The following is a 57,207-nucleotide window of genomic DNA, read 5'->3' as shown; positions in this document are numbered from 1 at the left end:
GGTCGTTTGTGACGGCATCCGCCATGTCCCTGTACAGCAGGGTGTGAAGGTTTGGCGGTATCTCGGGCACTTCAAAGGGCGCCTCTCCCTCGATGTTCCAGACCTCCACTTTGTTGAGAGCCTTTCCGCCAATCAAAACCGTCCCCTTTTCTCCAAATATGCCGAGGGTTTCTTCCAGGTTTTCGGGGTATACGCAGACGCTGGCTTCGATGGTACCGACAGCGCCGTTTTTAAATCTCAATACCGCAGCTCCCGCATCTTCCGCTTCTATTTTTTTCAGGAAGGTTCCGGTTTCGGCGTAAACTCTTGCGGCCGGTCCCATGAGCCACAGCATGAGGTCTATCACGTGGATGGCCTGGTTCATGAAGGCCCCGCCGTCGTACTCCCACGTCCCCCTCCAGGGGGATGAGGAGTAGTATGCATCATTGCGATTCCACCGCATGGCGGCCGAGGCGTGGACCAGCTTCCTGAAGGCGCCGGAGGCCACGGCTTCTCTGAGCTTCATTATATGGGGCATGAATCTCAGCTGGTGGCATACCGCCACTTTCAGATTTTTTTCTTCGGATTTTTTTATTATCTCATCGGCCTCTTTTACGGAAAGGGCCATGGGCTTTTCCAGGATCACGTGCTTTCCGGCATCCAGGGCGTCAAGGGCTATCTTCGGCCTTATGCCGCTTACGGTGGCAACGGTCACCACCTGGATATCCGGATCTTCCAGCAGTTTTGTATAGTCCGTGTATTTCCGGATATGATACCCACTGGCGCCGCTTAATTTTATGTATTCATCCACCGCCGCGTCCATCTTCCCGGGGACGGTGTCGCACACCGCCAGAAGTTCCATTTTATCGGAGTTTTCGACGACGGCCCTGAGGTGTTTGGGTATGATGCTGCCGCATCCTATGATGCCTATTTTGAGTTTTTCCATGTTGTTCACCTACAGCCTGAATATTTTTGGGTCCCGTATATTTTTCAGGGCGTTGCGTGTGTCGAGGATTAAAGGGGAGTATTTATATATAAGGTTGTAATCGAATTTTCCGTGGTCGGTGGTTATTATAACTAAATCAAAGCTCTGGAGGGTTTCGGGGGTTATTCTTTTGGATTTATAATTTTTCCCATTGTGTGCAAATTCGGGCACATAGGGGTCGCTGTAGGAAACCCGTGCGCCATTTTTTTCCAGGAGTCCGATTATCTTGAGGACAGGGGTCTCCCTCATGTCGTCTATGTCTTTTTTGTAGGTCACGCCCAGGATGAGGATTTTCGCGCCTTTCAGGGGCCTGCCGGAGGAGTTCAGTATTTCCACGGCCCTTTCCACGGTGTATGATGGCATGTAGTCGTTTATCTCCCCGGCAAGTTCAATGAATCTCGTGTGGTAATCGTATTCCCGGGCCTTCCACACCAGGTAGTAGGGGTCTACGGGGATGCAGTGGCCGCCGATGCCGGGGCCGGGATAGAAGGGCATGAAGCCGTAGGGTTTGGTGCTGGCGGCTTCGATGACTTCCCATACGTCAATGCCCATCCTGCGGCACAGGATGGCCGTCTCGTTGGCCAGGGCTATGTTCACATGGCGGAAGACGTTTTCATATATTTTTTCCATTTCCGCCACTTTGGGGCTGGATACCTCGAACACTTCGCCCTGAAGCACGTTTCGGTAAAGCTCTGCAGCCACTTTGGTGCAGGCGGCGGTAACTCCGCCCACCACCTTGGGGGTGTTTTTAGTCTTATACACTTTGTTGCCGGGGTCCACCCTTTCGGGGGAATAGGCCAGGAAAAAGTCTTCGCCGCACACAAGGCCAGTGGACTCCAGGATGGGTTTGAGCACTTCCTCCGTGGTGCCGGGATAGGTGGTGCTTTCCAGTACCACCAGCATCCCTCTGTGGAGCCTTTTTGCTATTTCCCGGGTGGAGTTTTCCACATAGCGCAGGTCGGGCTGTTTGTATTTATCTATGGGGGTAGGGACGCATACGGCCACTGCATCGAGCCCGCCTATTTCGCCGTAGTCTGAAGAGGCTCTCAGGTGGCCGGATTCCACCACATCCTTTAAATCTCCGTCCAGCACGTCGCCTATGTAGTTTATGCCCCGGTTCACCATGGAAACCTTTTTTTCCTGTACGTCGAAGCCGGTCACTCTGTACCCGGCCTTGGCCTTTTCCACGGCCAGGGGCAGGCCGACGTATCCCAGCCCGATGACGCCTATTTTTGCCGTTTTGGCCTTTATTTTATTCAAAAGCTCGCGAGCCGTGGGATTCAGTTCTGCGGTTTTTTCAACCATGTCAGTACCTGCTTTCATAAAATTTGCGGATTTGTAAAGCTATATGTTCCATGTGCTCTTCGGGAAGCTCCGGGTAAAGGGGGAGGGAAATGTTTTCTTTGCATAAGGTTTCGGCTGCGGGCAAATCCCCTTCTCTATACCCCAGGCCTCTGTAGACTTCCTGCAGGTGCAGCGGCAGGGGGTAATAGATGCCCGTAGGGATGCCTTTTTCTTTTAAATAGGCGGAAAGCTCGTCCCTTTTCGGGGCCCGGATGGTGAAAAGGTGATATACGTGGCGGCCGTCTTTTTCCTCGCCGGGAGTTTTAACGGGGGTGTCTCTTAAAAGTTCGGCGTAAAGTTTTGCCTTTTTTCTCCGGGCATCGTTCCACCGGTCTATGTATTTTAATTTAACTCTCAGCACCGCCGCCTGGAGTTCATCCAGCCGGCTGTTGTACCCTACCAGAGAATGTATGTATTTTTTTGTACTTCCGTGCACCCTAAGGAGACTTATCTTTTGCGCCAGTTCATCATTGTTTGTGACAATCATGCCGCCGTCGCCGTAACCTCCCAGGTTTTTGGTAGGGAAAAAGGAAAAACACCCTGCATGACCTATGGAACCGGATTTTCTGCCTTTATATTCCGCGCCGATAGCCTGGCAGGCGTCTTCTATGACGTAAAGATTATATTTTCGAGCAATAGCCATGATTTCGTCCATGGGCGCCGGGCGGCCAAAGATGTGCACGGGGATGAGGGCTCTGGTGTTTTTTGTGATTTTCCTTTCTATATCTTCCGGGTCGATGTTGAAGGTGTCAGGATCTATGTCGGCAAAGACAGGTTTCGCCCCCACCCTTGAGATGCATTCTGCCGAGGCAAAAAAGGTGTATGGCGTTGTTATAACTTCATCGCCGGGACCGATACCCAGGGCTTTGAGCGTGAGCACCAGGGCGTCGGTGCCGTTGGCCACAGATATGGCGTGCTTTACGTCGAGATAGGAGGCCATCTCCTCTTCAAATTGTTTTACGTTGGGGCCCATGATGAAGCAGCCGCTCTGTATCACTTCCGATACGGCGGAGTCTATTTCATTTTTTATGGTTTCATACTGGGCTTTTAAGTCTAAAAAAGATATTTTCACTTTAGTCGCTCCCGATAATTCTTTTAGTATAATGCATATCTAGTCAACTTTATTCTCTATTTTCCTTAAGACTAGCTTATTTCTGCTAAACAATATTTCTATATCGAAATTTCTTAAGATATTTAAACCCAGAACGCCCAAAGTATAGCTTGATTCAGGGAAAGTATGTGCATATACTTGCACATTTTCTAATATATGATTGCCAATCATAACCCTATCAAGATTTACTATGTTGACATATTCTACATTACTTGCTGTTATAACTCTTGCTTTTTTCTTATCATCAAAATCATATCCTAGATTATATAGTATATCTTTGGATATTACACTCATGGTTGCTCCCGTATCAAGGGTTATGAGCATATTTTCGAATTTTTTTAATCTTTTATTCCATAAAAATATATTGACCATTATTAAGTTAGCGTTGCTATCAAAATTGATCTCACTCATAATAAAATACTAACCTCTTCCGGAATTTTTCCAGCATATCTTATTGAAGTCATGGAGGGTTCATCTTTGTATTTCAACATGCCTCTTATTACTTCATCCCGGCTCTTACTATGGATGACGACTTCACCCCCAATTAAATTGGCATTGTCATCGGTTTTGCAATTTATCATAAAGACCCATTCTCCATTATATTTGATATTAATCTCCTGTATTGTCTCAAACATGCTATCAGCCTCCTTTGCTTTATTATTTATGTTCCAACACTTACATTATATCATTTTCATCTTTTGTTTTAAATGGAGGCATAGCTGTCATTTATTCCATCCATATTTCAATGGCTTTAATATTTATATAATTCCCGGGAGAACCTTGTATGTCCAGTCTCATCCATTGTTTGCCCGCGGTTATGTCCTTTGTGGTAAGGAATGTTCCCGTTATTTTTGAAGGTTCCTGCGATAAATTAATTTCTTTTAATTGATATTGAAGGCTTTTACCTTCCCGCGAAAAGACGTTGAGTATTATTTTTTCCTTAGGGATACTGCCGCCTGCAATAAGGTTAATGGTATACAGGTTTTGGGGCTCGAGTGAAATATCTTCCTTAGTAAATAAATACGAAGGCCCTTCACCGTCGTTTGTCATCTTTGAGAAGCCCCCGGTGATATCTATATTTAACAGCCCTTTTTCGGAATTTGAAATCCTCCAAAGGTCGGGAATCCCATTGTGGTCCGCATCTATGCTGAAGTCGGAGGCGAAAACCAGATTTCTCAGTTTTCTGTAATAGTTTTTATCATCTATGTTTTCCGCCAGCAGTTTTGCCTTATACACATAAAGCATGAGCTTATTTGTAACTTCCAGTTTTTCCGGGGCGTTTTGAGGGGACTTCAAGTTCAGTGCGGATATCTTATCGAATATGCCCTGAGACTTTTTTATGATGCCTAACGCCTCGTCTTTTTTGCCCTGCCTTATATATACTTCCGCAACTTTTTCGTAAGCGTCGGCCAGGTCTTCCCATGCGTTTATGTTATAGGGGTTGAGTTCCGTCACTTTTTCAAGGGCGGCAAGGCCTTCGGGGAGTTTACCCTTTTGCAGGTAAGAGGCCGCAAGCTGTGCCCGAAGTTTTGGGTTGTACGGGTCCAGATTTACGGCCGTCTGCCTGTCCTGTTCGGCTTTTTCTATAAATGACGCGTTGTTCATCTGCCTTCCCATTATCTCTTCCAGCTGGGCAAGGTCCGCCCTGAAAGAAGCGGTCAGAGGGTCGTACTTTGCCGCTTTTGCAAAGGCGTCCCGGGCTTTCATGATGTCCCGCTGCTGTATATAGGCTACCGCCTGCTGGCCGTAAGTGTAGCCCTGATACAGGAAGAAAGAGCCGATGATAAATATGCAGGAAACAACGGCGGCCGGCCACAGGTTGAACACCGGGGCTGAATCTTTCAAACGCCTTTTCTTTCCGGATGAGCTTTCTTCGCTCTGCGCAGGTGAATTCGCAAATGAATTTAAGGAAATTGAATTTATAATCCCAAAAAGGCTCCAGATATATAGTGCGACGGCTCCCAGGGAAAGGTTGAAGTCCACAGTGCTGTGGCCGCCCAGGGCAACGGCTCCCGACAGTGCGCCCCATGTGAGTGCCCTGATTCCGGAGTCCAGGTCGGATTTCATCACTCTATATGCAGCCGCAAATACGGCCAGCCACAGGGCTATGAGGGCAAGAAGGCCCACCGTGCCGGTCTCCACCCACAGCTGCAGGAAGAAGCTGTGGACTTCCGTGGTAAAGTATCGGTAAGATTGATAGGCGAAGTACACAGACTTCCACCCGCCGCCGCCGGTCCCAAAGACAGGGTGGTCTTTGATTATCTTTAAAGCATCTTTGTAAAAAGCCATTCTTTCAACGACGCTTCTATCACCGGCGCTTATGCTGGATATCCTGCGGCTGACCGCCTGGGGGATGTATTTATAGGCAAGGATCAGGCGCCGTGATGAAGACGGATTCCCCGCCTCATACAATTCCGCATTGCTGAATGCAGCGGCGGTGCCGGGATAAAAGTTGCTGAACCCGATGTACAGGCTCTTTGTATCGGGCCTGGTGGTAAAAGTGATTTCTTTTTCTTCTCCGTTCAATCCTTCTTTTATGTATTCATTTAATATCCGGGTTTGATTTTTGTTCTCATCCTCGCTGTTTATAAATACCGCCGCGCCCCACTGTTCTTGTTTTTCCCCGGGTGTGGAAGATATGGTTACTTTCAGTGTGTACTCCGTATCGGGCTTCACATCCTCCACCGGATACCATGCGGTCTTCCAGCTTTCGGGCTCATCCTTCGCATGGGAAAGGGTCAGCGGCGCTTCCGTGGTAAAGGCTATATAGCCGCCTGCTCCCGCAAGGGCGGCGAATACGATAAGAGCTGCAATGACCGCCTTCGGTCTAATGTGGACGACAAACCGCTCGCTCATCTTTTCTGCCGCATAAAACAGTATGAGGGCCAGTGCCGCCCCCGCCGCATACCACATCCATGCCCGGCCTTCCTGCGCGGCGGATACGGCCGAACCGAAGCCTGGGGAGGCGACTATTGCGGCTGTAAAAGTTTCCAACGAATATCCCAGGGCTTTCATGCGGTGTTCGCCCGGCATTCCGATAATGAGGATCAGAAAGAACACCGGGAACATGAGCCAGGCGGCCCTGGAAAGGGTGAACAGGAAGCAGAGAAAAAGGGTGTAGTTTATTAAGGAAGCTATTCCCCTCTGCCAGCGCCGTCCGGCAGTGGCCCACAGGGATGTGGATATCATGAAAGCGGCGGTGAGGTATGCCGCCAATGTATTCGGGTACTGGATGGTGGAGTTTATCCTGCCGCCCACGAAGGCCCCGTTGTATGTAAAGGTGCCAGCTGCAGCCCCTATGCCGATGAAAGCCACTCCGAAGGCGGAAAGGACCATGGCCCAGAGGATTATCCCGGCATCTTCTCTGGTGCGGGCGATGTCGGATACAAGATAAAAGGCCATGAAGTAATTTATATATTTCAACAGTTCTCCCACCGCAAAGCGGATGTTGACTGCCGCAAAGATGGATATGAAATAGGCCCCCGCAAGGGCCAATGCCGCATAGTCGATGGGAGATCTGAATAATTTATTTTCCTTAAGTATAAAGCTTTTATACAATATCCATGCCAGAAATAACACGCCGGTGTATATATGGGTGGGCAGGAATTCCCTGTCGAAAAACATGCCCCTGAAGTAAGGGGGGTAAAGCAGGAGTATGATAAGTCCCGCGTATATTATGTAATACATGGTTCCCTGCCGCCGTAAGTCCCGCCTGTCGCCTGCCTGCCTGTTATCTCTTAGCAGTCTCGCTTCCCCGGCGGTGACGGCAGTCTCCGTTTTTTTCTGTTCTTTCAGCTTCTGCTTTCGTCCCATTATACCGCTCCTCCGGAATCTTTACAGACCGGCTGGTTTCGCCGCGCCCGCGCTTTCAATCTGCCCGGACTTCTGCCAGTAGTCCATGAAGAACACCACAAACACGCCTACCATGAGGCCCAGGACCATGGCTACGGCCACATTAAGGGCCTTCTTCGGGGCGACGGGTTTTTCGGGCACTATGGCCGGAGACACCACCATGATGTTGGCGTCACCTATCTTGCTGGATGTGGTGATGCGGGCCTCCTGGTATTTCTCCAGGAAGGTGTTGTACGTATCCTGGGCTATGGTGTACTGCTGCTGCAGGCGGTTATACTCCGTCTGCCTTTCGGCAAGGAGGGCCTGGAGGTTTTCCAGTTCAGCCTGGGTCTTTCTTATATTTTCACTGATGGCGGCCTTGCGGGACATGATGTCCGCCAGGATTACTTCCAGTTCCGCCACTTTATTGTTTATTTCCGTGTAGCTCTCATTTATCTCCTGGCTCTTCATGGTGAGGCCTGCCGCGCCGGACACTTTTCCTCCGGCCTTCTCGGAGACAAGACCCGCCATGACGGGGTCGTCCATGACGGACTTCTGCAGGTCGAGGACCCGTGGTTCTTTCGCCAGGCGTGCTCTCGCGCTCTCCAGTGAAGCCCTGGTGGCTTTTTCTTCCACATCAAGCTCCACAAGCTGGGTCTTAAAGTCGGTGATGAGCTTGAGCTTTGCCTCGATGTCCTGCTGCAGTTCGTTTATGCTCTGGGGCCTCGCCATGAACTTTTTAAGCTCTTCTGTGGCGGCCTCCAGGTTTTTCTGCTCCTCCTGCATCTGGGCTTTCAGGAAGGAGGCGGACTTGCCCATCTGCTCTTTTATGACGTTGGAGAGAAAGTCCACAAACTTCGGAGCCAGGGTATTGGCTATCTTTGCGGCCATGCCGGGGTCTTTGTCTTTGACGGTGATGCGTATAAGGTTGGTGTCCTTGACGGCCTCAACGTCTATGGCCTCTTTGAGGGAACTCAGGTTGTATTTTTCGGGGTCAAGGTTGAGGTCTTTTATTACCTGATTCAATATGTGCGGGTTGGTCACCTGCACCCGGTAGGTCTCCAGCGTCATCTGGGGATATTGAGACAAATAGCTTAAAAGGGTGTCATACGCGCTTTCCTGGCCCGGCGGCGGGGTCTTCGGCACCAGAGGCGAGACCATGAGCGTCGTCCTGGCTTCATATGTTGGAGGTATTATGAAAAAGCTGAATATGCCGCTCACCAGCATAGCGGTTATTGTAACGGCGGCTATAATCCATTTCCCTCGAAGCAGCACTTCGATGAGCTCTCGCAAGCTTATTTCTTCTTCCATGACGTTCCTCCCCGGCGAATTTTGGGCGCATATAAGCGGCAAGGGCCAGGCGCCCTTTTTTTATCAAAATGTCTCGAATTACATTGACTTTATTCATATTTCTACACCGGGGGTGAAATTTCCTCCCTGCTGGAAAAAATTTTATTGTTATGAATTTGCACACAGTATGGGGCAGTTTTCAGTAGAATTCCGCTTTAAAAAAAGGCATAGATTACCCCCACGGGCCTGTCCAAAACAGCTCCCGGGAGGTAAGGCATATTTTCCAACTCAAGGGCGCCGAAACAGCCTCATGAGTTAACTATAGAGTCATACCGTTCAAGCACAATCAATCCCAGTTCCACTTTTTTGCCCTGGCCCAGCAGTTCCAGGGCCACCTTCGCTCTGCCTTTCCTCCGGTCCACATCGATGATGTAGCCCCGGAGGTCTTTTAAAGGGCCGTCGATGATCTTTACTTTGGTCCCCACCTTTATGCCTCTAGAAAATTCTATAATCTCACAATCCCTGGTGAGGCGGAGGATGGGGCGCATTTCTTCATCGGGAACTTCGGCTGGTTCACAGTCGGCTTTCAGCAGGTCCACTATGCTGGGTATCTGCTTTATCCTGCGGTAGGTCTCGGATTTCATGTGGGCTTTGATAAATACATAGCCCGGAAAGAGTGTCCTTATGACCGTTCTTTCTATACCGCCTTTTCTCTCTTTAAGCTTCCTGGCGGGTACAAGAGGCTTTACTTCATGCGATGGAAAACAGTGTTCGAGGACTTCTTTTACCCTTTTTTCTTTACCGCTTTGTGTGAAAATAACAAACCATTTTCTATTCAAGCCTCATACCCTCTGCCATTTAATCTTAGTTAACAACAGGTAATAACAGGAACAGTGTTTAGTTATTCGACATTATAAATCATTTTCCTCCTTTTGAAATAAATTTTTTAGGAAAATATAACCTGTGTTTTATTTTATCAGCAGGCCTGCTCCGGCAGAGGGATTTTTTTGCTGCGCTTTTTGTTTTCTTGCATGAGGGCGTCGATGTGCCACAGAAGAGATTTTTCGGGTGATGCGCAATCGCTGTTTCTATTGTTTAAATTTTGATTTATTGATATAATATAGTTGACATATAACATATATTATATTTCTATTGCGGGGGTGAGCAAATGCGCAAGACCATGGTTTATTTAAATGAAGAACAATTTTTCGCATTGAAACAAATAGCCAAACAATCAAACAGAAAAATGGCTGAATTGATCAGGGAAGCCGTAGACAACCTGATCCGGGAAAAAAATAAAAACAAAAATTATTTCCGTTTTGTGGGAATAGGAAGCGGAGAAGTAAATGGAAGAACCTCCGAAAATGTGGATGAGGTATTGAAGGAGGTTTTCAAGTGATTTTTATCGATACCGGTGCATTTTATGCGTTGGTGGATAAAAACGACGCGAATCATTCCCGGGCGTTAAAAATTTACAAAAAGATTGTTGGAAAAGAGTTATTGTGTACCTCTATACCTGTAATGGTGGAGACATGGTTTTTGTTGAACAGCCGGCTGAATTCTTTTTGCGCCGATGAATTTTTAAGGTCGACCAGCGACGGCCTTTTTGAACTGTTGCCCATGGATTTAAATGATGTGAATGAGGGGTTGAAGATAAAAGAAAAATATGGCGATTCGGGCTTTAGCTTCGTAGATGTCATCTCTTTTGCCCTTTGTGAAAAACACGGAATTAGGAAAGTGTTTACGTTCGATAAACATTTTAACATTTATAGGCCATTTTCGGGGCCTTTTATTGTTCTCTGAAGCCTGGCGCCGGCGCAATTTTCAGCTATATCGAAGCGAAAACCCGCATATTTTGTCAAGAACATATAAAAACAACGAACGAAATACATGGAAAATACTTGCACAAATATAATTATCATTAAATTTTAAAGATTTTTTAAGGCATTGACTTTTTATGATAATGTGGTATCATATATAGTATCATATTAAGTTGATTAATGAGGTATTTTATGGGCCACTATGAAAAACTTTATATAAAAATTAAACACAACCCACACAATGTAATGTTTGATGATTTAAACAAATTAATGACCAAAGTAGGGGGATTTAATTTAAGAGCAGGTAAAGGTGACCACATTGTTTACTCACATCCTGATCTTGAGGATACTATAATTATAGTAGATACTCGCGGCCGTCATAAACCTTTGAAGCCAATTTATGTTAAAAAGTGTATAAAATATTTTGAACAAGTCAATCCCAATTTTATGGATAAGGATGATAAAGATGAATGAAGAAAAAAAATATGGTTTAAAGATTAGTCTTTTGTCAGAAGAAGATGGAGGTGGATATTTTATTGAAGTTCCAGATCTTCCTGGTTGCATGACTGATGGTGATACTCTTGAGGAAGCTATTCAGAATGCAAAACAAGCTATAGATTCCTGGATCGAAGCTGCAAAAGCAGAAGGTAAACCTATACCTGAACCTTCTTACTATAAGGATGAAGATGAATATAGTGGTAAATTAACTATTAGAATTCCCAAAAGGCTTCATAAAGAATTAGCTGAAATAGCTCAAGAAGAAGGAATTAGTCTAAATCAGCTAATTTTATATGCTTTATCTAAAGAAGCTGGGAGAAAAGAAGTTTCTGCAAGCTCAGAGTTTACTTTAGATAAATCTGACAATTTAATTTTTACTCATATACAACATTATGTATGGTCAATGGATAAAAAGAAAAATCTTCTTTTTGAACCTCAATTTAATCCTGCAAGGTGGTGATATAAATGGAGAAGCAAATTCCTTCAATATTTTCTAAAATTAAAGGACGCATTATTAATTTGCAATCATTAAATGTACAAAAAATAAATGATAAAAAACCTAGATTAAAAGAAGAAATTAAACTTGAAATTAAACCAACTACTAATTATGTTATAGAAAATATAAATGATACTGAAGTAATAATCAATGTATCCCATGAATTAAAATTTGAACCGCAATTGCTTTTTATAATTAATTTTAATATGGATATTAGATATAAATTTAAAGAACCTATAGATGAAACGGAAATAAAAAATAATATAAATGAACTAGTTGCTCCATGCGGCCCCTATATTTCTCTAATTACTAGCTTTTTATCTGAGAAAATAATAGGTGAACCATTTATAATTCCACCTACTATCAGTGTAACATAACATTACCTCCTGATTGCTTTTTCGTATTTATTAAACTTTAATATTTTCTGATACCAAACTGTGGAGAAAAAGACTATTCTATATAGAAGCGAAAACCGGAGCCAGGTCAATTACAAGGTCAGGGAAATTATTATTGGTTTTTCGCGATTAATTCTGTTAGTTTCCAAACTTCTAACTCCGGTATTGCTAAAAAATGTTTGCTGTTGGTTGTCAAAACCGGCGATTCTAACTGCCGGGCCGTGGATGCTATGACGGCATCAGCAAAATCTATGGTGAATCCCTTATATTTTAATTCTGCGAGGAGTTTGCCGCTTTTTTCTGCAAGCTCTCCATTTAATGAGATGAGTTTAAATCCCTGCAAAAATTTTTTTGTGCTTTCAACTTCATCCGGCTTTGCTCCCTGCCATATTTCAACTACCGTCACCGCCGATATGGAGAGGATAAAACGCTGGGCCAATCTTAATAAAAGCTGTTTTACTCCGGGTATATTTCTCAGATGGGAAATAAGCACCCCGGTATCCAATATAAGATGTCTTTCACTCATGGTGTTTTCTCCATTCAGATCGGATTTTCCGTACAAAATCATCTATCTCCTGCAAGTTGGAAAGCTCGGGATGGTTTTCTTCCCTCCATGCACCGGCTCCTGCCTCCAGCGCGCGGCGCAGATTCTCTCTGGCTACATATTGGCGCATGCCTTCGGTGATAAATGCGCTGACATTATCCGTAAGATTTTTTATCTGGACTACCAGGTCTTCCGGCATTGTAATGGACATCTTTACGGTTTTCATGATATCACCTCTGGTTAAAGAGTAATACTTTTTTATCTTACTGTCAAGTAATCTTTAATATATGCTCGGGTGGGAAAATGCGCAAGAAGTTTTGTCTACATAGAGATATCCTTCCTCCCGCAGGCTTTTGAAGTTGGAGATGCCGTAAGGGATTTTCATAGGATCACTCCCACCTTCGGTGTTTTCTGTCTTTAATGGTATCATACCGGGTCAAAAAGGGCAATTCCGACGGACTTTATCAGCATGGTGGCGAAGGAGCCGGGAGGAAGGGTGAATTTTAGTTTGAATTTGAGATGGCCCGGGTATATGTCATCGTCTTCAAAGGGGCCTGCGTAGAGGTTCTCGGGGAAGACTACCGCAGGGCGCAGGAAGGATTTGAAGAAGGATTTGCGGATTTTCTTGAGGTTGAAGTCCGAGGGCTTCACGCCGCGGTCCGCCAGGACTTGCTCTACGGCCGCGTCCACCTCCGGGGCGGTGCGGGGAATTTTGTATGATACGGTTGGGATCTGCATATCCCTGAATGTCCGGAGTTCCTGTTCGCCGAGAGTCCGGTAAAAGTAGTAGTTCATTATCTTCCCCTTCACTTCTACAAGGCCGTCGATGTTGTTCTTCAGAAGTTTTTCCAGGGCTTTGTTCCACAGGTAGCTCTGGTAGGCGGAGAAGTACATGGAAAGCTCTTCTTTTGGGATGGCGTTTACGGCCAGTACCAGTTTCTGTTTGCTTTCGCCCCCGGAGAGGATTTTGGCTATCTCTCTTTCCGACGCTTTGCGGCAAAGCGGAAGGATTTCCTCCCAGTTTCCCCAGAGTTCTTCTATCTTCTTTTTCCTCTCCTTTTCTTCCCTTTTGTCCTCGGGGTGTGCCGTGGTGAAATACAGTTTCAGGGCTCCCCTGTAGTGCTTTTTTATTATCCTCTCGGCCAGAAATTCTTCGGGATTTTGCACGCTGCCGAAGCGCTGGTCGTCGAAGTAGTTGGGAAAGCCGGAGCGGTTTACTTCATCCAGGCGCCGTAAGATACCGTCTTTTTCATGCGGGCTTATTTTCCTCAGGGTGATCTCGAAGTAGTTTCCCCTCAGGATGGCGGGCGATATGTAATCATCCGCAAAGCCCGTGAAAGAAAGCTCCACATTGGGCATGTCGAAGGAAAGCTCGTATTCCCGGGGCACCGAGATATACTGATAGGTCAGGGCGTGCCTGTCCTTCCGGCCGCCGCAGCCTATCTTCGCCACGGGCACATGATTTTGCCTTGCGATGGCGAGCAGGGCGTCCATGGTGTTCCAGTGCCTTTTTTTCAAAAGGTAGATGCGGTATCTGCCGCCCGCCTTGTATTCCAGGTCTACCTGCTCTTTTACTATAAAGTCTTCGGGCTTAACTTTTATCTTCAATGTCATCATCCTTATTTATGCATGTATTATACATGCGGTTTATGCGTGAATTGTATTCTCCGGCAGGTTTGTGCTCCTACAATTCCTTTTCTTCGGCCTGCCATTTTTATTTTATGGTTACAGCTATAAATTATCAAGGAAAATATAAATATTTAAATTTAAATATTCATCATGATGCTGGTGCGACGTCTTTATGGACCCGGGCCGGGTGGGCCGGATTTTTTTATGCGGTGCGGGCCGGGCGGGTTTTATTTTTGCAGGGTGAAGCTCCGGCCGGTGCGTTTTTCGGCCGGGCCGGAGCGGTCGGGCCTCGTCCGGGGTGCCGGGAGGAGGCGGCCCGGCTTTTTTGTTTTTGGGGAGGGGCGGATATAATGAAGGTGTAATTCGGGACGGCCCCGGAAAATATGGCAGGCGGGCTCGCGGGAGGTGGGAGACGGCGGCAGGCCAAATTCCGGTATACGGCCCTGAGCTGCGGGCCCGAAGGGGCCGGCGAAAAAAGAAGGAGGTGAAAAGTCATGGCGGTTATCGTCACACCTGTGGATTCGTCGCTCCAGATCATAGTGCAGACGGGGGTGGATGAAAACAACAAGCCCGTCTACAGGACCAGGTCTTACGCCAGGGTGAAACCTTCCGCCGCGGACCAAGACCTGATGGATGTGGCAAAAGCCCTGGCGGGCCTCCAGATTCACCCGGTAAGCGCCATCCGCCGGGTAATGGAGACCGAACTTACCGAGCAGATTTAACCCGCGGACGCAAGACCGTGTAACGGCCGCCTTCCAGGCTTAGGATGCGCCGTAAATTTGTGAGGCGGCCAGCGGTAAGGGATGCCGGGCTTTCCCGGGCCTGGCGTCCCGAGGTCCGGCGGGCAATACCAAAAGAAGGAGGTGAATGCAGATGGACAGAAGCCTTGAGATGATATTTCAGAACGCCGCCGGGAAAAACGCCCGGATCTCTGTGGCAGACCCGAGGGAGGATCTGACCCCTCAGGAGGTTCAAGCCGTCATGGATACGGTGCTGGCCAAAAACATATTCAATACCACCGGCGGGGATATGGTGAAGGCCCTCAGCGCCAGGATTGTAATAAGGGACGTGGTGGAATTGATTTCCCAGGTGCAGTAAATGCTCTCTCAGCCGGGTGCCCGGGCAGCGCCCGGCTGTAAAACATTGATGCGTTTGCGTCCGGAAGCGGCTTTTCCGTGAGCGGGCGGCACCGGAAGCTGCTTTTGGAGCACGTATTTTAAAAGGAGGGGTGAACATGGAAGACCTTCTGGCTCAGGTGGCCAACGTGGGATTCCCCATAGTGGTCTCCATATACCTGCTGGTGCGGGTGGAGGCCAAAATAGAAAGCCTTACCAGCAGCATCCACGAGCTGGCAAAGGTCATAGAGGGAATAAAAACAGTGAAGATATGAAAAGAAAGGGTGAGATTATGGAGAGATTGTATCCAAGGTACATCGTGCTGCACCACACCGCAGGCCCCGATGCGCCTCTGCTCGCCGTAGACGGCCATCACGCCCGAAGGGGGTTCGGAGTGGAGATAACGTCGCCTGCATCCCTGGTGGACGAATATATCGAGCGGGGATTCAGGCGCACCGATAGAGGGGTGGTGGTGAGCATCGGCTACCATTACCTCATCCGGGCCGACGGCACGGTGGAAAAGGGGAGGCCGGATTTTGCCCCGGGGGCCCACTGCCGCGCCGGGGGCATGAATTTCAGGGCTCTGGGCGTGGCCCTTACAGGGAATTTTGACTCCGCCGACAACCCGGACGGCAAAAAGGGCCACCCTGAACCCACGGCCGCCCAGATTTTATCATTGAAAAAGCTCCTTTACCATCTTATGGATGTATACCAGATTCCCAAAAGCGGCGTAGTGCTTCATAGAGAAGTCAAGGGCGCAGCCACCCGCTGCCCGGGGGACAGATTCCTGTTTGCGCTTTAAATCCAGGACCTTATAAAGAGAAATCTAAAAGCCATATAACCACTTTACGGCAAACGCTGGATGCTGTATCGGGCAGGCTGACCGGCATGCGGGTTTAAACCCCGTTTTATTTTCAGCTTGACATCGAACAGATGTTCGTATTATAATAGGTTTGCAAACGCCTTCGCCCCTTTATTTTTCCGAAAATTATTTTTTCTACGGAGGTGTCGTGTTGGTGTTGTCTGTGCTTGAGGATGTCCTGGATACCGGCCTTGCCGCTATACTGCCTGTATACGAAGGCGGCAATGTGACAAAGCTCATAGCCTCCGACGGCACTGAATTTATAGAAAAAAGGACCTGCAGGACGGTTCTTAAGAATATCGCCAGACTTTACGGTGCGGACCTTGCGGCTATAAGAAAGCGCTATGGACGGCAAATAAATAAAAAGCACGTGGTCCCCATCCCTTTTGGTTCCAACCTGGTGCTTATCCCCATAAAGGTCCGGGAAAGACCCCTCGGTGAAAACGACGGCACTCTCGGGTATATAAATTTTCGCGATATAAGCCGGGTGGAAGAGGCTGGAGGCGGAGCTTCATACATCACATTAAAAGGCGGCACCGACGTCCACGCGCTGGTGAGCTGTCAGACGGTGCGGGAGTATATGAAAAACGCCCTGCTTGTTGAAAGCCTCTATATTGCCACGCACTTTCAGGGGTGCGCGCCGGCGGTCGAAAACGCCCACACGGTAAAAGAAGGCGGCAGCACGGCAAAATACGGCGGCAGAATCCTCCGGCTGAAAAACCGGCGGCTCTCACCGGTACACCGTGAGCAGGCCGAAGGAAGGTATCCAAGAAAATCCGCCGTTTACACAAGGTCGCCGGAGTTTTTGCCGCCACCTGACGGCTCGCAGCAAACCGGCGGGTGTGCCGGGGAATCCGCAGCCCCCGATGATGAGGCCTTGCTCAGGGCGTATCTTGCGGAACTGCTTTTTCAGATTCTGCTCATGCAAAAAAACCGGGCCGAAAGTTAGGCCCGGTTTTTTATTTTTCCGGGATATACCGCCTGTGGAAGACGACCCTGAACTGATTCAGGTTGACATCTTCGATTAATTCCGGTTCCTGAAGGCCTGCAGCTTTGCACTCGGCAATCATCCGCCTGATCCCCGATCCTATCCCTCGATAGGGAATTTTCAATTTAGGGATGAACGATAACAGAATGGGATTCCTTGCAATCTGGATGCCCTGCTTTATACTGTCTACAGTTGCCGTATTCGGAAGTTTACCGGGACTTATGATTTCCACCCTGTCCTCAAAAACAAATATTCTTATGCTGCTGTCTATAAAATAATCCCTATGGACCAGGGCGTTTACCACGGCTTCTTGCAGGGCTATTTCAGGTATCTCCAAAATCCCGGGAAGATTTACATTTTGTCCCAGCTGCACTTTCCTTAAGTTTCTTTTTAAAAAGGCCATAGCGTCCTCATATTGTTTCAACAGTATTCCTTCGATATTCTCACTGTCGAGATAACGCGTTAAGCTTACATCGTTTCCGGGAAATGCGACGGCTTTTATTATGAACTGCGGCCTTATCAGCGCCGGCCTCCGGCCGAAGAGCATTAATCCAGCCAGAGTTAACATCCCGTCTTTCATTAGTTTAAGGTTGTTTAATAATTTTTCTATAGAAATATAGCTTGATTCAACGGAAACTCCATATTCACGCTCATAAAAATCTCTAAATATAAACATATCCAGATCTTCAATGGAGGTGCCCGGTACAATCAATTCATCGGCATATATACCGCCGGACGCCTGCATAAGACGTCTTAATTCTTCTCTGGAGGCTCTTCGCTTATCCGCTCCTACTTTTATCCAGTAGTCGGTCTTGTTGGCGGCATATGGCTTATTTTCACCACGAGGGACATTTATCGCCACAATAATTTTGCCTTCGCATACAAGGTTTTGGGTAAATACACTGAGAGGGGGCTCCAGTTTGGCGGATGCGGCATTCGATATCATCTGGTTCAATTTATTTACATCATCAACTCCTATTAATTCTCCCCGATCAGAGACACCCACCAGTATGAAACCGCCTTCGGTGTTGGCAAAAGCGCATAATTCAGCCGCCAGCGCATCGATGCTGTCTATTCTGGCCTTAAACTGGGTTTTCGAATCTTCTCCTTTTTTTATAATCCGCAGAAGCTCCGCGCAGTCCAAAACCTTCAACTCCCTCCAATGCATAAATTCGGGTGGGCCTTATCCCTCAGTACAGCTCCGGCCGGCGGTCGCCGAAGACCGGTATCTGCCCCCTTACGTGGTCCACAAGGCTCAGATCTATCGTAGTTGTCAGAATGTCCTCCCTGTCGTCACCTTCTATCAGCACTTCGCCCCAGGGGTCTACCACCATCGACATGCCGGGGTATTCGCCGCTTTTATCCCTTCCCACCCTGTTTACCGCCACGACAAAGAACTGGTTTTCTATGGCCCTCACGATGTTCAGAAGCTTCCAGTGAATCTCGCGGGGTTTGGGCCACTGGGCCGGCACGAAGAGGACCCTGGCGCCGTCCAGGGCCAGCTTGCGCACATATTCCGGGAACCTGATGTCGTAGCATATGACGACGCCGCACGGAACGCCGTCCAGTTCAAAGGTTGCGGTTTCTTTTCCGGGCTGGAGGTATTTGTCTTCATCCATCGGGCGGAACCGGTGGACCTTGTCATAGCGGGCTATAACCCTGCCCTCCCTGTCGATTATGTATGAGGAGTTGAAAACACCTTCATCTTTCCCGGCTTCCGAAGGCGCTTTTCCCGCAGCGAAAGGCCTTTTGTCGGCGATGGACCCGGCCACGATGTTTACGCCCTCCCTTTTTGCCGCTTCCCGGAGCAGGTCGATGGTGGGGCTTCCGTCCCTGTCGGCGGTCCTGTCAGCGTTTAAAAGGTCGTAGCCGGTGTTCCACATCTCAGGCAGCACCAGCACATCGGGTTTCTTTTTATCTTTTAAGGCCTCCTGAATGAGGCCCATGGCTCGCTTACGGTTTTCCTCCGGGTCGCCGAAGGCCACATCCATTTGAATGAGGGAGATCTTGAGCTTTTGACCCTCGCCCATTTTTTAACACCCCTTTTTTTAAATTATATATCACATTTGTGCAATTTTAAATGACTTTATTCAGTTAAGGCCAAACCCATGCCGGGTAATAGGGCTTGTCAGAAAAGTTATATAATTATTGATTCGGCATTACTTTGATGGTAAGATATATTTTACAGAAGGTGTATTGTAATGGGACTGGAACCGGGCAATGTTGCGGCCTCCGTGATAAAATTATATTAGACAGATTGGGACGGAGGCTTTTTCATACGTTCTTTCATACTTGTTTCAAAAACTTTCTTTCAAAACTTATTTTGCTTCTTATTTTACCAAATTCTTTTGCCTTTTTCACATGCAGATGCCGCTGCTTCTACCCCACAAAAGCCTTTTATCGTGGTTTTAAACTATCACCACATCATCCCGGAACCTTATCCGGATGGCCGACACTACAATTCGGTGATTAACCCTCGAGATTCGAAACGCAGATGAAATACCTCTATGAAAACGGCTACCACACGGCTTCCATTAAAGAGGTGGAAGAGTTTTTATATAAAATGGTGCCGTTAAGGTTCCTTTCCGAGGTCATGGGCTTTGAGGTGAAGTGGTATGCCGGGCAAAAGGTGATTGAAATATTAAAATAACAAAAATATCAAAATAATAACCATAAGGAGGTTTTTTTGATGAAAAAAGGTTTAGCGTCTCTGGTGGCACTGGTGCTGGCGGTATGTCTCGCCTTTCCCCCGTGGGCTGCCGGTGCGCCGTCCGGCGAATCCGTAAAGGTTATGGCGGGTGACGCACCCGCCGGCAGCGACTCCGGGCAGGGCGTCAGGGTTTCCCGGGAAAAAGCCGTCGAAATAGTGAAAGGCCTTTTTAAAGTGCCGGAAGACCTTCGCTTCGACGTATACTTAAACACCGACTGGCAGCCGGGAAATAGAAAAGTGTGGAGCGTCAACTTCTACAGGCCCTATTCTTCCATCTACGCCGCCGTGGACGCCTCAAGCGGCGAAGTCATATCGTTCAGCAAAAATGCGGAATGGCCCACGCCTTACGGCAGGCGAAAGGCGTTCCCGGCGAAATACACCCGTGAGGAGGCCATGGTTTTCGCCGAAAACTTTATCCGCAAAGCCGCGCCGGACAAAGTCTCAAAGGTGGAACCGGCGACCGAAGGGTATTATTACGGCCCAAAATACGCCGGCATCTTCGAGCCCGCTTCTTATTTTTTCCGTTTTAAGAAGGCGGGCGGCATTCAGATGCTCGATTACTTCGGCGAGGAAGGGATAAATGTCACGGTCGACGCCGTAAGCGGCGATATAACCGGTTACAACTTAATATGGCAGGATGAAGAACCCTTAAAGGAAAAAATCATAACCCTGAAAGAAGCTCAGGATATATATAAAAAATACCTGGGGCCGGAGCTGGCATACGTCCGCGGTTTTGATGAAACAAGCGGCAGGCCTTGCGATACGGCCCGCCTCGTGTACGTGCCCGGGAGGCAGTTCTTTACATGGCCACCCGCCGTCATAAGGGCAAAAGACGGTGTGCTGATTGACTACGGCGGCACGGAAGTCAAAGAAATCGAACCCATAAGTGAGCCCGACCCGTCCGGTGCAAAAACGGTGGCGCCGGAGTTTTTGAAGTCCCCCATTTCAATGAATGAAGCCCAAAAAATCGCCGAAAAAGAGCTCCAAAAATTCGGTCTCGAAAACCTCACGCTTCAGCCTTTCAGCGAAGCCGGCGCTCCAAATCCCGAAAATTTATATGTCTTTTACTTTTACTCAAAAGAAGGCGGCGCGACAAACGCCAATGTCACCGTCAACGCAGCCACCGGCAAAATTCAGGGTTTCGGCTACTGGAAAAACGCCGGACGGCTTCCGGCTGACAATGAAAAATCCATCACCTGGGAAGACGCAAAAAATAAGGCTGTCGACTTTTTGAAAAAATACCTTCCCGACAAAGCCGGGCAGGTAAGACTCATAAGCTATAAACCGGGCGAAAATGCTATGAATTTCAGGGCGCCGGATACCGTTTATTCCTTTAACTTTATCAGGCTTGTCAACGGCATACCCTATACTTCAAACATAATAGGTATAAGCATCGACTTTAAAGGAGAGGTTGCAGGCTTTAATTACGGCTGGGACGAAATCGTGTTCCCCGCTCCGGAAAAAAACATCATTTCCCGGGAAAAGGCGGCCGATGTGCTGTTTAAAGAAGCGGGGCTTGCCCTGTCGTATATAATGCCGAAAATGTACGGATATGCCGGCCGCGAACTCTCTCAAAATTCATCAGAAAAGATTCTCGTATATGCACTGAAGCAGACCTCCGGCATTTCTTACATAGATCCGTATACCGGAAAACCGTTGAATTACGTGTTTAAAGAACCCTCACCCTCAACGCCGCCTTCAGAGTCGGTGCGGATAAAGGGCGAGACCGGAAGTCGAGAAGCAAAACTTCTGCTCGATCAGGGGATATTCGACCCGGCCATTAAGACGATTGAACTGGAAAAAGAGGCGACCCTGAAAGATGCGGTTAAATTCTTTGCGCTGTGCATGGGGATCGGGCCGGAAGAGCCGCCGTATATGCCGGAAGGCGCCGGAAAGGGCTCTCAGCCCGCTGAACCCGATAAGCGTTATATAAATGCTGCGGTAAGGCACGGCCTCATCACCGGCGATGAGGCAAAAAGCCTCGACAGACCCCTTACGCGGGAGGAACTTGCAAAACTTGCGGTGAGGTTCCTCGGTTACGGGCCCCTTGCGGAAAAGGGCCGGGTGTTCAAACTGGACGCCGCCGACGCCGCGGATGTGGAAGAGGGCTATGAAGGCTTTGCGGCATCCTCCCTGGCCCTGGGGATCATGGAAAAGCTGCAGGACAAATTCATGCCGAAAGAAAAAGTGACCTTCGGCTCCATGATAAAGACCATTTACAGGGCGGCGGAGCTCCTGCAGTAGACCGAAAACAGTATCGCGGCAACATCGCCGGAAAAAGTCAAAAGTTTGTATGCCTGCGGCGGCACAAAAAACCGGAACCGCTTTATAACCCCCGGGGCGCAAGCATAAACGCCCCGGGATTTTTTTTGCCGTACAGAAGTATGCGGGCGGTATGGCCTCTAAAAAGGAACACAAAAAAATCAGATGCATATTATATGAGTAGAAAGCGGTATGAGGAGGGTTGTCACATGGCCGAAGTTGTAAAAAACGATGATACTGCAAAGCACGTCGTTTTTCCGTTCTGGTGGATTATTATACTGGCTGTAATAATAATCCTGCCGATTTTCCTGATATTCTTAATCTTTTAGGGGCCTTACAAATCAACCAATCTAAAAAGGGAGGTGAAGTTGAATGGCTGATGTGATGAAGCCCGATCCCGGGTTCTTCTGGTGGATTTTCATATTGATCCCCATCATAATCATAATCCCACTCTTGTTCTTCATAATAATCCCGATCTGGTCTGCAGCAAAATAAAAAATTTTAGAAAGCCCTGGATATCCAGGGCTTTCTAATTTGACTAGGGCCTGAAAGCAGTATCTATGGCCAAATCTAAAAAAGCGGTAATCAACAGAAATGTTACCCCTATTATACTGATTATGTCACCTATGATTATCAGCGTCCTGGCCTGAGGCGGCTGCTGCGGCGTTTCATCGGGTTTTCTTCTGCGACCGTCTTTTGATACGTCAACCAATTTAAGGTTTTCCACTGGTCTCCCCTCTCTCCTTCCAGCTCTGGAGAAGGTTCTTCAGGTCCTGGGGCATGGGGGTGGCGGTGACTGTGTCGGAAATTTGAAAGATGAAGTCGGCCAGCATTTTTTTCATTTCCGGCGGGAAGTTGTCAGTCATGCTTTTTACCATCTGGGCGGCGGCTTCGGGGGTCAGGTCTTCTTTTATCCCCGCTTCCTTGATTATTTCCTTTACAGTTTCCGGATTGTCCGGCGTCACCCCGAATTTTTTCAATACCTCGCCCACGCTTTCGGGTTTCATCTGTGTGTTCTTAATCTCCTTCTTCAGCTCCTCGAGCTTGCTCATGATGGAATCCTCCCTTATATTTTTTTATACTACCCACCGCCCTTGAGGCGTTTAAAAGGCCCGCCCCCTGTTTTTCTCTGGGAAGGCCTATGTCCCGGGCGGTGGATGATATCCTGGCCTTTACGCCGTCTACATTCATCCCGGACCTGGAAAGCATGAGAGCCACCGTGCCCGTTACGTGCGGAGTGGCCATGGAAGTCCCGCTCATGGCCTTGTAGCTTCCGCCTTTGTAGGTGGATGGAATGTCGACCCCCGGTGCGATGACATCAATCTCCGGTCCTCTGCTGGAAAAACTCGCGGCTTTATCGTTTATATCCGACGCGGCCACGGCGATGACTTCCTGATATTTGGCCGGGTACATTACGGAATTATCCTTGCCGGTATTGCCTGCGGCCGCCACCATTACTATATTATGCCGGTAGACTTCCTGAATTGCCCTCTCCAGCGCTTTACTTTGCAGACTGAATCCAAAACTCATGTTTATCACGTGGACTTTCTTTTCCACGCACCAGTTGAGGGCTTCGACGATGTCGGACACCTGTCCGCGGCCGTTTTTATCAAATGCTTTTACGGAATAGATTTCTGCCTTTGGAGCGACGCCAACCACCCCTATGTTGTTGTCTACCGCCGCTATGATGCCCGCCACATGGGTGCCGTGCCCGTTGTCGTCTTCGATGTTTTTGCAGTCCAGCACCCCAAAGGTCTCTTTTATGTTATCCTTTAAATCGGGATGAGACAGGTCGATGCCGGTGTCGATTATGCCCACTCTGACCCCCTCCCCCGCGGTCCTGCTCCATGCATCCGGGGCCTCAATTTTTTCGACGCCCCATGGCAGGGTTTGACCTTTTTTTCGTATAAAAACAGGTCTGGATGGAAGGACCTGGATTTTGGCCACGTAATCGTCTTCTATAAATTCGATGATGGAATCATCGGACAATAGGATGCCGGCTTCGGTGACGGAGGGGTCAATTTCACACAGGCAGGCGTTGGCCAGAGGTAAGTGTTTTTTAATTTTTATGCCGTATTCCTCCAGCAGCCGCTGGTTTTCCTCCGCCGTGGTCAATCCGGGTTTGAAGCCCACTATTTTCCGTCGTGCGGCACTTGCCCTTTTTTGACTTAAAATCTGGGCTCCCGCCAAACCCATCAAAAAGTAGTAATATATCAAAATGGGAAGCAAATGATAGACCCCCTTCCTCGTATTCTTGATAATAAAATATTCACAGGGGCAACTTTTGGTGATTATGCATATTATACAGTAGGCTAAAAGTGGGGAGGAAAGGAGGTTTTCCATGACAAAGGAAGAACTGGAAAAGGCTCTAAGCGAAGTCGAAGCCCAGAGAAATTTGATAAAAAAGGAATTAAAAAAGTTTGAGGAGACCGGCGGCACTTTGGACTATGACAAAGAAGGTGATAAAAAAGGTGAAAAAAATGAAGGCCCCGCCACCATGGCGGCCATGACAAAAAACATCCTGCGCCAGGCCATTGCCACCGGAAATTTAAAAAACACCATGGAAAGGATTTCCGGATCTCTGGATTTCGCAAAGACGACGGTCACAACCTTTTCTCAGATAGTGGAAAAAGCCCAGGAAAAGCTGGAAGGAAAGACCGAGGAAATCATGGGTGCGGGAGGCATTACCTTCAGAAGCGACATGTGGGTCCCCATGTTCCTGAGCCTCATGCAAACCCAGGAATTCCAGCACCTGATAGCGAACATGCTGGTGCAAATAATTAAAGAAGGGTAAGTGCAGTATAAGTGTCAATATGCAATATAAGTGCATATGATGTATCAGGGCTGAAATAAGGCCAAAATTTGAAAGGAGGAATTATCAATGACACAAGAACTTCTTTGGTGGATATTTCCGATAATAATCATCATCGTGATCCCGATATTCTTTATATTCTTCCTGGTACCCATCTGGGGCAAATAAACCGGGAAAAAAGGAGCCGCCCTGGAACGGTCCATAAGGGACAATCCATACGGGACAAAATGCATACAGTTGAACACACAGAATGAAGGGAACCCCCGTGCGGGGTTCCTTATTTTGTCCGCAAATGCCGTAAAAGCCGAATCCAAAGCCGTTCTGCAGCCGGTTCCTTCACCGGCTTTGCCCAAACGAGCGGCAATTCAGCCGAAATTTGGCCGAAATAATGTCTCTGTGCCGGAAGCAAAATGATGCCGGTGAATTTGAAAGCCGGTGTTTGAAACGGTATAATTGGGGTAGAAAGTCATTTTACCGGCTTTCTACTTCAAAACCGTGCAAAATATTATTTTGCAATGAGGCGGTAAAGTTAAAAGGAGTTCATAAGAAATGGGAAAAAAAGAGCGGCTGGACAGGATATTGAGCATGTCGGGCTTCGGCAGCCGAAAGGATGTAAAAAAGCTCATAAAACAGGGGGCCGTAACGGTAAACGGTGAAACGGCGAAGGACGCGGGTGCCCGGGTAGACCCTTTTCAAGATGACATACGGGTTTCGGGAGAATCCCTTCTCTTCAAAAAGCACATATACATAATGCTGAACAAACCCCGGGGGGTAATTTCTTCCACCAGAGACGAATCTCAAACCACAATCCTTGATTTGCTGGAGGGGGAGTATTTTCACAGGGAGCTCTTCCCCGTGGGGCGGCTTGACAAAGACGCCGAAGGCCTGATTCTGCTCACCGACGACGGGCAGCTGGCCCACAGGCTGCTTTCTCCGAAAAACAAGGTCGGCAAGGTCTACTATGTGGAGGTCCGCGGGAAACTGGACGAATCCGATGTGGAGGCTTTCAGGTCGGGAATCGCGCTGGAGGACTTCACCGCTCTGCCGGCGGAACTCACCGTACTGGAGGCGGGCGCTACCTCCAGAGCGGTCCTGAAGATATATGAGGGCAAGTTCCACCAGGTAAAAAGGATGATGCAGGCCCGGGGAAAAGAAGTAATTTATCTGAAACGCATCGCCATGGGGCCGCTGGAGCTGGATGAGAACCTTGCGCCGGGCCAGTGGCGGGAGCTTTCTGAGGAGGAAGTCGAAAAGCTGGAGCGATGCTGAGGCAGAGGTATTGCACGCCGGAGCTGGAGAGCTTTTTTGCTGCGGCAAACCCATGGTAAGGCTTACGGAGAACACCGTGGATGCCACCCGGGAAAAACACGTCCCGGTAATAGAAAAGGTTGACGGCGGGTATAAAGTGTTCTTTATACAAAGCAAAGTGTTTTTAAACTCTTTTCGACATCTTTTATCATTTCATAATGCTTATCCTGATGGACTAAAATGCAGTCGTATATTAAAGCCCATGTTGCAATCAGGACATCGGTCAGCGGTATATTTATCCCCTTCCGGTGTAGAGTAAAATTTAGAAATGCGGTTTTATCCCATACAGCGGATTCCTTTTGACATATATTTTAACCATAAAAAAGGCGCTATATTCAAGCGCCGTTTGGCCCGAAACAGAACAGGCTCACCGTCTGGCGCTTTCCATGGCCCTTTTCACCGCCTCCCGGTATTTCAGTGAGCTGCGGGTGGCGCCGGCCACGATATCCACCTCCCAGGAGCTGGCCTTTACAAACTTTTCCGGGAGCTCTTCGTGGGCCCTGCGGGAAGGCTCGTAAGGGTAACTTTCAAAGTCTTTGAGCCGGCCCTTCTCGTCGATATCCTTCAGCACCACATCCCGAATTTCGCCGTCTTCCATTGTAACCACCGCCACGCAGTAGCCGTGCTCATCGGCGCTGGACCTGGCCTGGAATACGCCGTCGAAATATTCTTCGCCCTCCCGTGCCCACGAGGCCTTGATCAGGGCCCTTTCCACCGCCTGGCTGTAATGCCGGCTGCTGCGGGTGGCGCCGGTTACTGCATCGACCGCGGCGGACTGGGCTGCAATGAAAGCCCAGGGAAGCTCTCTGTTGGCATTGACGGAGGGCTCGTATTCGTATGAGGAAAAATCCTTTTCCACCGAGAGTTCATTGAACTCCCGGAGTCTGACGTCGACCATGACACCGTTTTCCACGGTGACCCTGGCTTCCGCATATCCCTGGTGGTCGGCGTCGGATACGGCGGTGTAGGTCCCGTCGATTAAATCCGGCAGAGAGCTTCGTATTTCGGCTTTGGCCAGGGCGTTTCTCACCGCCTCTTTATATTTTTCGGTGCTGTGCGTTGCGCCGGTGAAGTTGTCGATGTCGGGGGAATTTTTCTCGATAAAGCGGGCGGGCAATTCCACATAGGCTTTTCTCGAGGGTTCATAGGGATATGTGGTAAAATCTTTAAATTCTCCCTTTTCGTCCACTTCTTTTATTTCCACACCGACAATCCTGTCGTTTTCAATCCTGACCAGGGCTATGCCGTAGCCGTGGTTGTCGGCCCTGGACCGGCCCTGAAAGGTGCCGTTAAAGTAAATGCGGGAAGGCTTTTCTTTTCTCGCCCTGGCAAGGGCCCTTTCCACAGCCTGCCTGTAACGGGCGGAACTGGCGGTGGCTCCGGCAACGCCTTCCACGTAAGGGCTGCCGGCGTCTTTAATCTTCTGCGGCAGGACGACATGGGCCCTCACCGACGGCTCGTATTCATAGGCGGAAAAGTCTTTTTCAACGGAAAGCTCGGTGAATTCCTTCAGTACCACATCCGTAATCCTGTCGTTTTCCACGGTTACCACGGCCATGCCGTAGCCGTGATCGGAAGCGTCGGAGTAGCCTATGAAGGTGCCGTTGTTGTAAACTTTTCCGGTATTCTGGATTACCGGCTCTTGGAGAGGGGGGGTTCGCCCTGAGACCCCCGGATTTTTCCCGCAGCCGGCAACCGCCGGAATTATTGCGGAGATTAAAATGACAGCATAGATTAAATTTAATCTTGCAACATTTTTTATTATTCTGATCAATTTTGAATTTTTCATTGCAACTAACTCCCGGCCCTTTAATGTTTTTTTACAGCTGCCTTACTAGAATCTTAATACTTGTATAATCCCGTGTCAATGTATAAAGGCCAACCGTTTTTCCCCACATTCGCGGATGTCTTTTTGCCGGAAAGGAGCTTATTGTTTACTTTAAATCCCGGCGCTGGTATAATTAATTGGACAGGATAATCCGGTAGAATTTTTGTTTGAGGGGAAGAGCAATATGCAGATAGGTATAGTGGGGCTGCCCAATGTGGGAAAAAGCACCCTTTTTAATGCCATTACAAAGGCGGGGGCCGAATGCGCCAATTATCCCTTCTGCACCATTGAGCCCAATGTGGGCGTGGTGGCGGTCCCCGATGAAAGGCTCGAGAAGCTGGCGGAGATGGAGCACCCCCAGAAGGTGACTCCGGCCACCATTGAGTTTGTGGACATCGCCGGGCTGGTCAAAGGCGCCAGCCGCGGCGAGGGTCTGGGCAATAAATTCCTCTCCCACATCCGGGAAGTGGACGCCATAGCCCATGTGGTGAGATGTTTCGAAGACCCCAACGTGGTTCATGTGGAGGGCGGGGTTGACCCCATCAGGGATATTGAAACAATAAACCTGGAGCTAATTTTTGCGGACCTGGAAGTCCTGGAAAGGCGCATAGACCGTGTGAAGAAACAGGCCAAATCCGGCGAAAAGCGGTACCTTCAGGAGCTTTCGGTGCTGGAGAGGTTGAAAGAGGGCCTGGAGCAAAACCGCCCCGCCAGAGTCCTGGAATTTTCCGAAGAAGAAAAGGAGATGGTAAAGCAGGTATTTTTGCTTACATCCAAGCCGGTAATCTACGTCGCCAACATATCCGAAGACGACCTGATAGCAGGCGGGGAAAACCAATATGTGAAAAAGGTCAGGGAGTATGCCGCATCGGAAGGGTCCGAAGTAATCCCCATATGCGCGAAAGTCGAAGCTGAACTGGCAGAGCTTGCCGAGGATGAGAAAAATGAGCTTTTGAAAGAATACGGCCTGTCCGAACCCGGTCTGAACAGGCTCATCAAGGCGGGCTACCGGCTTCTGGGCCTCATCACCTTTCTCACGGCCGGCCCCAAGGAAGTCAGGGCCTGGACCATTAAAGAAGGCACCAGGGCGCCCCAGGCCGCCGGAAAAATCCACAGCGATTTTGAGCGGGGGTTTATTCGCGCCGAGGTGGTATCCTACGACGACCTGATCGCCTGCGGCAGCCAGCAGGCCGCCCGGGAAAAGGGCCTGCTCCGGTCCGAGGGAAAGGACTACATTATGCGGGACGGGGATGTGGTGGTATTCAGGTTTAATGTATAATTATTTATTTATATATCACCCGCCCGGATATGTCCGCAAGGTTTTTGCAGCCGGTCAGAATCATGGCCTTTTTCAGTTCCGACGCCATGGTCTCCAGCACCAGTTTTACCCCTTCGGCGCCGCCGCCGTAAGCGCCTATAACCACGGGCCTTCCCACCAGCACCGCGTCGGCCCCCAGAGCGAGATATTTCAGCACATCCACACCCGAGCGGACGCCGCCGTCGGCAAAGATCGTTATCCTGCCCTTTACCCTTTCGGCTATGGCGGGCAGGACTTCGGCCGCTCCCGGCGTATGGTCCAGAATGCGTCCGCCGTGGTTTGACACCACAATGGCGGCTGCGCCCACCTCGCAGGCCAGTTCCGCTTCATCCACCGTCATGATGCCTTTGAGGATAAAGGGCAGGCCTGCTTTTGAAACGATTTCCTCCAGCTCCTTCCGGCTCTTGGGACCCACCGGCTGTCCCATTAAAGCCATGGTCACAAGGCCGGCGCCGTCCACATCCATGCCCGATGCGGCGGCACCTGCTTGGCGGGCATTTTTTGCCATTTCAAGGACCTTTTGATTTTCGCGGGGCTTTATGATGGCGATACCGTGCCCTCCTTCCTCTTTTATGGCCTTAAGCCCGGAATCGTAGAAAAGCGGGTCTCCTCCGTCACCGCACATGCCCATGGTGCCGGCCGCCCTGCTGCCGGAAATGACGGCTTTTATAAATTCTTCTTCAGTCAAGGCCCCTCCCATATTGTAGCTGCTGCCGGTGATAGGCGCCGCCAGGATGGGCATTGAAAGCTTTTGGCCGAACACCTCGAAGGTGATGTCCGGCTCTTTGGCATCGTGGATGGTCCTGAGGTTTAACTTCACCTTTGCCAGGGCGTCCACATTGGCCCGAAAGGCGGAACCGGTGCCCGTCCCGCCCATGCCGGGCACTTCACCGGCACAGGCGACCCCGTCGCACACCCGGCACACCCGGCAAAAGCCCTTCATCTTCTCTCTGGCCGTTTTTCTGATTTCTTCCATATTCAAGTCAATCATCTCCCTTAATTTAATTTTTGCTAATTTTTGCCCGCCCTGACCCGGTATTTTGAAGAAAAGTTTAACAAAGCCCGCCCGCCGGATGCGACGTAGACTCCAAACAGCACCGCCGCCCCGCCGAGCAGTGTGCGCAGGTTGGCGGGTTCATTCAAAAACAATATTCCTATGGTCACCGCAAAAAGGGGGTTTATATAGTTGAATACGGCCGTGCGGGACGCCCCGAGGGTTTTAACCCCCCGGTACCACATGAAATACCCGAAAGCCGAGCAGGTGACGGCCAGGTAAAGGGCCGAAGCCCACGTGGAGATGTGCATGGATTTGAAAGAGTTTATAAATGACGGTGCGAAGGCGAGCGGAAGCATGGTCAGGGTGCCGTAGATGTTTATGTGCGCCGTGACCACAAAGGGGTCGTATTTATCCACCAGGCTTTTGCCCAGCACCGTAAAAAGCGCCCATGCAACGGCGTTTGAAAGAATCAGGAGGTCTCCCGCCAGCGTATCCCTTCCGAGCGACATGTCCCCCCTGCCGGTAAAAATGGTAAATATGCCGGCAAAAGCTATTAAAGCTCCCAGAATTTTATCCGGGGTCAGGCGCTCCTGGTGAAACACCAGGGAGGAAATCAATGCCGTAAAGATGGGGCTTATGGCTATAATTATGGCGGTGTTTACCGTGGTGGTGAGCTTGAGGCCGGTATACTGGACGTAAAAATACGACGAAACCCCCAGTATGCCCAAAAACCAGAGCATGGGGCGGTCCCTTTTTTCTATGACGTTTCCCCTGTAATGCGTTTTCAGCAATGCGAAAAATATTATCGACGCCAGTGAAAACCTGAGCACCGCCAGACCCATGGGGGAAAGTTCCCTCAAGGCCTCCTTTGACACGGCAAAGGAGGTGCCCCAGAAGAAGGCCACGGCGAGGAGGCCCAGGTAGGTCTTTACCGTTGAATCCAAGCCAACACCTCCACCCTTCCATTATACACCCGGTGGGTTTTATTATAAAGGATATTTCGGGTTTTTGCAGAATATCTTATATTAAAAAAAAAGGGAGGAAAGCGTTTCGGCATCTCAGGCCTCGAAGGCAATTTAAAATGCGGGACAAACCGCCCGGATACCCGAAACGTTGGCAAGATGTTTCGAAATCTTTTTAGAAAGATTTTCCTACCATTAATCATTGTAATCTTTCTGTTTTCAAATTACAACCTTTTGTCAGGGGTTGCGGGGGCGCCCGGGGGACTTTCGTCAAAAGGCGCACAGCGTCAGCCTCTCGAAACCGCGGAACAAAAGCTCATTGAGGATATACTGGCACTGGACTCCAGGGTCCTGGCCCTGAAAAAACAGGTTAAAGAGCTTTCCGACCGTAACCGGGAACTCAAGAAAAACCTTGCACGAATGCGCTCCGAGCTTTCAAGGCTCAACGCCGAATTTAAAGATCGCCAGAATCGCCTGGCCCGCTGGATTGTCTTCAGCTACAAGGGCGGTATGGGCAATTTCCTCGCCGTGCTGGTGGGAGCGGAAGATATGGGGGATTTTTTTCGCCGGCTCGACAACATCCTTTTCTTCATGGAATACTATAATAATGTGATAACGGAGACCAGATCCCTCATTTCGCTCAGAAAACAGGAGGAATTAAATATCATGGAAAACCAAAAGCAAGTGGAAGCGCTGGAGGAACAGGCGAGGAGAGCATTGAAAGACATCCAGGAAACCCTCGCGCAAAAGCAGAGAGAACTGCAGCATGCCAGGATGGTGCTGAAGGATACGGCTTTCCTTGAGGAGATAAGCCGCAACTGGCAGGAGGCTCTGCCGTCCCTGGATTACCTGCTGAAAAATCTTTCGAAACTTCCCTGGAACAGCATTTCTCCGGATAATTTAAAAGTAAACTATTTTACCCTCACCGCCCGGGCCGAATTCACCGATGCCAGCCTTACCCGCAAACTTTTATCCGGAGATGAAAAATTGAAGAATGTGTATTTTAAATTCCACCCCGGCGGTGTCACGGTGGCGGAAAAAAAGCCGGAAAGCAGTGTTCCGACCTATTCCATAACCTGCACGATGGAACTTACCGAAGACCAGAAAATAAAATTCACCCCTACAAGTCTTGAATTTTCAGGGGTTACACTGCCTCCCAGGGTCATCCAGGAATTGATGGCCGATTACGATATGGTCTTCACCCCTCCTCCCATTCCATATGATCTGAAAATAACTTCCATAGAAATCGAGGAAGGGAAGCTGATAATGCTGTTGAAAAAATGAGCGGTTTTTTGGCTTTCCGGTGTAATAATGACTGGAAAGTTTTTTTATGAATTTTTACCGGTATAATTTCAGAAACTTTTCAGGTGAAATGGTTTTAACAGGGGAAATTTTAAAGTCTTTTTCGTTTCTTGTAACAATATAATTTGCCCTTATTTTTTTAGCACACTGCGCCTGAAGGGCATCTTCGTAATCGGAAAATGCCAGATCTAAAGCTTTTTTTATGTCGTACTTTCTCACACTGACCACATCGACAATTTCGAGCAACTTTTTAATGGCATCTTTACCGGATTCGCCGCCTATTCGCTTCCGTGCAATATAAAAAATATCTGTAATACTGGAAGCCGTTACGAAAGCGGAAATCTCTCCCCTTTCAGCCATCCTGAATATTTCCGCACCGTCTTTGTAAAAAGGATCTCTTTTTAAAAGAACATCGAGAATGATATTTGTATCAAGCAGGATCTTCATATTTTTTTAATCTTTCCTCTCTCTCTCTCTTCAAGTCTACGTTTTTGTCACCTTCCAGTATTCCGATAAGACTGTCTGTTATGGGGGTCTCATCTCCGTTCAAAGGGACAATCTTTGCAATTGATTTTCCGCTTCTGGTTATAATAATTTCTTGTTTTTTGGCTAATTTTAGATATTTGCCCATATTATTTTTAAATTGAGTGGCAGTGACTATCATAAATAACACCTCCTTCGGCTAATTATATTTTATTTAAACTAAACATTTTTTTCAACTGTATCATTGTTCAACTTTAAAATTTTCGGCCGCAGGCTTGATTGTGCTACGGGTTCAACTGAAAAAAGTATTACTGGTTAAATTTACTTGATGAAATGGGCTGGAGGTGTATAGTATAATTGTCCCAGAGAAAGGAGATGATGGATGGTGCAAAACATCAAAAAATCAATTGCGGCAGCTTTTTTGCTCGTCATTTTTCTTTTTCTGGGCGGCGGGGCTTACGCACAGGTTTACACCGTAAAGCCCGGTGACACGCTTTTTCTACTGAGCAGGAGAACCGGAATCCCGATGGACAAAATTAAGCTGGCCAATACCCTCGTTTCCGACAGGATTACCGCAGGGCAGGTTCTGCTTCTGCCGGAAAGGTACATAGTAAAACCCGGTGATACCCTGTATCTCATAAGCCGCCGGTTCGGTGTAAACCTGCAGGAGCTGAAAGATTTAAACGGCCTTGCTTCCGATGAAATTCTGGTGGGACAGGCCCTGTTCATACCGCAAAAGAGCCCTTACCAGAGAATTGCGGTTAAAAAAGGTGACACACTCTTTCTTATAGCGAGAGCCTACGGCGTGACTGTCCAGGACTTAAAAGATATCAACGGGCTGGTGAAGGATGAAATTTACCCGGGGATGAAACTTTTGATTCCACCAAAACCCCAGACGCCTGAACGCCCTCGGGATTTGAGCTCGAGAGGCGGTTTTGACAGGGACAGGTTGATGAAGGCGGGAGCGGGTATATACTATACCGCCGAAGAAAGGCTGCTGCTGGCCAAACTGATTCACGCCGAAGCCGAAGGAGAGCCGTACCTCGGGAAACTTGCGGTGGGGGCGGTGGTTATCAACAGAGTGAAAAGCCCGGATTTCCCGAATACCATCAAGGAAGTCATTTATCAGATCGATGAACTGGGATTGTACCAGTTCTCACCGGTGGAAGAGGGCAGGATAGCCTCCATAATCCCGGGCCAGGACTCCCTGAAAGCCGCCGATGAGGCGCTGGCGGGAAAAGACCCCACCGGTGGGGCGCTCTACTTCTTCAATCCATCCAAGACCAGAAATAAATGGCTTCTTGCAAAACCGGTGCTCTACAGAGTGGGAGAGCACGTTTTTACAAAGTAAAATAAGCCATGAATCAGATCGAATAGGAGGAGGCGGCTAGCCCCCTCCTATCATACTGCAGGACATTCGGCTCCGTATCCGCCGGTTTACCAAGCCGGACGAGTTTCGTGTTAACTTTACAACAAAGTAGAAAACAAAAGGCAGAACATTATTGTCTGCCAATTAAATTAATTATTTTTTACTCTCCGCTATCCGCTTCAGTGCTACTCGTGATAAAAAGGCGTGGGCTAAAATACTGCTGCACATTAGCCACCTTTAGAATCGGATTATTTTCCACTAAACTGCTGCAAAGGACAATATACGCGTTTGCCTCAAGTCTCTCGATTACATTATAGGCCTCTGAAAGAGTTCTGCCAACGGACATTACTCCGTGTCGTGCCAGCATAACCGCCATGCCCGAGCGATCCAGAGCTTCCTTCTTCCCTGCGAAATAATCCACAACAGCATCAGCTAATTCTGTAGAACAGGCTTTTTTATAGGGCAGCACTTCCACTATACCGTATTTGCGGGTGGCCTCAGTAACCGAAGGTAGAGGAACTTCTAGGCAAGCAAAGACCAAAAGATTTTTCGGATGGGCGTGGACACATGCATTTACCCGGGGTATTCTTTTTAATATGCCACAGTGCATGTTTATCTCCCTGCTTACCCTGCCTATTCCGTCAATAACATTCATGTCCAGATCAACCAGTATGAGATCATCAGGATTTAGTTTGCACCTTTTCTCTTCAGCCATTAAAGATGGCGTTATAAGTACTTCGTTTTCTCCTACTCTCAGAGAAACGTTTCCACCCACAGCATTGGTCATAAACCTGTCGAACATGTCATTTACGAGTTCGCATATTTCCTTTCTTTCTTTTAAATACTTCACTTTGATACCCCCAGTCTAATGATAGTAACTGATATTCACACTTTTTTCCAGGCGTTTCACCGTAGCCGGATCAAATTCCGAAGTTCTGTACAAAAGAGCCTTTGAAGCGCTCAAGGCCGCAGCAAAAGTAAAACATTCCTCCGTGCTTTTCCCCATTTTCATTTTATATAAGGCCCCCGCAAGGTATATATCGCCGCATCCGACAGTATTTACTACTTCTATATGGGGTAAAAAAATCTTTATAACTTCATTTTCTGTGAGGACGATAGAACCGTCTTTTCCCAGGGTAATGGCTACAACCTCTACTCCACCCTCGATTAGATTTTTTGCATTTTTTACTATATCTGTTTCATCAGTCATCTCATGGCCTACTAATTCCGAGAATTCCTTGCAGTTGATTTTTAGAAAATTTGGTGTTGATTTGGCACCTTCTCTTAAGTATTCACCGCTGGCGTCCAGCACAGTCTTTGCACCATTACTTTTAGATATGGCTATCAGTTCTCTGTAAACATTTTTGTCAAACCCGGGGCCGACCCCCCCGGAAAAAACCATGTAATCAGTTGACTTTGAGAGCTTATCTATTTTCTCGTAAAGTAGGGCAATATCTTTTCTATTAACTTCACTTCCTCTTTCGGTAATCATAAAATGCTTTTTATCTTTTAGCAAAACAATAATATAACTGGTTCTCACCTCCAGACTTTCAACCCATATAAAATCACACTTTACTCTCCTTTTTTCCAGAAGTTCGCACAGTTTCTCCCCACCTATACTTCCCATAATACCGGTTGCCACAGTTTCTATACCGAGGTCCGACAAAACGGCCGCAACATGAGTTCCCTTGCCACCGACATCAATTTCCTGTTGTTTTATCCTGGTATTTTCCCCATAATTGATCTCATCAAGTATCATAATCCTGTCTAGTGCAGGATTGAGAGTCACAGTACATATCAAAAAAGTCACCCCCTATTCTAGAAATTCAGTATTTTCTTCTTTGAAACTTCTTCGCCGGCAATAATGAATATTAAGGTGTGCCTCCAACTTTTTTCTTCGGCGGCCTGGGAGAATTCGCCTCCCCGACCGCCAAGGGCCATCGGCCTTGAAAATCACAGGCCGAGTCTTTCCTTAACCTCTCTCTCCCTTCTGGTCATGTGGTTCCAATAATACCATATGAGGAGGGCATAAAGCGGCAGAATTATAATACCCGGGAAAAGCTGGCCCTTAAAAATCAGACCTATCTGACTCATAAAGTATCTGAACTCGGGAGTTTCCATGCCGTTCCAAGTAATCAGCTGGTTGGACGGTATGTTGATCGTACCTACATGTCTGGCCAGCGATGTTATTACAGGTGCAAAGTAACTGGCCACCCACAGGTAAAGAGGCGTTGTAACAATACCCAGTACAATCATCCTGAACAGATCGCCCCGTGTTATTATTAAAGCAGGCACCGCAAAGCAGAGGTTAAGTATGCCGCCAAAAGGAAGGGTAGTATTTCCAGGCAGCAACACAGCCATTAGCAGTATAATAGGAACTAATACAATGGTAGTAACCCACAATGCCGGCTGACCGGCCAGGAAGGGCCAATCCAGCCCGATATAGAACTCCCTGCCGGGAAATCTGGACTTCATGAACTCCGCTGCGGCTTCCGAGATGGGGGCAAGAGCTTTCATGAAAAGGGCAGCCACCATTGGGAACAGTACAAGCGCAGTCGCTGCCTGCATACCTAAGGTAAGGGTGCCTTTGAAGTTATACCTGGCAAATAGAGCTATTATCAAACCGACTATGAATCCCAGAATGTGGTTTTCGGCAAATATACCCAATTTCTCCTTAAGCCCATCGGCATCCAGCTTGATTTTGTTTATCCCGGGTATAAAATCCAATAGTCTGTTCAGCGGCGCGATTATAACACCAGTGAGAGCCATGCTATGAGGAAGAGCTATACCGGGAATGTTCGTTATTTCGTAGACCTGCTTCTGAGTCAGATCTGCATTTTTCAATTCGAAGACCACCTGGATCGCACAAACAATAAATGCTATAGGAAGACTTCCGGTAATTCCTGCCACCAGAACTCCTGTAAAAACTTTGTTCCAAACATTCCACATATCAACGTTAAGACAGTTGGTCCATCCCAAAGCCAGCATTATGAGGTTAATCGCGATCTGGATCGGGAATATTAAAAATGCGTAGGGCCACGCCCATGCAATGGCGGCGTTGGGAGTCCATCCCAGGTCCAGGGCATTTAACTGAATTCCCGTGTTCTTGACGAATGCATTGGCAGCGGGTGATATGGCCCCGAACATAAAGTCAAGTATTACCGACATCCCCAAAAATGCAACACCGAGGGTGAGAGCTGCAGAAAGCGCTTTTGTAAACTTCATCCTTATAATCAGACCCAGGATCAGCATCACAAAAGGTAAAAAAACAGCCGGTCCTAGGTTAAGGATATACTGAATAACGTCTTTAAAAGAATTCATACTTCTACCTCCCGTTTCTTAAAATCCTCTCCAGTTCATCCATAGCTTTATCCATGCCAACCCCGGTAAGAAACGGTATGCCGCTAATAGTAGGCACTCCATAATCCGTCCTATCATACGGCGCTATGGAGATAAAGACATTGGCTCCCTTTAAGTAATCTTTAAGAGATTTAAAATCTACAGCCATTACCTCCACATCAATCTTCCGCTGTTTGCACAGATCCTTCACCTTTTCAGCTACCGTATTGGAAGTAGCCACCCCTGATCCGCATGCCACTACTATTCTTTTTTTCATAAGCCTACTCTCCTCCTCAGAAAATATGTGATTTATTTTTTATTTTTTTATTTAGGACCCTTCATATCACCTCCCATCACCATTTAAGTTGTCTAGTATAAAGTGCAGTATCACTTTTCGATCCCGGGCTTTGACAATTCTTTCAAGGTTGCCACTGTTGACAAAGAAATCCATAAGCCGTTTTAAAACTTCAAGATGTCTCTTCGAATCCTTGATGGCGAGAAGAAAAACGATCCTGCATTCTACAAAACGATCCCTGGTACCCATCTCTACAAAAGTCACAGGTTTTTTCAAAATACCAACCGCTATCGCCGACTTATTAACATACTCCGGACTGGCATGAGGAATTGCTGCTTTGACGTCTCCTTCCACTGGCAAGCCTGTAGGGAAATTCCTTTCCCTCTCTATCAATTTTTCATAAAAACCATCTTTAACGTAGCCTTTTCTATGCAAGCTTTCACTTAAGATCTTTAACACTTCCTCAAAGCTAGTTGCTTCTATGTCCGGTATTATGAGTTCTTCTTCAAACCAAGATTGAATAATTTCTTTGTATGACCCCATTTTCTGCGCCTCCATGAGCATGTATATTCTTTATTGAAAAACATAGCAATTGCTATGCCAGCACTGTGTATATCGATCGCGGCAGTTGTTTAAAAAAGTGTATGCATGTTTCATACACTATCCCATACACATTATAAAAGCCCTGCTAACTAGCAGGGCCTAATTTGTTGAGTACCTCTATACAGTAACAAATTTCGTCATCGTTGAAGCTCACGTTGAAGCTTTTCTCTATCACCTGAAGACAGTGACGGAAGACCTGATACTTCCGTGCATTTTGCTTTATAAATGTCTCTTTTTCCGGGAATATAATGTAATTATTCGTTATAATTCTTTCAACGGCGCAACCCAGATGTACACCCAGTTTTACAGAAACATCTTCTTTTAATTGACTTTTCATTTCATCCTCTAGTTCTCTCACAAAAAATGAGTATGCTCTGGCCATTTTAATCGGGTTAATGTAAGTTAAAAACTCTTCAAGGATTTTTATTATCTCTTCATTTAACGCGTTCGCTCCGTTTTTTTCCGCAACAGATGTGCTGCGCCGAGCTTTAATTGAAATTTCATTATTCTCTATGATGTTTATAATTGTATCTGGATTTTTTAAGATCACTTCAAGAGGTATAAATGGAATTGATTTAACTCCAGGATCTATAGCGCCTATTATACAAACAACTCTTTTTGTTGATAAAATATCTTTAAAGTTTTTATTTTCTTCTTTCAAATCGAACAGATTAAAGGGTAGAATCTCGTAATTTTTTAATTGTTGAAATTTGTTCTCTAGAAATTTTTTTAACTTTTCTGCAGTGCCTTCACCGGTACTGCACACGGTTATGATTATCGGCTTTTCGGCCCTTACCGTCTTTTTTGTTTCTACGTCCGTCACTGCTTCAACTATTGAGTCGAGGTCGTAGTGAAGGAAGTACGATTTCCTCGCACATTCGAGGATTAAAGGTGTATTGACTCTATCTACTGTTGCCGTTTTTATACCCGTGAGCCGGGTAATGATTTCACCAAAATTCCGAAGAGATCCCATGTCTATCAAAAGCAGTACCCCTTTTCCTTCATCTGTCTCTCTAACTATTTCCGTTACTCCGCCAAGGGCTTCATCAATAGTCATATTTAACGGCATATCAAAAGCCTTTATCCTATCTATTCCAAGAAGCTTGTTTGCGACTCGAGCCATGCTGGAAGCGGCGCTGTCTCCATGGGCTATTACAATTATTCCTACACATGGATTGGCTTTTTTCTGCAGGTCTGAAGTCAGGAATACGGTAATAAACCCCGCTTCATCCTCCGGAACATCCATTCCAAACTGCACCTTAAAATGACTCAGAATTTTTTTTGCCACATTGTACTCCTTTTTATACTTTTCTTTTATCTCGTTCAGTCTGAGATTTACAACGGTATTTCCCCGCTTCATCCTTTCCAGCAATGACTGAAAGTGTAGTGCTACAGTATATACAAAATTTTCCGAATATGTCATTCCGAGTTCAGATTCAGCTATTTTAATCATTTCCATGGTAAATTTTATAATATCTCTGCTAACTATCTTCTCAAATTCCTGAAGACTAAGCTTTTTAAACCTACCGGTCACTGTTCTGAAGTACTCGTCGATGAACTGCGCAATATTGACCTCAATATCATCTCTGCTGAGTCCCTGTTTTTCCAGAGCTTTTATTTTTTCCAGAACCAAATCGTAAAGGTCGTATCTTGCAGCCTGTTGCGTGTCGTCACCTTCCGATGAAATTATTAGAGGCTCTTCGATTCTCTCAGTTAATTCGATACCGTGATTTGCTCTGAGTTTTACTATCTCACTTCTGATGTAATCAGGTAACACACCTACGTCTATTAGGATCTCCTTTCTTCCAGAGTAAAAATTTCTTGCAAAAGCTTTAGCACACATCATCTGTAATGTTGATTTCAGTTCACCAACATTCCCATCATATCTATGACATAAAAGGCCTTTAAGTGTCTCGGGAAATATTACGATTTCTGACTTCACTCGCCGTGCTTCTTCAAAAACCAGTTCTTTAATTATATCCAGTTTTTCCTTTAAAGGCCTTTCCTCTAAAGGCGGGATTCTTACAATCATTGGAATGCGTCTAATAAAGGTTTTTAAGAGTACAGAATTTGGATCTTCCGTAGTAGCAGCAACTATCATCAGGTTCGCCTTTCTTACGATCGGGTCCCCCAGACGATAATATTCACCTTTGTCTATCAGCAAAAATAGCATTTCCTGGCCTTCAGGCGGCAACCTGTGCACCTCGTCGAGAAATAGTATTCCACGATCGGAAAGCTCTACAAGGCCCGGGCGGTCGCTTTCGGCTCCAGTATAAGCCCCCTTAGCATGTCCGAACAAATACGACATTAAAAGCTGTGGGTTATTGTAATAGTCGGCGCAGTTGAATACATTCATTTTTTCATGGCGTCCGATTTTACGTGAAAAGTTGTACATAAGTTCAACCATAAATGATTTACCTGAACCCGACGGCCCTATTATGAGGGAATGAAGCCCATAAGGAGGATAAAGAACTGCAGCTTTTAATTGCTCTACCTGAGTCTTAAGGCTACCATCATACCCTATCAGGTTTTTAAATATCGAATCCTCATCATTTTTATTTGCAGGTTTCCTTTTACTTATGGCATCCAAAAAAGCGTCACGATTCAAAGAGCGCAATTTATGCGGCATATCTATGCCGAGCCCCTGTTCAATCATGCTTCTCAAAAAATAATACACAGGCCTGGTTGAAACTTTTATAAGGATTCCTTCTCTCACCAGATCATTTAAAAGTGAACTTACGTTGGGCCTTGCAATTTGAAAGGTCTCGGCTATCTCCTCAGCGGTTACACCGAAATCTTCGAGGATCTTCTCGTTCTCCAGGTAAATTTTCTCCTGGCGCCGAGTTATGTAATTCAATACCCTTTCTTTATTTCTTACAGGCCCCCCCATTTTTATTTCCCCCTCAATGTCACTCAATAAAGTATTTTAATTTAATATAATTCTATGGTTCCGCATTTTTCCCTTCAAAAACGCTTGTTTTTAGCAAAAAGAAAAATAAACTCGCTTTTCTCTGCCCCTTGCGGTTTTACCGCTAATTTTCCAAGGTAGGCCCACTTGGGGGTTTTTCTGCTGTCGTTGATAGTTTTACAAACTTACCACCGGCCGTCTTCGGTGGGCACCCGACTTCATGGTAGATACCCTTACTGTTAAGCTAACGGCCGCTTCTGGGGCCACGTAACAGACTTTAACTGCAAAAGCTCGCCCATGCCGGGCGCACGCAAAAACCGGCGGGCAAAATTGCCCGCCGGTCGTATTTTTCGCCGGTCGTATTTTTTGTATAGGGCGTCTCCCGCCGCCATTTTTAAGGGGTGTTCGCCGCCTTTTTTAACGGACGCCTCACCCCCGTCCTCACAATATAACGCTCATCAGCTCTTCCAGGCTTATAGCGCCGAAATATTCTTTTAAATTCATCGCGCCGAGGGCCTCCCGCATGTCCTCTTCCCTGTAGCGGAGGCCCTTCAGCTTTTCTTCCACTTCGGATACATCCCTCATGCTCAGGAAGTCCCCGTAAAACTTGATGGCGGTGACGCGCCCGTCCCTCACATTGATCCTTACTTCCACTTCACCGCCGTCAAAGCGCCGGGATTTTGTCAGGTCGAATTCGGGAGATGTGCCGAAGTTCCATTCCCATGTGGCGTATTTTTCATTCCTCAGGCGGGTGATCTGGTTCAAATCTTCAGGGGTCAGGCGGTATTCGGTTACGGGCTGGCCCTCCACTTCGAATATATACTTTACAACCAGTTCTTTAAAATCCTCGATGCTGATATCCTCTTTCAGGTACTCCCTGATGTTGGCCACCCGGCTTTTGACGGATTTTACACCTTTTGATGAAATCTTCTGGGGTTTTACATTCAGCGCCTGAGAAAGCCTTGTCACGTCGGAGTCAAAAAGCAGCGTGCCGTGATGGAGCAGCCGCTTTTTGTACAGGTACTGGGCGTTGCCGGATATCTTCCTGCCGTCAATGGTAATGTCGTTCCTGCCGGTAAATTCGGAATTTACGCCGAGTTTTTCCAGGGCTTTGACCACCGCCCGGGCGAATCTCTCGATGCTGTTGAAGTCCTCCGGCCGGTAGTCCACCACATAGGTGAAGTTAACATTGCCCAGGTCGTGGTAAACGGCCCCGCCGCCGGACAGCCTCCTCACCACGGCAATGTCGTTTTTCCGGACATATTCCAGGTTGACCTCCTCGATGGCGTTCTGATTCTTGCCTATGACCACCACCGGGCGGTTCTGCCATAAAATGAAGTACTCCTTTGAGGGGTCCATGGATTTTATAACATATTCTTCCAGTGCCATATTGAAATAGGGATCATTAGAGTCGTTTCTTATATATAGCATGGGCACTTTCCTTTCCTGCAATGATATGAAAATTGATATTGTCGATTAATATTTCAACTTCATTTCCCTGGCGGCCTTTACTTCGTCCACCCGCCGGCATGGCATGGTGTGGGGGGCGTCTCTCAATAGGTCCGGGTTTTCGGAGGCTTCCCTGTGAATCCGGCGCAGGGCGCGTACGAACTCGTCCAGCGTATCCTTGCTCTCGGTCTCGGTGGGCTCTATCATCAGGGCTTCCTCGACAATGAGCGGAAAGTAGATTGTGGGCGGATGGAAGCCGTAGTCCAGCAGGCGCTTGGCGATATCGAGGGCTTTCACGCCGAAGCGCTCCTTCCAGCTTTTAGCGCTCACGACAAACTCGTGCTTGCACACGGATTTTACGGGAGACTCAAACATGTCTTCAATCATTTTCTTCAAATAGTTGGCGTTGAGGGTGGCGATTTGACTCGCCTCTTTGAGCCCCCCAGCGCCCAGGCCCCTTATATAGGCGTAGGCCTTGAGAACCACCCCTGTATTCCCGTAAAAAGCCCTTATCCTGCCGATGCTGTGGGGCAGATTGTATTCAAGGTAATACCCGCCCTCTCTTTTCTCCACAACGGGTCTTGGCAGAAAGTCCCTCAAAAAGGCCTTGACGCCCACCGGGCCGGAACCCGGGCCTCCGCCGCCGTGAGGGGTGGAGAAGGTCTTGTGAAGATTTACATGAACCACATCAAATCCCATATCGCCCGGACGCGCTATCCCCATTATGGCATTGAGGTTCGCCCCGTCGTAATAAAGCAGCGCACCCTTTTCATGCAGGATTTCCGATATCCTGAGGATTTCCCTTTCAAAAAGGCCCAGGGTATTGGGATTTGTAAGCATCAGTGCCGCCACATCTTCACCGGCCAGCTTCTCCAGTTCCTCCACATCCACCAGGCCATCCTCCCGTGATTTTACTTTCACTATCTCAAATCCGCTTTCTTTGGCGGTGGCGGGGTTGGTGCCGTGGGAGGAGTCGGGAACGATAATCTTTGTCCGGCGCTCTCCTCTCGTCTCCAGGTATTTCTTTATGATGAGTATTCCCGTAAGCTCGCCGTGAGCACCGGCAGCGGGCATCAGGGTGAAATAATCCATGCCCGTTATTTCCGAAAGGAACCTCTGCATGTCGTACATTATCTTTAAAGTGCCCTGGCAGAGCTCTTCCGGCGCGTAGGGATGAAGCCCGGTAAAGCCCGGGAGCGCCGCCACCTCTTCATTGATTTTGGGGTTATATTTCATGGTACAGGAGCCGAGGGGGTAAAAACCGTCGTCCACCCCGAAGTTCATTTTTGAAAGGCCGGTGTAATGCCTCACCACATCCAGTTCCGAAACCTCCGGCAGGTCGAGTGTTTCCCGCAGGAGGCCGTCGCCTATAGTCTGCGATAAATCCACCGGCGGCACATCGGGCGTGTCCAGGCGAAACCCTTCCCTGCCGGGCAGGGATTTTTCAAATATGAGGGGAATGTCTTGTGTTTGCCGTATGTCACCCATTTATCTCACCCCCAGTGTTTCAAGCAGCATGTCTATCTCCTGTTTTGTGCGCTTTTCCGTAAATGCCACCAGGAGGCGGTTTTTCTCTTCGGGATAAAACCGGTCAAGGCGCACGCCGGGAAGGATTTTTCGAGCCAGGGCTTCACCGTATCTTTTTTCCAGGTCGTCAACTTCTACCGCCACTTCGTTGAACACCCTATCGTTTACGACCCGGGCCCTGCCGCTCTTTTTAATCTCGCCGATAAAATACCTTGCCTTCGCGTGGGAATGGTAGGCCACATCCCTTAAGCCCTTTTTGCCGAGATAAGAAAGGTATACGGTGGCCGCCAGGGCGTTCAGCGCCTCATTGGAACAGATGTTGGAGGTGGCCTTTTCCCTGCGGATGTGCTGCTCCCGGGCCTGGAGGGTGAGGACGAAAACCCTTTTGCCTTCGGCGTCCACCGTCTGGCCCACTATACGGCCGGGCATGCGCCGGACATATTCGGCTCTGGCTCCCATGAACCCCAGGTAAGGGCCGCCGAAATTCAGGGGATTGCCCAGGGGCTGGCCCTCGCCCACCACGATATCTGCACCGTAATCTCCGGGCGGCTTTAAAATACCCAGGGAAATGGGATTGACGACGACGATAAACATCGCGCCCTTTTGCTCCGCTATTTGCCTTGCCCTTTCTACATCTTCGAGAACTCCGAAAAAGTTGGGCATACTCACGACCAGGGCTGCGGTTTCCCTATCCGCCAGCCTTTCCGCCCGATCCCAGTCCGTTTCATAGGCGGCGGTGTAAGGCGCAACGGTTATTTCCTTGTTGTATCCGAACCCGTAAGTCTTTGCGGTTTCAATGTATTCGGGGTGTACGGCACCTGAGATTACCACCCTGCCCTTTCTTTTAATGTCGCACGCCATTAGCACGGCTTCGGCGAGGCCGGAAGCCCCGTCGTAAACCGAGGCGTTGACCACGTCCATGCCGGTCAAATTGGCCATCATGGTCTGGTATTCAAATATGGCCGCCAGGGTCCCCTGGCTCCTTTCAGGCTGATATGGGGTGTATGAGGTGTAAAATTCAGAACGCCCCACAACGGCCCTGACCACCGCCGGCACGTGGTGGTCGTAGGCTCCGGCGCCCATGAAATTTACAAACTCGAAAGCCCTGTTTTCTTTCTCAAGAGCCTGAAACTCCCTCTCTATTTCCACCTCGCTTAAAGCCCCGGGGAGGTCCAGCTCCCTCTTTAGCTTTACCTCCGGCGGGATATCGGCGAAAAGTTCGTCGATATCCCTTATCCCCAGCGCTTTCAGCATCTCTTCCACCTGAAAAGGCGCGTGGCTGGTGTACCTCATGGCACTACTCCCTTTCCAGCAGTTTCTCGTAATCCGCGGGGCTTAAAAGATCGTCCAGCTCGCTTTCATCGTCTATTTCTACGACTATCATCCAACCTTCGTCATAGGGGCTTTTGTTTACCAGTTCGGGATTGTCCTTTAAAGCCTCGTTTACCTCCACCACGGTTCCCGACACTGGGGCGTATATGTCCGAAGCCGCCTTAACCGATTCCACCGCGCCGAAGGCCTCGCCCTTCTCAACCCTGGCCCCGACTTCGGGGAGGTCAACATAGACCACGTCTCCCAAGGCGTCCTGGGCGTGATCGGTAATGCCTATCCTCCCCCTGCGTCCTTCCACCAGTATCCATTCGTGTTCTTCGGTGTACTTTAAATTTTCGGGCACATGGCTCATTTAAATCTCCTCCTTGCTCTTAATAATTTTGTATTCAGCCAGTTTGTTTAATTACAATTTTAAAAAGTTTTTGGGCGTCACCTGCGCCCTGTGTCTTTTGCCGCGAATTTCTATCTCCAGTAAGGGGATGTCGGCATATTTCCCCGATGCATTCCATCCGGGGATTTTCTGCACATCCACCAGCGCCAGGGCCAGGTATTCCCTCACATACGGCCCGTAGTTGCCCGAGGTCACATATCCTGCCTCCTCGTCGCCGAAATAAACTTTATACCCCTGCCGGGGCACGCCTTTTTCCAGGAGCTTCAGGCCCACAAGCCTCCTGCCGGTATTTTCATTGACCTGGCGGTAAAGGGCGTCCCTGCCGGGGAAATGCTTGTGGAATTTTATAAACCTTTCGAGGCCCGCCTCCACCGGGGTGATGTCCTCCGCCAGTTCGTGGCCGTAAAGAGGCAGGCCCGCTTCAAACCTGAGGGTGTCACGGGCGCCGAGGCCGCAGGGGACCACCCCGGATTCTACAAACTTTTCAAAAAGTTCTTTTATAACATCCGGCGGCCCGTAGACTTCGAATCCGTCCTCGCCGGTGTAACCCGTGCGGGAAACCATAAGAGGCTTGCCCTGATATTTCAGTGTTGTAAATGAAAAAGGTCGGATGTCCGGCGCGGGCAAAAGTTTTTCTATATAAGCCGGGCTCCCCGGCCCCTGAAGCGCGATCTGACCGTATGAATCGCTGACGTCCCGGACGCTAACATCGCCCCTTGCGTATTTTTTTATGTGCTCGAAGTCCTTATCCTTATTCGAGGCGTTTACCACCAGAAGATAGCGGTCATTTTGCAAGCGGTACACCAGGAGGTCATCCACCGTTCCCCCGTTATCGTAAGTCATGACGGTGTACTGAACCCCGCCGTCTTTTAACAGGCAGATGTCATTTGTCAGCAGGCCGTTCAAAAATTCGGCCGCACCCCCGCCTTCCACCAGTATCTCCCCCATGTGGGATACATCGAAGACGCCGGCTTTTGTCCTCACCGCCATGTGTTCTTCAATGATGGAGGTGTACTGGATTGGCATCTCATAGCCGCCGAATTCCGTCATTTTGGCTTTTAGCTTTACATGTTCATCGTATAACGGAGTCCTCTTTAACATTCTTCTCCCCTCCTTCACTCAATAAAAACCGGAAACAGTTACATCCGCTTTTTAAGGTAAAAAATAAAGAGGTCCCAAGCGTAAATATCGTAAATCAAGACATTTAAGCTTAGAACCTCTGTCCTTTTGCCTGAAAGATTGTCATCTTCGGCGCTTTGAGCTCTCCAGAGGCAGGTCCAGAGGCGATCCTTTTGCCTGAGAGTTTCACCTTATATGAGGCTTACCCCTTCGGCGCCCGTCGTCCGGGTCTCTCTCGCCCATGTCATCCCTAACCGTATAGTTTGAATAAATATTACCACATTTCTTATAAAATAGCAAGTTTTGTGAAAGATTTTGTATCTGCCGACGGTCGTGATGAACTCAAGCACTTTAGATAGCGCAAGCCATTTTAAAAGTTTTTTCATAGTTGAATGGCTTCGGTCAGGGTTTCTTCTGTTATAATATCTCCTTTGCATCTAGATAATTCACGAATAATTTTACCTTGTCTTAAAACAAGCACTCTGTCCGCCAGTCGAGCCATCTCTTCCATTTCGGAGGACACAAGCAATACACCATTGCCTTCGTCGGCAATATTGCGGATAAGATTTGCTATTTCATTTTTAGCCTCAACATCAATACCGACGGTCGGATCATCGAGCAGCAGTACTTTGGGTCCTGTGACAAGACTTTTTGCAAAAACCACTTTCTGTTGATTCCCGCCGGAAAGCACTTCAACATATTGTTCGGTGTCAACCATTTTTATATTTAATTTTTGGCTTAGATCCGTAGCTATTTTTTTACCTTTCCCGTCATCGATAAACAATCTTTTCTTTAACCTTCTCCACACCGGCAGGAGTATGTTATGTCTTATGGATTGACCCGCTATTATTCCTTCTTTACGCCTGTTTTCAGGAACAAGAAATAAACCGTGCTTTATTCCGTCCCATGGACCGTTGATTTTTAAAATCTGGCCATTTACTATTATTTCACCCTTTTCGGGTCTGTAAAGCCCGTAAATATTTTTCAGTATTTCTGTGCGGCCGCTTCCCAGCAAACCGGCTATCCCGACTATTTCTCCCGGGTATACGGCAAAACTTACATCATTGATCTTATCACGCCACTTTAGCCCTCTGACCTCCAAAATTGGCTGATTTCTTGAAATATTTGTTTTCGGCGGAATGTATTCATACGTTGTTACCTTTCGCCCGATCATGGCCTGTATTATTTGCTGTATTTCTACATTTTTAACATAATCGTCCAGCGAAACCCTGCCATCCCGCAACACCACAACCCTATCGCAAATGTCCGTTATTTCCCGCAGATGATGAGAAACAAATATTATGGCTATTCCCTGCTGTTTCAATCGTTTTATAAAATCGAACAATCTGTTTATTTCCTTTTGCGTAAGGGATGCGGTAGGCTCATCGAGTATCAAAACCGCAGGTTTCCGGATCAATGCCTTTACTATTTCCACTATCTGCTGGTTTCCTATAGAAAGGTCTTCCACATAAGTTCTCGGGTCAATTTCCACATTGAAATCTTTAAATGCCTCCTGGGCCTTCTTAATGCAGGTAGAGTCATCAATAAAAAGTCCTTTTTTTGGCTCCTCCGCAAGAAAAAGGTTCTGGGCAACTGTCATGGTTGGAACGAGGCTGAATTCCTGGTATACCATCGCTATTCCGCTGGCCCTTGCTCCCTGTACGTCTTTATAATACACCTTTTCTCCGTTTATTTTTATAATACCGCTGTCTGCTTTATAGACGCCGTTTATTATCTTCATTAGTGTCGACTTGCCGGCCCCGTTGGATCCCACAAGGCCCAGTACTTCTCCTTTTTTAACTTTAACTGTTACACCTTTAAGCACCTCATTTTTAAAAAAGGCCTTATGGATGTCAATGGCTTCAAGAGCATATATGCCGGTGTTATTTTCTTCAAAATCAATTTTTACCATTCCGGCCAACCAACCCTTCTGCCATCTGAAAACCAGATTCCTTTAACCTCAGGTTTACCGGTTTTTATCCCGCTGATTGGGACCACATAGGCTCTTGTTACAAAAACCTGTGCCCTGAAACCAAATATCACCGTATCTCCCTCTCTTACTTTATTCCCAGGCTCGGGCTGCAAAATTCCATAATAATCAATTGCCGAGGGGTCGGGCATTTCACATACTATCTTCTGCTCGATAGCTTCTTCCGGAGAAGAACCCACACATGCTTTTACGGGGTACGGTGGAAATACCGGATCAATGTAAAGGCCCCCGCCAAAGCAATAGGGCTTGCCGCCGTAAAAATGCGAAACTTCTGTAAGATACAGCATCGCCGGCCTTTCAGGCAGGTCGTTTATTGCATGAAGAGGAGTTGTACCGGTTAAACCGTGGCCGGGTTCCACCTGAGTAGCGCCGGCATCGGCAAGTTTTTCAAACACCACACTGGAAGTAGTGCCGGGAGCATTGACTTCGATATTTTCAATTCCCGCTTTAGCTAAGGCGGCCGCTGCTTCCTCCAGGGTTTTAAGATTAGGGGTTGGCATTACATCTTTGGCTTCGGGGTCATATAGCAATGCGGGAAAAGTGGTTATTCCGGCAAATTTTATTCCCTTCAAACTGTCAAGTTTTTTAGAGACCTCAAGGATATCCTTAGCCGGAAACCCGCCCTCGTGGCCTTTATAAAATCTGTCTCCATCAGCGTAAATTCTCGCCAATACCTTTTGTTCCCTGTTTTCGGTATTAGCATTTGATATTTCGACGGCTTTCTCATAACTGAAAACGGTCCAATAATCGGGTTTAAGGTTTAACGCCGCTTTTGTCTCTGCCCTGGGAATCTGGACAAGGTGCCCCAGATGGCCTACTTTAAGCCCGGCCGCATTCACGGCTCTGGCGCAGGCAAGGTCCACCGCCACACATGAGTCTATGCCGGCTTCACTTATAGCTTTCAGAACAACAGGATTTCTGCCTATCTGCTTTGTCATGGCAAATATTTTAAAATTGTACTTTTTCCCGGCTTCGGCCATTACGGCAGCGTTATCCCTGACCGTATCAACGTCAATGACATAACTGTTTGCGGGTATTTCTCCTTTTTGATGCAGTTCAATGGCGGTTTCCACAAACTTTCTATTTCTTCTGAGCAAAACATCCAGAAACATATAATCACCTCTGAATATATATGTTAATCATTTTTAGCCTCTCTGAGGCTGAGTGATACCGCAAGTATTATTATGATACCCCTTGCAATCATCTGGTCGGAGACGCTGAGCCCCATAAGCAAAAGCCCGTTATTCAGCATTCCCATTATTATAGAACCGATAATAGAACCCACCACCGTGCCGCGGCCGCCGGTAAAGCTGGTGCCGCCAATCACGACGGCGGCTATAACAGTCATGACATCCGCTTCGCCAAGTGTATAGCGGGCACCGTGGAGCCGGCCGGCGTAAAGTATTCCTGCAAAAGCCGCACATACGGCGCTGATTGTCATTACCGCCACCTTCACCGCATCTGTGCGTATGCCGGAAAACCTTGCGGCAGATTTGTTGCCGCCCGTTGCCAGAACCGCTCTTCCAAACGGCGTCTTCCTGTAAACCAGATCGCCTACAATCATGATAATGAGCGTCCAGAGAAAAAGCGTGGAAATTGGGCCTATGTCGCCGGAGCCGAATATAAAATTAAATCTTTTATCGATTATAGGAACAGCTTCAAGATTTGTTATCTTACGCGCCAGGCCGCTTACAATGCTGGATGTTCCCAGCGTTACAAGAAAAGAGGGTATACGCACTTTTGATACTATAATTCCATTTAACAAACCAGTAACCGCCCCGACGCTCAATCCTGCCAGCACGGCCAAAATAATACCTGCGCTTCTTAAAACCAATGCTGCAACCAGGGCGGATAAAGCGACTATGGACCCTATTGAGAGGTCAATTTCTGCAGCAGATATTGTGAAAGTCATGCCTACCGCCATGACAGATATCATGGCAGTCTGTCGCAGAATGTTCATGAGGTTCTCCGGAGATAAGAAACCCTTGTTAAAAAGCGTAATTGAAAAAAACAATAAAACCAGCCCAAAGCTTATATATACTATATAATTTTTATAGTTAAAACCTTTAATTTTTTTAGATATAAAATTATCCATATTCCTCACTCCACTTATTCGATAGCGGCACTATGGAGATATTTCAAAATCTCTTTATTGTGCGGCATACCGATGTTGATAGAATTAATATTGACTGCATTTTTATATATTGCTATGACCTTTGAAGGCAACTCAAAGGTCATAGCTTTAATAATCTTTCTAATTATTTTTTCCCCAGCGCCTTTAGAATGTCTTCAGGCAGTTCTTTATTAAGCGACTTTTTCCATGCTTCCTCAAGATTGTCTCTGGTCACTTTTATCAAACTGCAAACAACAAAAGGCGGAGCTTCTTTGCCAAGCAGTTTGTACCCTGCCAATTTCGCCATAGTGCGGCCTATTTCTACAGGCATATCTGCCACCTTGCCGTAAACATTGCCGCCTCGCGCCATATCGAGATCGTTATTTGCTCCCAGGTCGTGGGTCACAACTTTAACGTCGTTCCTGCCCGCTGCACGCAATTCTGCGACCACCGGTTCTGCCGCAACATCCCACGCAACATATATGCCCTTAATCTCGGGATGTTGTGTGAGTATTGTAGAAGCCACTTCTCCGGTAGCATTTTCCTGAGTAAAACCGGCTTCGGCAACTATTTTTATATCAGGATACTTTTTTTGGATAGCCCTCTTAAAAGCCCCGTCTCTGTTATTTGTCACAAAATAATCAGCGTCATGGTAGATAAAAGCGATTTCACCTTTTCCTCCAATGGCTTCATTCATAAGTTCCGCCGCAGCCCGACCCATCCCGAAATGGTCGCCGGTGACAATAGAAACATATTCTTTCCCGGCACGATAGTTATTTACACCATTATCAGCGAAAACAATGGTAACACCCTTGTCAACCGCAGGTTGATAAGCGCGCGTGCCTGAAACTGGATCTACAGGAAGAGAAAGAATAATATCCGGACTTAAGGCAAGTGCCGTTTCAATATCCGTAGCCTGTTTTGCCGGGTCAAACTGAGCATCTGATACTGCAACTATTTTTACACCCATCTTTTCGAATTCTTCTTTGGCGCCCTCAGTCAGGGCATTGTACCATTCGCCACTCCCAGCCCAGATAAGAGCTGCTTTGTGCTTGCCTTCCCGCAACTTTGCGTAGTCTTCCTCTGTAAGGTTGATTTCGGAAGAGCGGGTTGGTGTTTCGCCGTTAGGTCCTTTTGCTATTTCTTCGTCAAAACGAGACATGTCATCCTTTGTCTGTGATGTACTCTGTGCATTTTGAGTTTGGCTCGAGTTGCTGTTCTGGCCACCTGAGCCGCAAGCACTGATAAGTAAAACCACAACCATCATCAGCGCAATTACTGAAAAGACTTTCTTATTCATATGCTTAATCCGTCCTTTCTTAAAAATGAATCAATTTTTTAGAATTTTTATTTGTCTTAAATGTTTTAGCGCTATATTTATGCCCCCCTCTACTGGCTGCCCTTGAAGATGTATAAACTGTATGTTATCCAATTGACCAATCAGATCGATAAATTTTGATTTGAATCTTTCGCCAACGATACCGCTTGATAAAACCCCGCCTGAAAGCACTATGGAAATCTTTTGATTACCCCCGGAGAATTCCAGCCTTTTATAGGCTTCTTCGGTCTGAACAGCAAGGTAATAAACCGCCTTATCTATAATAGAATTTGACAGTTTGTCGCCATTTTTCGCCTCTTCAACTACAAGTTTTGCAATGGAAGCGATTTTTGTAAAATTTTTCTTGCCGGCGGTTACGTAAAACGTAAAATCTTCTATTTTTTTCAGATTAAAATGCTCTTTTATCCTGTCAAAAAGATTAGAATGAGGAAAATACCCATCGCAGTGCATGATCATGTATTTTACCGCTTCCCGGCCTATCCAGTATCCGGAACCCAGGTCGTTAAAATCATAATCCCATCCGCCTATTCGGACCTTTTTTCCATCATTGTTCATACCGTATACTATTGAACCGGTTCCAGAAATTACAACAATGCCGGGAGTATCTGTTCCTGCAAAAAGAGCCAGCTCGGAATCATTGCAAAGGTAATAGTTATCGTTTATTCCTATGTCTTTTAAAATACCGGTTAAAACTTGAACGTCTTTTTCCGAGTCATTGCCCGAAAGCCCCATAACGAAGTATTCGACATCTGCTATAGAGATGCCGAGTATCTTGAGCGCTTTATTAATCACCTCCCTTAGATTTTCTTTTGTTTTTTTTATGCCTATTGATTTATAGTTGGTGCAGCCAGTATATACATATTTTTTGTTTTGCCCTTTTAAATCCGATACGCATAAGGAGGTCTTCGTTCCCCCTCCATCAACGGCAACTATGTACCCCAATTTTTTCACTCTCCAGTATTATCTAGAAGTAAGTAATTTGAACTTATATTCGATATACACAAATTGATAGTACCTATTAATCCCGCATCTTCATCTTCAAGAATTAAAATTTTCGGGATATCCATGGGAAGGTAGTTGTCTATGATTTTTTTGACCTTTTCAATGAACTCCGGATAAATAAAATTGCCTTTTACTACTATCGCCTCCGGGTTTAAAACACATGTGATGTTTATTAAGGTAAAGGCAACTTTTCTTATGAGTTTCCCTACAGTTTCTGCGGCAGCTTCTTCATCAGCCATTTTATGCTTCAGTTCGTTATAGCTGTTTATGCTTTCTGCCCGGCAAATATGTTTAATGATATCGGATACCTCTTTTTCAAGCAGGCCTTTGAACCTTGCCTCATACAGCTGCTCCGGGTATAAATCCTGCGTAACCATGTAGCTTATTTCACCGGCAAAATTCGTAGAACCTTTGTAAAGCTTTTTATCGATAATAATTCCCGAACCAATGCCTTTTCCGAAATATACATAAACCACGTTGCTGTATTTTTTCTTAAGCTGTCTGTAATAAACCCCAAGAGCAATCAGATTAACATCGTTTTCTATAAATACGGGTATCCTGTATCTTTCCTGTATTATCTTTTTTAAATTGATGCCTTCCCATCCTGTTATATTCGGGATGCTGTATATTGTCCCCTGCGGCTTTACTACTCCCGGCACACCGATGCCGATAGCTTTCACATTCTCCCTGCCCTGCATTAGACGGTCGATAATACTGCAGGTGCTGTTCAATGCCTCTTCTTTTGACCCGAGGTCAATTTCTACCCTTTGTGTTTCCAGTATTTCACCTATAATATTGCTTACGGCACCTTTAATATAATCATTCTCGAAAAAGAGGGCTATTACATTGCCTGCACTGCTGTTAATTTCATACAAAACGGGCTTTCTTCCGCTACCTGTGTCCCCAAGACCGTTTGCCTTTACATAGTTGGTCTCCACCAGATGGTCAACTATTTTGTTTACAGTAGGCAGGCTGAGCTTTGTTATTCTGGCGATTTCCGGTTTTGATATGGGACCCTTATCTTTTATTACCTGTTTAATAAGGTCTTTGTTTATTTCTTTTATTAAACGCGGCTGACCCGCCAATTTTTTTACCATCAGCTCACCTTTAATTAATAAACTTTATTAATTAATTCTACGTAAATTTTAAAATTCCTGCTTGAAAAATAAATTTTTTTTAAACTGAAGACAGACACCGGTTTCAGGCCGAAAGGCAGGGAAGCGGTGTTTCATTAAGGACAATTCCTTGACTAAAATACATATACAAAAAATGAGTCAGAGAACCGTCCCCTGACTCCAAATTAATAAGTGAGTGCCTGTCACCCTTTTACTTCATTTTTTCTGCTGAAAATACTATTCAGAACGTCTGGAACCGTCTTATTTTCCATTTCCCCGTAAAGTTCCTTTATATAATCGACCTCTTTCTTCAAGCCTCTGGACTCCAGGTATGAAACATATTGCTCAAAGAATTCGGGGTTTGAAAGGTCGTCTATGCTTTTGACTGTAATCCCGCTGTCATCCGCCGGCTGCGGCAGGCTGCTGAAATACCCGTACAGAGAATTTAAAAAGATGGTTTTAATTGCAAAAAACTGTTCGTAGGTAAAGAAGGAAAAAAAGTCTAAGACTTTGGATAGTTTGGCCTTTAAAGTTTCATCATCCGTATTTTTCTCCGCTTCTGCCAGGGTATTATATATGCAGTCATATACCTTTTCGAAAATAACGTCTTCCTGCAGGAATTCATCTGCAGCATCGGAGAAATAATTTAAAATATTATCGCTATTATCCAAAACATTACCCTTTATAACATCGCCAAACATCTTTACAGTTGCAGCAAAAAACTTCAAGTAAAATGCATATATGGTATAGAATGGGAATCTAAAACTCAGTTCGCCGTCCATTATATCATTCAAATCATCCTGCACATCCCGCATCGCCCTGGCACCCATGTATTCCGCAAACACTGGATATTCGGCATTTATTCTGGAAAGCTCATCCATTTCATCCTGATTCAATTCGTCTTTGCCATCAAATATTTTCTCCAGTTTCTCCTGAGCTTCGTCAATTTCCCTTAAACTGACATGCAGAATAGGAAGCATAAATCCGCGGGCAAATCCGGCTAGTAGCCCCAATGAAATCCAGTGAAACACAATTTTGATTTCTTCGTCGGTATATTCACCCGTCCGCAGGGAGTATGCCACGTCGATCAGATACTCCTCGATGGATAAGCTGTCTACAATTTCATTCATGATGTCTTCCATCTCATCATCATCTGCGTCAGTATCCATATCTACCAGCAGGAAACCCGGTATTCTTACACTTTTCATTTCAGGCTTGTCCCTCAGTATTTTTTCAACGGCTTCCATAAATTCCTCAGTACTGCCTGTAAGAATCTGTTCCTCCTCTTCCCATGCCTGCAGAATTATTCGAGACAGTCTTTCAGTATCGGCTTCGGATTCATCCATGTCCAGATCAATACCGTACATTATGCTGATAATCCGCAAAAATTCCCTACCCTCTGCGGTGACGCCCCCCTCCCCTTCAATAGCTTTCATAAGGCTGGACTGAATTTTTTCCACTTTTGGCAGACAGCATTTCTTATATTTTTTACCGCTTCCACACACACACTCATCGTTTCGCTCGACATTGAACACCTCAGATGGCATTTGTCAACCTCCATAATTTAAATTTAAACCCATTTCGTTTTTTCATCATATCAATTATTTAGTCTTTTGTAAACATGAATTAATTTTCTTCTCCCACTCCCGGGCCGTCTTGATAATATAGCTCAAGTAGTCTTGCAACAGAGCCGGAGAAAAGGCCGACATTTCCACCTACCTGGGAGCGGGGTGAAAACATATACGCTTCCACGGAAAACCTGTATGTGGCGCTGACGAGCTATGGTAAGCAGTATTTAAAGTCAAGGGTCAGGTGCCCGGAACAATACTCAATCAGTTTTCCATGGATGAATACAGAGGCAATTTCAGGATAGCCGCCACCACCGGCAATACATGGCGCATTGACGAGATGTGAACCATCCGGTGGAAAAATTCAAAGAAATCTTCGGTGACCGGGGGACGGATTCGGAACTTCTGGAAAACCACAGGGCTTTGCTCTTTTCCAGAGAAAAAAACATTATGGCCTTTCCCGTCACCGTCATGGAGATAAAAAACCAGGATGATGTAATAAAAGACAGCATCCCGCAGTACGGCGAGTTTTCCTTCCAGGGGGCTTACATCTATGAAATAGGCCTGCAGCATGGCTTCAAGCTGAAGGGCCGGATCACCCACCTTTTCTCCGAAGATTACCTCAAGTCCGGGAGAGACTGGTACCGTAGCGAGAGAAACGTAGAGCGCATCATATATATCGGGGACACATTCTACACCCTTTCAAAAGGCCTGGTCAAAGCCAGCAGGATGAGCGATCTAAAGGAGATAAATTCCCTGGAATCCCCGATTGAGGAGCAATTCTCATTCAGGATATAAGGATTATATGCGACCGATGCTTTGTATTGGGTCTTTAAAGCCCATTTCCTTAGTTGTTTCTTGGATTGTACTTTTTAAAAG

Annotated in this window: 60 protein-coding genes, 1 pseudogene and 1 riboswitch (1 of these 62 only partly in view); of the genes and pseudogenes, 21 read left to right on the top strand and 40 right to left on the bottom strand. The window is 47.1% G+C overall.

The annotated features are described in order from the left end of the window. From ACKX14_RS05755 to loaP, 8 genes are all read right to left on the bottom strand, one after another. Positions 1-925: the 5' portion of a Gfo/Idh/MocA family protein gene (locus tag ACKX14_RS05755; RefSeq protein WP_422445560.1), read on the bottom strand. The gene continues 143 nt to the left of window position 1, outside the view; 925 of the gene's 1,068 nt are visible here — the first part of the coding sequence; its start codon is at positions 923-925; its stop codon lies beyond the left edge, outside the window. Positions 926-934: 9 nt separating this feature from the next. Further along, a complete protein-coding gene (locus tag ACKX14_RS05750; RefSeq protein ID WP_422445700.1) occupies positions 935-2,248 on the bottom strand; it encodes a nucleotide sugar dehydrogenase in 1,314 nt (437 codons plus the stop codon). A 22-nt stretch (positions 2,249-2,270) separates the two neighbouring features. Continuing rightward, positions 2,271-3,380 carry a DegT/DnrJ/EryC1/StrS family aminotransferase gene (locus ACKX14_RS05745; RefSeq protein WP_422445558.1) on the bottom strand — a complete coding sequence of 370 codons (1,110 nt, stop codon included), beginning with the start codon at positions 3,378-3,380 and terminating at the stop codon, positions 2,271-2,273. 39 nt (positions 3,381-3,419) lie between these two features. Then, positions 3,420-3,830, bottom strand: a complete 411-nt coding sequence (locus ACKX14_RS05740) for a retropepsin-like aspartic protease family protein (RefSeq protein ID WP_422445556.1) — start codon at positions 3,828-3,830, stop codon at positions 3,420-3,422. Then, on the bottom strand, positions 3,827-4,054 hold the full coding sequence (locus ACKX14_RS05735) for a hypothetical protein (protein ID WP_422445554.1): 228 nt from the start codon (positions 4,052-4,054) through the stop codon (positions 3,827-3,829). The genes ACKX14_RS05740 and ACKX14_RS05735 overlap by 4 nt, the downstream gene beginning before the upstream one ends. A 91-nt stretch (positions 4,055-4,145) precedes the next feature. Beyond that, positions 4,146-7,232, bottom strand: coding sequence for an O-antigen ligase family protein (locus ACKX14_RS05730; protein ID WP_422445552.1), 3,087 nt, complete (start codon positions 7,230-7,232; stop codon positions 4,146-4,148). Positions 7,233-7,253: 21 nt separating this feature from the next. After that, positions 7,254-8,561 (bottom strand): GumC family protein, encoded by a 1,308-nt coding sequence (locus ACKX14_RS05725; protein WP_422445550.1) that lies wholly within the window; start codon positions 8,559-8,561, stop codon positions 7,254-7,256. Positions 8,562-8,848: 287 nt separating this feature from the next. Further along, positions 8,849-9,379 (bottom strand): antiterminator LoaP, encoded by a 531-nt coding sequence (loaP, locus tag ACKX14_RS05720; RefSeq protein ID WP_422445548.1) that lies wholly within the window; start codon positions 9,377-9,379, stop codon positions 8,849-8,851. Positions 9,380-9,708: 329 nt separating this feature from the next. On the opposite strand from loaP, the gene ACKX14_RS05715 reads away from it, so the two are divergent. From ACKX14_RS05715 to ACKX14_RS05695, 5 genes are all read left to right on the top strand, one after another. After that, the gene (locus ACKX14_RS05715; protein WP_422445546.1) at positions 9,709-9,939 is read left to right on the top strand and encodes a ribbon-helix-helix domain-containing protein; all 231 of its coding nucleotides are present in this window, start codon (positions 9,709-9,711) and stop codon (positions 9,937-9,939) included. After that, a complete protein-coding gene (locus ACKX14_RS05710; protein ID WP_422445544.1) occupies positions 9,936-10,343 on the top strand; it encodes a type II toxin-antitoxin system VapC family toxin in 408 nt (135 codons plus the stop codon). Before ACKX14_RS05715 ends, ACKX14_RS05710 begins: the two co-directional genes overlap by 4 nt. Before the next feature lie 209 nt (positions 10,344-10,552). Next, positions 10,553-10,834 carry a hypothetical protein gene (locus ACKX14_RS05705; protein WP_422445542.1) on the top strand — a complete coding sequence of 94 codons (282 nt, stop codon included), beginning with the start codon at positions 10,553-10,555 and terminating at the stop codon, positions 10,832-10,834. Further along, on the top strand, positions 10,827-11,318 hold the full coding sequence (locus ACKX14_RS05700; protein ID WP_422445540.1) for a type II toxin-antitoxin system HicB family antitoxin: 492 nt from the start codon (positions 10,827-10,829) through the stop codon (positions 11,316-11,318). The genes ACKX14_RS05705 and ACKX14_RS05700 overlap by 8 nt, the downstream gene beginning before the upstream one ends. A 5-nt stretch (positions 11,319-11,323) precedes the next feature. Continuing rightward, entirely contained in the window at positions 11,324-11,731 is a 408-nt protein-coding gene (locus ACKX14_RS05695) for a hypothetical protein (RefSeq protein ID WP_422445538.1), read from the top strand. A 130-nt stretch (positions 11,732-11,861) separates the two neighbouring features. Here ACKX14_RS05695 and ACKX14_RS05690 read toward each other — a convergent pair whose 3' ends face one another. The 4 genes from ACKX14_RS05690 to truD are packed head-to-tail and all read right to left on the bottom strand — an operon-like array spanning position 11,862 to position 13,901. Next, the gene (locus ACKX14_RS05690; RefSeq protein ID WP_422445536.1) at positions 11,862-12,275 is read right to left on the bottom strand and encodes a PIN domain-containing protein; all 414 of its coding nucleotides are present in this window, start codon (positions 12,273-12,275) and stop codon (positions 11,862-11,864) included. Further along, positions 12,268-12,519: a type II toxin-antitoxin system CcdA family antitoxin gene (locus tag ACKX14_RS05685; RefSeq protein WP_422445534.1), complete on the bottom strand. Its 252-nt coding sequence runs from the start codon at positions 12,517-12,519 to the stop codon at positions 12,268-12,270. Before ACKX14_RS05685 ends, ACKX14_RS05690 begins: the two co-directional genes overlap by 8 nt. A gap of 54 nt (positions 12,520-12,573) precedes the next feature. Beyond that, a complete protein-coding gene (locus tag ACKX14_RS05680) occupies positions 12,574-12,678 on the bottom strand; it encodes an AAA family ATPase (protein ID WP_422445532.1) in 105 nt (34 codons plus the stop codon). Between the two features lie 41 nt (positions 12,679-12,719). Then, entirely contained in the window at positions 12,720-13,901 is a 1,182-nt protein-coding gene (truD, locus tag ACKX14_RS05675; RefSeq protein WP_422445530.1) for a tRNA pseudouridine(13) synthase TruD, read from the bottom strand. A gap of 515 nt (positions 13,902-14,416) precedes the next feature. On the opposite strand from truD, the gene ACKX14_RS05670 reads away from it, so the two are divergent. The 5 genes from ACKX14_RS05670 to ACKX14_RS05650 all read left to right on the top strand — a co-directional run bounded on the left by ACKX14_RS05670 (position 14,417) and on the right by ACKX14_RS05650 (position 16,848). Next, on the top strand, positions 14,417-14,644 hold the full coding sequence (locus tag ACKX14_RS05670; protein ID WP_422445528.1) for a DUF1659 domain-containing protein: 228 nt from the start codon (positions 14,417-14,419) through the stop codon (positions 14,642-14,644). Positions 14,645-14,795: 151 nt separating this feature from the next. Next, a complete protein-coding gene (locus ACKX14_RS05665) occupies positions 14,796-15,020 on the top strand; it encodes a DUF2922 domain-containing protein (RefSeq protein WP_422445526.1) in 225 nt (74 codons plus the stop codon). Between the two features lie 136 nt (positions 15,021-15,156). Then, entirely contained in the window at positions 15,157-15,312 is a 156-nt protein-coding gene (locus tag ACKX14_RS05660) for a YvrJ family protein (protein ID WP_422445524.1), read from the top strand. Positions 15,313-15,329: 17 nt separating this feature from the next. Then, positions 15,330-15,839, top strand: coding sequence for a peptidoglycan recognition protein family protein (locus ACKX14_RS05655; RefSeq protein ID WP_422445522.1), 510 nt, complete (start codon positions 15,330-15,332; stop codon positions 15,837-15,839). Positions 15,840-16,050: 211 nt separating this feature from the next. Further along, on the top strand, positions 16,051-16,848 hold the full coding sequence (locus ACKX14_RS05650; RefSeq protein WP_422445520.1) for a hypothetical protein: 798 nt from the start codon (positions 16,051-16,053) through the stop codon (positions 16,846-16,848). A gap of 10 nt (positions 16,849-16,858) precedes the next feature. On the opposite strand, the gene ACKX14_RS05645 is transcribed toward ACKX14_RS05650, so the two are convergent. Further along, positions 16,859-18,031, bottom strand: a complete 1,173-nt coding sequence (locus ACKX14_RS05645) for an RNA-binding domain-containing protein (protein ID WP_422445518.1) — start codon at positions 18,029-18,031, stop codon at positions 16,859-16,861. A gap of 46 nt (positions 18,032-18,077) precedes the next feature. After that, positions 18,078-18,917: a carbon-nitrogen family hydrolase gene (locus ACKX14_RS05640; protein ID WP_422445516.1), complete on the bottom strand. Its 840-nt coding sequence runs from the start codon at positions 18,915-18,917 to the stop codon at positions 18,078-18,080. A gap of 464 nt (positions 18,918-19,381) precedes the next feature. Between ACKX14_RS05640 and ACKX14_RS05635 the strand changes: the two genes are divergently transcribed. The 3 genes from ACKX14_RS05635 to ACKX14_RS05625 all read left to right on the top strand — a co-directional run bounded on the left by ACKX14_RS05635 (position 19,382) and on the right by ACKX14_RS05625 (position 22,354). Next, positions 19,382-19,537 (top strand): hypothetical protein, encoded by a 156-nt coding sequence (locus tag ACKX14_RS05635; protein ID WP_422445514.1) that lies wholly within the window; start codon positions 19,382-19,384, stop codon positions 19,535-19,537. Between the two features lie 39 nt (positions 19,538-19,576). Beyond that, positions 19,577-21,841 carry a YcdB/YcdC domain-containing protein gene (locus tag ACKX14_RS05630; RefSeq protein WP_422445512.1) on the top strand — a complete coding sequence of 755 codons (2,265 nt, stop codon included), beginning with the start codon at positions 19,577-19,579 and terminating at the stop codon, positions 21,839-21,841. A gap of 390 nt (positions 21,842-22,231) precedes the next feature. Continuing rightward, on the top strand, positions 22,232-22,354 hold the full coding sequence (locus tag ACKX14_RS05625) for a hypothetical protein (protein WP_422445510.1): 123 nt from the start codon (positions 22,232-22,234) through the stop codon (positions 22,352-22,354). 43 nt (positions 22,355-22,397) lie between these two features. On the opposite strand, the gene ACKX14_RS05620 is transcribed toward ACKX14_RS05625, so the two are convergent. Genes ACKX14_RS05620 through ACKX14_RS05610 form a run of 3 tightly spaced genes read right to left on the bottom strand, consistent with a single transcriptional unit; the run spans position 22,398 to position 24,088 of the window. Further along, on the bottom strand, positions 22,398-22,586 hold the full coding sequence (locus ACKX14_RS05620; protein ID WP_422445508.1) for a hypothetical protein: 189 nt from the start codon (positions 22,584-22,586) through the stop codon (positions 22,398-22,400). Then, positions 22,573-22,911, bottom strand: coding sequence for a hypothetical protein (locus tag ACKX14_RS05615; protein ID WP_422445506.1), 339 nt, complete (start codon positions 22,909-22,911; stop codon positions 22,573-22,575). The genes ACKX14_RS05620 and ACKX14_RS05615 overlap by 14 nt, the downstream gene beginning before the upstream one ends. Beyond that, complete coding sequence (locus ACKX14_RS05610) at positions 22,877-24,088, bottom strand: S8 family peptidase (RefSeq protein ID WP_422445504.1); 1,212 nt, start codon at positions 24,086-24,088, stop codon at positions 22,877-22,879. The genes ACKX14_RS05615 and ACKX14_RS05610 overlap by 35 nt, the downstream gene beginning before the upstream one ends. A gap of 112 nt (positions 24,089-24,200) precedes the next feature. Between ACKX14_RS05610 and ACKX14_RS05605 the strand changes: the two genes are divergently transcribed. From ACKX14_RS05605 to ACKX14_RS05595, 3 genes and pseudogenes are all read left to right on the top strand, one after another. Beyond that, positions 24,201-24,653, top strand: a complete 453-nt coding sequence (locus tag ACKX14_RS05605) for a hypothetical protein (protein WP_422445502.1) — start codon at positions 24,201-24,203, stop codon at positions 24,651-24,653. 567 nt (positions 24,654-25,220) lie between these two features. Continuing rightward, positions 25,221-25,940, top strand: coding sequence for a pseudouridine synthase (locus tag ACKX14_RS05600; RefSeq protein ID WP_422445500.1), 720 nt, complete (start codon positions 25,221-25,223; stop codon positions 25,938-25,940). Further along, positions 25,906-26,079 (top strand): annotated as a pseudogene (locus ACKX14_RS05595) (hypothetical protein); the annotation flags it as partial. The gene ACKX14_RS05600 and the pseudogene ACKX14_RS05595, both read left to right, overlap by 35 nt. A gap of 267 nt (positions 26,080-26,346) precedes the next feature. Here ACKX14_RS05595 and ACKX14_RS05590 read toward each other — a convergent pair. Beyond that, positions 26,347-27,768, bottom strand: a complete 1,422-nt coding sequence (locus ACKX14_RS05590) for an FMN-binding protein (RefSeq protein WP_422445498.1) — start codon at positions 27,766-27,768, stop codon at positions 26,347-26,349. A gap of 223 nt (positions 27,769-27,991) precedes the next feature. On the opposite strand from ACKX14_RS05590, the gene ychF reads away from it, so the two are divergent. Continuing rightward, the gene (gene ychF, locus ACKX14_RS05585) at positions 27,992-29,086 is read left to right on the top strand and encodes a redox-regulated ATPase YchF (protein WP_422445496.1); all 1,095 of its coding nucleotides are present in this window, start codon (positions 27,992-27,994) and stop codon (positions 29,084-29,086) included. Positions 29,087-29,090: 4 nt separating this feature from the next. Here the strand turns inward: ychF and ACKX14_RS05580 are convergent, their stop codons facing one another. Together ACKX14_RS05580 and ACKX14_RS05575 are read right to left on the bottom strand one after the other, a co-directional pair. Then, a complete protein-coding gene (locus ACKX14_RS05580) occupies positions 29,091-30,107 on the bottom strand; it encodes an alpha-hydroxy-acid oxidizing protein (protein WP_422445494.1) in 1,017 nt (338 codons plus the stop codon). 29 nt (positions 30,108-30,136) lie between these two features. Beyond that, positions 30,137-31,066 (bottom strand): DMT family transporter, encoded by a 930-nt coding sequence (locus tag ACKX14_RS05575; RefSeq protein ID WP_422445492.1) that lies wholly within the window; start codon positions 31,064-31,066, stop codon positions 30,137-30,139. A 177-nt stretch (positions 31,067-31,243) separates the two neighbouring features. On the opposite strand from ACKX14_RS05575, the gene ACKX14_RS05570 reads away from it, so the two are divergent. Then, positions 31,244-32,368, top strand: a complete 1,125-nt coding sequence (locus ACKX14_RS05570) for a hypothetical protein (RefSeq protein ID WP_422445490.1) — start codon at positions 31,244-31,246, stop codon at positions 32,366-32,368. Positions 32,369-32,422: 54 nt separating this feature from the next. Here the strand turns inward: ACKX14_RS05570 and ACKX14_RS05565 are convergent, their stop codons facing one another. Next, on the bottom strand, positions 32,423-32,833 hold the full coding sequence (locus tag ACKX14_RS05565; protein WP_422445488.1) for a PIN domain-containing protein: 411 nt from the start codon (positions 32,831-32,833) through the stop codon (positions 32,423-32,425). Beyond that, a complete protein-coding gene (locus ACKX14_RS05560) occupies positions 32,817-33,050 on the bottom strand; it encodes a type II toxin-antitoxin system Phd/YefM family antitoxin (protein ID WP_422445486.1) in 234 nt (77 codons plus the stop codon). The genes ACKX14_RS05565 and ACKX14_RS05560 overlap by 17 nt, the downstream gene beginning before the upstream one ends. 201 nt (positions 33,051-33,251) lie before the next feature. Between ACKX14_RS05560 and ACKX14_RS05555 the strand changes: the two genes are divergently transcribed. Continuing rightward, on the top strand, positions 33,252-34,220 hold the full coding sequence (locus ACKX14_RS05555) for a LysM peptidoglycan-binding domain-containing protein (RefSeq protein WP_422445484.1): 969 nt from the start codon (positions 33,252-33,254) through the stop codon (positions 34,218-34,220). A gap of 178 nt (positions 34,221-34,398) precedes the next feature. On the opposite strand, the gene ACKX14_RS05550 is transcribed toward ACKX14_RS05555, so the two are convergent. From ACKX14_RS05550 to ACKX14_RS05465, 18 genes are all read right to left on the bottom strand, one after another. Further along, complete coding sequence (locus tag ACKX14_RS05550) at positions 34,399-35,088, bottom strand: class II aldolase/adducin family protein (RefSeq protein ID WP_422445482.1); 690 nt, start codon at positions 35,086-35,088, stop codon at positions 34,399-34,401. A gap of 15 nt (positions 35,089-35,103) precedes the next feature. Further along, complete coding sequence (locus ACKX14_RS05545; RefSeq protein ID WP_422445480.1) at positions 35,104-36,039, bottom strand: 1-phosphofructokinase family hexose kinase; 936 nt, start codon at positions 36,037-36,039, stop codon at positions 35,104-35,106. Positions 36,040-36,191: 152 nt separating this feature from the next. Continuing rightward, positions 36,192-37,559, bottom strand: coding sequence for a PTS galactitol transporter subunit IIC (locus ACKX14_RS05540; protein ID WP_422445478.1), 1,368 nt, complete (start codon positions 37,557-37,559; stop codon positions 36,192-36,194). Positions 37,560-37,563: 4 nt separating this feature from the next. After that, a complete protein-coding gene (locus ACKX14_RS05535; protein WP_422445476.1) occupies positions 37,564-37,854 on the bottom strand; it encodes a PTS sugar transporter subunit IIB in 291 nt (96 codons plus the stop codon). A gap of 66 nt (positions 37,855-37,920) precedes the next feature. Next, positions 37,921-38,415: a PTS sugar transporter subunit IIA gene (locus ACKX14_RS05530; RefSeq protein ID WP_422445474.1), complete on the bottom strand. Its 495-nt coding sequence runs from the start codon at positions 38,413-38,415 to the stop codon at positions 37,921-37,923. 145 nt (positions 38,416-38,560) lie between these two features. After that, positions 38,561-41,365, bottom strand: a complete 2,805-nt coding sequence (locus ACKX14_RS05525) for a sigma-54-dependent transcriptional regulator (RefSeq protein WP_422445472.1) — start codon at positions 41,363-41,365, stop codon at positions 38,561-38,563. 459 nt (positions 41,366-41,824) lie between these two features. Then, positions 41,825-42,814 carry a lipoate--protein ligase gene (locus ACKX14_RS05520; RefSeq protein WP_422445698.1) on the bottom strand — a complete coding sequence of 330 codons (990 nt, stop codon included), beginning with the start codon at positions 42,812-42,814 and terminating at the stop codon, positions 41,825-41,827. Positions 42,815-42,859: 45 nt separating this feature from the next. Continuing rightward, the gene (gcvPB, locus tag ACKX14_RS05515; protein WP_422445470.1) at positions 42,860-44,320 is read right to left on the bottom strand and encodes an aminomethyl-transferring glycine dehydrogenase subunit GcvPB; all 1,461 of its coding nucleotides are present in this window, start codon (positions 44,318-44,320) and stop codon (positions 42,860-42,862) included. Beyond that, the gene (gene gcvPA / locus ACKX14_RS05510) at positions 44,321-45,652 is read right to left on the bottom strand and encodes an aminomethyl-transferring glycine dehydrogenase subunit GcvPA (protein WP_422445468.1); all 1,332 of its coding nucleotides are present in this window, start codon (positions 45,650-45,652) and stop codon (positions 44,321-44,323) included. It abuts the gene before it with no gap. A gap of 4 nt (positions 45,653-45,656) precedes the next feature. Beyond that, positions 45,657-46,043, bottom strand: coding sequence for a glycine cleavage system protein GcvH (gcvH, locus tag ACKX14_RS05505; RefSeq protein WP_422445466.1), 387 nt, complete (start codon positions 46,041-46,043; stop codon positions 45,657-45,659). 51 nt (positions 46,044-46,094) lie between these two features. Next, on the bottom strand, positions 46,095-47,183 hold the full coding sequence (gene gcvT, locus ACKX14_RS05500) for a glycine cleavage system aminomethyltransferase GcvT (RefSeq protein WP_422445464.1): 1,089 nt from the start codon (positions 47,181-47,183) through the stop codon (positions 46,095-46,097). 173 nt (positions 47,184-47,356) lie between these two features. Continuing rightward, a riboswitch (glycine riboswitch) is annotated at positions 47,357-47,449 on the bottom strand. Positions 47,450-47,583: 134 nt separating this feature from the next. Next, complete coding sequence (locus tag ACKX14_RS05495; protein WP_422445696.1) at positions 47,584-49,113, bottom strand: sugar ABC transporter ATP-binding protein; 1,530 nt, start codon at positions 49,111-49,113, stop codon at positions 47,584-47,586. Beyond that, positions 49,107-50,303, bottom strand: coding sequence for an alanine racemase (locus tag ACKX14_RS05490; RefSeq protein WP_422445463.1), 1,197 nt, complete (start codon positions 50,301-50,303; stop codon positions 49,107-49,109). The genes ACKX14_RS05495 and ACKX14_RS05490 overlap by 7 nt, the downstream gene beginning before the upstream one ends. 23 nt (positions 50,304-50,326) lie before the next feature. Next, positions 50,327-51,286 (bottom strand): ABC transporter permease, encoded by a 960-nt coding sequence (locus tag ACKX14_RS05485; RefSeq protein WP_422445461.1) that lies wholly within the window; start codon positions 51,284-51,286, stop codon positions 50,327-50,329. Between the two features lie 163 nt (positions 51,287-51,449). Beyond that, entirely contained in the window at positions 51,450-52,604 is a 1,155-nt protein-coding gene (locus ACKX14_RS05480; protein WP_422445459.1) for a substrate-binding domain-containing protein, read from the bottom strand. A gap of 30 nt (positions 52,605-52,634) precedes the next feature. Beyond that, entirely contained in the window at positions 52,635-53,585 is a 951-nt protein-coding gene (locus ACKX14_RS05475; protein ID WP_422445457.1) for an N-acetylglucosamine kinase, read from the bottom strand. Positions 53,586-53,590: 5 nt separating this feature from the next. Then, positions 53,591-54,742 (bottom strand): ROK family transcriptional regulator, encoded by a 1,152-nt coding sequence (locus ACKX14_RS05470; RefSeq protein ID WP_422445455.1) that lies wholly within the window; start codon positions 54,740-54,742, stop codon positions 53,591-53,593. A gap of 221 nt (positions 54,743-54,963) precedes the next feature. Next, positions 54,964-56,307 (bottom strand): SEC-C domain-containing protein, encoded by a 1,344-nt coding sequence (locus ACKX14_RS05465; protein WP_422445453.1) that lies wholly within the window; start codon positions 56,305-56,307, stop codon positions 54,964-54,966. A 265-nt stretch (positions 56,308-56,572) separates the two neighbouring features. Between ACKX14_RS05465 and ACKX14_RS05460 the strand changes: the two genes are divergently transcribed. Together ACKX14_RS05460 and ACKX14_RS05455 are read left to right on the top strand one after the other, a co-directional pair. Beyond that, positions 56,573-56,674 carry a beta-propeller domain-containing protein gene (locus ACKX14_RS05460; protein WP_422445451.1) on the top strand — a complete coding sequence of 34 codons (102 nt, stop codon included), beginning with the start codon at positions 56,573-56,575 and terminating at the stop codon, positions 56,672-56,674. Between the two features lie 8 nt (positions 56,675-56,682). Next, on the top strand, positions 56,683-57,126 hold the full coding sequence (locus ACKX14_RS05455) for a beta-propeller domain-containing protein (RefSeq protein WP_422445449.1): 444 nt from the start codon (positions 56,683-56,685) through the stop codon (positions 57,124-57,126). Positions 57,127-57,207 lie beyond the last annotated feature (81 nt).

Source organism: Thermorhabdus hydrogeniformans, from assembly GCF_049310025.1.
Taxonomy (GTDB): domain Bacteria; phylum Bacillota; class Thermosediminibacteria; order Thermosediminibacterales; family Tepidanaerobacteraceae; genus JBJYKD01.
This window is presented reverse-complemented; position numbering and strand designations above follow the sequence as displayed.

Coding starts and splice junctions, on each gene's coding strand:
- ACKX14_RS05700 (WP_422445540.1), top strand. CDS start 10,827: ATGAATGAAGAAAAAAAATATGGTTTAAAGATTAGTCTTTTGTCAGAA.
- ACKX14_RS05665 (WP_422445526.1), top strand. CDS start 14,796: ATGGACAGAAGCCTTGAGATGATATTTCAGAACGCCGCCGGGAAAAAC.
- ACKX14_RS05520 (WP_422445698.1), bottom strand. CDS start 42,814: ATGCTATATATAAGAAACGACTCTAATGATCCCTATTTCAATATGGCA.
- ACKX14_RS05465 (WP_422445453.1), bottom strand. CDS start 56,307: ATGCCATCTGAGGTGTTCAATGTCGAGCGAAACGATGAGTGTGTGTGT.
- ACKX14_RS05495 (WP_422445696.1), bottom strand. CDS start 49,113: ATGGTAAAAATTGATTTTGAAGAAAATAACACCGGCATATATGCTCTT.
- ACKX14_RS05635 (WP_422445514.1), top strand. CDS start 19,382: ATGAAATACCTCTATGAAAACGGCTACCACACGGCTTCCATTAAAGAG.
- ACKX14_RS05630 (WP_422445512.1), top strand. CDS start 19,577: ATGAAAAAAGGTTTAGCGTCTCTGGTGGCACTGGTGCTGGCGGTATGT.
- ACKX14_RS05530 (WP_422445474.1), bottom strand. CDS start 38,415: ATGGGGTCATACAAAGAAATTATTCAATCTTGGTTTGAAGAAGAACTC.
- ACKX14_RS05525 (WP_422445472.1), bottom strand. CDS start 41,365: ATGGGGGGGCCTGTAAGAAATAAAGAAAGGGTATTGAATTACATAACT.
- ACKX14_RS05730 (WP_422445552.1), bottom strand. CDS start 7,232: ATGGGACGAAAGCAGAAGCTGAAAGAACAGAAAAAAACGGAGACTGCC.
- ACKX14_RS05600 (WP_422445500.1), top strand. CDS start 25,221: ATGGGAAAAAAAGAGCGGCTGGACAGGATATTGAGCATGTCGGGCTTC.
- ACKX14_RS05725 (WP_422445550.1), bottom strand. CDS start 8,561: ATGGAAGAAGAAATAAGCTTGCGAGAGCTCATCGAAGTGCTGCTTCGA.
- ACKX14_RS05480 (WP_422445459.1), bottom strand. CDS start 52,604: ATGAATAAGAAAGTCTTTTCAGTAATTGCGCTGATGATGGTTGTGGTT.
- gcvPB (WP_422445470.1), bottom strand. CDS start 44,320: ATGGGTGACATACGGCAAACACAAGACATTCCCCTCATATTTGAAAAA.
- ACKX14_RS05485 (WP_422445461.1), bottom strand. CDS start 51,286: ATGGATAATTTTATATCTAAAAAAATTAAAGGTTTTAACTATAAAAAT.
- ACKX14_RS05570 (WP_422445490.1), top strand. CDS start 31,244: ATGTTTCGAAATCTTTTTAGAAAGATTTTCCTACCATTAATCATTGTA.
- ACKX14_RS05715 (WP_422445546.1), top strand. CDS start 9,709: ATGCGCAAGACCATGGTTTATTTAAATGAAGAACAATTTTTCGCATTG.
- ACKX14_RS05565 (WP_422445488.1), bottom strand. CDS start 32,833: ATGAAGATCCTGCTTGATACAAATATCATTCTCGATGTTCTTTTAAAA.
- ACKX14_RS05605 (WP_422445502.1), top strand. CDS start 24,201: ATGACAAAGGAAGAACTGGAAAAGGCTCTAAGCGAAGTCGAAGCCCAG.
- gcvPA (WP_422445468.1), bottom strand. CDS start 45,652: ATGAGGTACACCAGCCACGCGCCTTTTCAGGTGGAAGAGATGCTGAAA.
- ACKX14_RS05655 (WP_422445522.1), top strand. CDS start 15,330: ATGGAGAGATTGTATCCAAGGTACATCGTGCTGCACCACACCGCAGGC.
- ACKX14_RS05625 (WP_422445510.1), top strand. CDS start 22,232: ATGGCTGATGTGATGAAGCCCGATCCCGGGTTCTTCTGGTGGATTTTC.
- ACKX14_RS05695 (WP_422445538.1), top strand. CDS start 11,324: ATGGAGAAGCAAATTCCTTCAATATTTTCTAAAATTAAAGGACGCATT.
- ACKX14_RS05540 (WP_422445478.1), bottom strand. CDS start 37,559: ATGAATTCTTTTAAAGACGTTATTCAGTATATCCTTAACCTAGGACCG.
- ACKX14_RS05670 (WP_422445528.1), top strand. CDS start 14,417: ATGGCGGTTATCGTCACACCTGTGGATTCGTCGCTCCAGATCATAGTG.
- ACKX14_RS05705 (WP_422445542.1), top strand. CDS start 10,553: ATGGGCCACTATGAAAAACTTTATATAAAAATTAAACACAACCCACAC.
- ACKX14_RS05690 (WP_422445536.1), bottom strand. CDS start 12,275: ATGAGTGAAAGACATCTTATATTGGATACCGGGGTGCTTATTTCCCAT.
- ACKX14_RS05615 (WP_422445506.1), bottom strand. CDS start 22,911: ATGAGCAAGCTCGAGGAGCTGAAGAAGGAGATTAAGAACACACAGATG.
- ACKX14_RS05735 (WP_422445554.1), bottom strand. CDS start 4,054: ATGTTTGAGACAATACAGGAGATTAATATCAAATATAATGGAGAATGG.
- gcvT (WP_422445464.1), bottom strand. CDS start 47,183: ATGTTAAAGAGGACTCCGTTATACGATGAACATGTAAAGCTAAAAGCC.
- ACKX14_RS05660 (WP_422445524.1), top strand. CDS start 15,157: ATGGAAGACCTTCTGGCTCAGGTGGCCAACGTGGGATTCCCCATAGTG.
- ychF (WP_422445496.1), top strand. CDS start 27,992: ATGCAGATAGGTATAGTGGGGCTGCCCAATGTGGGAAAAAGCACCCTT.
- ACKX14_RS05685 (WP_422445534.1), bottom strand. CDS start 12,519: ATGAAAACCGTAAAGATGTCCATTACAATGCCGGAAGACCTGGTAGTC.
- ACKX14_RS05740 (WP_422445556.1), bottom strand. CDS start 3,830: ATGAGTGAGATCAATTTTGATAGCAACGCTAACTTAATAATGGTCAAT.
- ACKX14_RS05470 (WP_422445455.1), bottom strand. CDS start 54,742: ATGGTAAAAAAATTGGCGGGTCAGCCGCGTTTAATAAAAGAAATAAAC.
- ACKX14_RS05590 (WP_422445498.1), bottom strand. CDS start 27,768: ATGAAAAATTCAAAATTGATCAGAATAATAAAAAATGTTGCAAGATTA.
- ACKX14_RS05555 (WP_422445484.1), top strand. CDS start 33,252: ATGGTGCAAAACATCAAAAAATCAATTGCGGCAGCTTTTTTGCTCGTC.
- ACKX14_RS05680 (WP_422445532.1), bottom strand. CDS start 12,678: ATGAAAATCCCTTACGGCATCTCCAACTTCAAAAGCCTGCGGGAGGAA.
- ACKX14_RS05560 (WP_422445486.1), bottom strand. CDS start 33,050: ATGATAGTCACTGCCACTCAATTTAAAAATAATATGGGCAAATATCTA.
- ACKX14_RS05535 (WP_422445476.1), bottom strand. CDS start 37,854: ATGAAAAAAAGAATAGTAGTGGCATGCGGATCAGGGGTGGCTACTTCC.
- ACKX14_RS05640 (WP_422445516.1), bottom strand. CDS start 18,917: ATGGGCGAGGGTCAAAAGCTCAAGATCTCCCTCATTCAAATGGATGTG.
- ACKX14_RS05490 (WP_422445463.1), bottom strand. CDS start 50,303: ATGTTTCTGGATGTTTTGCTCAGAAGAAATAGAAAGTTTGTGGAAACC.
- gcvH (WP_422445466.1), bottom strand. CDS start 46,043: ATGAGCCATGTGCCCGAAAATTTAAAGTACACCGAAGAACACGAATGG.